Origin of the sequence: Chiayiivirga flava (genome assembly GCF_014202825.1) — a bacterium.
In the GTDB taxonomy this organism is placed as follows: Bacteria; Pseudomonadota; Gammaproteobacteria; order Xanthomonadales; family Xanthomonadaceae; genus Chiayiivirga; species Chiayiivirga flava.
This window is the reverse complement of sequence record NZ_JACHHP010000006.1, coordinates 171881-229551: the sequence shown is the minus strand read 5'-3', so window position 1 is coordinate 229551 and position 57671 is coordinate 171881. Positions and strand designations below refer to the sequence as shown.

At 68.9% G+C, this 57671-nt stretch carries 46 protein-coding genes (1 of these 46 cut by a window edge); 15 read left to right on the top strand and 31 right to left on the bottom strand.

Going from position 1 to position 57671, the window contains the following annotated elements:
- Nucleotides 1-803, bottom strand: the 5' portion of a protein-coding gene (locus tag HNQ52_RS15370) for a GGDEF domain-containing protein (RefSeq protein WP_183962061.1). 265 nt of this gene lie to the left of the window's left edge; the window shows 803 of its 1068 coding nt (coding positions 1-803); it begins with the start codon at nucleotides 801-803; its stop codon lies off the left edge, out of view.
- A gap of 167 nt (nucleotides 804-970) precedes the next feature.
- On the opposite strand from HNQ52_RS15370, the gene HNQ52_RS15365 reads away from it, so the two are divergent.
- Complete coding sequence (locus tag HNQ52_RS15365) at nucleotides 971-1828, top strand: DUF72 domain-containing protein (protein ID WP_183962060.1); 858 nt, start codon at nucleotides 971-973, stop codon at nucleotides 1826-1828.
- A gap of 363 nt (nucleotides 1829-2191) precedes the next feature.
- Here the strand turns inward: HNQ52_RS15365 and HNQ52_RS15360 are convergent, their stop codons facing one another.
- From HNQ52_RS15360 to HNQ52_RS15345, 4 genes are all read right to left on the bottom strand, one after another.
- Nucleotides 2192-2971: a pseudouridine synthase gene (locus HNQ52_RS15360; RefSeq protein WP_183962059.1), complete on the bottom strand. Its 780-nt coding sequence runs from the start codon at nucleotides 2969-2971 to the stop codon at nucleotides 2192-2194.
- On the bottom strand, nucleotides 2961-3509 hold the full coding sequence (locus HNQ52_RS15355) for a DUF1415 family protein (RefSeq protein ID WP_183962058.1): 549 nt from the start codon (nucleotides 3507-3509) through the stop codon (nucleotides 2961-2963). The genes HNQ52_RS15360 and HNQ52_RS15355 overlap by 11 nt, the downstream gene beginning before the upstream one ends.
- A complete protein-coding gene (gene dbpA / locus HNQ52_RS15350; RefSeq protein WP_183962057.1) occupies nucleotides 3506-4882 on the bottom strand; it encodes an ATP-dependent RNA helicase DbpA in 1377 nt (458 codons plus the stop codon). The genes HNQ52_RS15355 and dbpA overlap by 4 nt, the downstream gene beginning before the upstream one ends.
- Nucleotides 4883-5068: 186 nt before the next feature.
- The gene (locus HNQ52_RS15345; RefSeq protein ID WP_183962056.1) at nucleotides 5069-6274 is read right to left on the bottom strand and encodes a hypothetical protein; all 1206 of its coding nucleotides are present in this window, start codon (nucleotides 6272-6274) and stop codon (nucleotides 5069-5071) included.
- Between the two features lie 181 nt (nucleotides 6275-6455).
- On the opposite strand from HNQ52_RS15345, the gene HNQ52_RS15340 reads away from it, so the two are divergent.
- Complete coding sequence (locus HNQ52_RS15340; protein WP_183962055.1) at nucleotides 6456-7184, top strand: rhodanese-like domain-containing protein; 729 nt, start codon at nucleotides 6456-6458, stop codon at nucleotides 7182-7184.
- A 31-nt stretch (nucleotides 7185-7215) separates the two neighbouring features.
- On the opposite strand, the gene HNQ52_RS15335 is transcribed toward HNQ52_RS15340, so the two are convergent.
- The gene (locus HNQ52_RS15335) at nucleotides 7216-9576 is read right to left on the bottom strand and encodes a protein kinase domain-containing protein (RefSeq protein ID WP_183962054.1); all 2361 of its coding nucleotides are present in this window, start codon (nucleotides 9574-9576) and stop codon (nucleotides 7216-7218) included.
- 103 nt (nucleotides 9577-9679) lie between these two features.
- Between HNQ52_RS15335 and HNQ52_RS15330 the strand changes: the two genes are divergently transcribed.
- The gene (locus HNQ52_RS15330; protein WP_183962053.1) at nucleotides 9680-10261 is read left to right on the top strand and encodes an ECF-type sigma factor; all 582 of its coding nucleotides are present in this window, start codon (nucleotides 9680-9682) and stop codon (nucleotides 10259-10261) included.
- A gap of 43 nt (nucleotides 10262-10304) precedes the next feature.
- On the opposite strand, the gene HNQ52_RS15325 is transcribed toward HNQ52_RS15330, so the two are convergent.
- From HNQ52_RS15325 to HNQ52_RS17490, 6 genes are all read right to left on the bottom strand, one after another.
- Nucleotides 10305-12101, bottom strand: a complete 1797-nt coding sequence (locus HNQ52_RS15325) for a Kelch repeat-containing protein (RefSeq protein ID WP_183962052.1) — start codon at nucleotides 12099-12101, stop codon at nucleotides 10305-10307.
- Nucleotides 12102-12194: 93 nt separating this feature from the next.
- Complete coding sequence (locus tag HNQ52_RS15320) at nucleotides 12195-14048, bottom strand: DUF885 family protein (RefSeq protein WP_183962051.1); 1854 nt, start codon at nucleotides 14046-14048, stop codon at nucleotides 12195-12197.
- 226 nt (nucleotides 14049-14274) lie between these two features.
- Nucleotides 14275-15150: a hypothetical protein gene (locus HNQ52_RS15315; RefSeq protein ID WP_183962050.1), complete on the bottom strand. Its 876-nt coding sequence runs from the start codon at nucleotides 15148-15150 to the stop codon at nucleotides 14275-14277.
- Between the two features lie 251 nt (nucleotides 15151-15401).
- The gene (locus HNQ52_RS15310; RefSeq protein ID WP_183962049.1) at nucleotides 15402-15950 is read right to left on the bottom strand and encodes an OmpA family protein; all 549 of its coding nucleotides are present in this window, start codon (nucleotides 15948-15950) and stop codon (nucleotides 15402-15404) included.
- Between the two features lie 46 nt (nucleotides 15951-15996).
- Nucleotides 15997-16359: a hypothetical protein gene (locus HNQ52_RS15305; protein WP_183962048.1), complete on the bottom strand. Its 363-nt coding sequence runs from the start codon at nucleotides 16357-16359 to the stop codon at nucleotides 15997-15999.
- Nucleotides 16356-22607 (bottom strand): RHS repeat-associated core domain-containing protein, encoded by a 6252-nt coding sequence (locus HNQ52_RS17490; protein ID WP_183962047.1) that lies wholly within the window; start codon nucleotides 22605-22607, stop codon nucleotides 16356-16358. Before HNQ52_RS17490 ends, HNQ52_RS15305 begins: the two co-directional genes overlap by 4 nt.
- A 320-nt stretch (nucleotides 22608-22927) precedes the next feature.
- Here HNQ52_RS17490 and HNQ52_RS16940 point away from each other — a divergent pair, with 320 nt between their 5' ends.
- The 3 genes from HNQ52_RS16940 to HNQ52_RS17295 all read left to right on the top strand — a co-directional run bounded on the left by HNQ52_RS16940 (nucleotide 22928) and on the right by HNQ52_RS17295 (nucleotide 24526).
- On the top strand, nucleotides 22928-23392 hold the full coding sequence (locus tag HNQ52_RS16940; protein ID WP_221282112.1) for a hypothetical protein: 465 nt from the start codon (nucleotides 22928-22930) through the stop codon (nucleotides 23390-23392).
- 309 nt (nucleotides 23393-23701) lie between these two features.
- Nucleotides 23702-24103: a hypothetical protein gene (locus HNQ52_RS17300; RefSeq protein ID WP_246387871.1), complete on the top strand. Its 402-nt coding sequence runs from the start codon at nucleotides 23702-23704 to the stop codon at nucleotides 24101-24103.
- Nucleotides 24104-24187: 84 nt separating this feature from the next.
- Nucleotides 24188-24526 (top strand): hypothetical protein, encoded by a 339-nt coding sequence (locus HNQ52_RS17295; protein WP_183962046.1) that lies wholly within the window; start codon nucleotides 24188-24190, stop codon nucleotides 24524-24526.
- Nucleotides 24527-25289: 763 nt separating this feature from the next.
- Here HNQ52_RS17295 and HNQ52_RS15285 read toward each other — a convergent pair.
- The 6 genes from HNQ52_RS15285 to HNQ52_RS15260 form a co-directional block, all read right to left on the bottom strand.
- Entirely contained in the window at nucleotides 25290-27113 is a 1824-nt protein-coding gene (locus tag HNQ52_RS15285) for a right-handed parallel beta-helix repeat-containing protein (protein WP_183962045.1), read from the bottom strand.
- Between the two features lie 96 nt (nucleotides 27114-27209).
- On the bottom strand, nucleotides 27210-27812 hold the full coding sequence (locus HNQ52_RS15280) for a hypothetical protein (protein WP_183962044.1): 603 nt from the start codon (nucleotides 27810-27812) through the stop codon (nucleotides 27210-27212).
- The gene (locus HNQ52_RS15275; RefSeq protein ID WP_183962043.1) at nucleotides 27812-28579 is read right to left on the bottom strand and encodes a queuosine precursor transporter; all 768 of its coding nucleotides are present in this window, start codon (nucleotides 28577-28579) and stop codon (nucleotides 27812-27814) included. Before HNQ52_RS15275 ends, HNQ52_RS15280 begins: the two co-directional genes overlap by 1 nt.
- Before the next feature lie 97 nt (nucleotides 28580-28676).
- Nucleotides 28677-31658: a reprolysin-like metallopeptidase gene (locus HNQ52_RS15270; protein WP_183962042.1), complete on the bottom strand. Its 2982-nt coding sequence runs from the start codon at nucleotides 31656-31658 to the stop codon at nucleotides 28677-28679.
- A 403-nt stretch (nucleotides 31659-32061) separates the two neighbouring features.
- Entirely contained in the window at nucleotides 32062-35067 is a 3006-nt protein-coding gene (locus HNQ52_RS15265) for a reprolysin-like metallopeptidase (RefSeq protein WP_183962041.1), read from the bottom strand.
- A gap of 130 nt (nucleotides 35068-35197) precedes the next feature.
- Nucleotides 35198-37402, bottom strand: a complete 2205-nt coding sequence (locus tag HNQ52_RS15260; protein ID WP_183962040.1) for a bifunctional serine/threonine-protein kinase/formylglycine-generating enzyme family protein — start codon at nucleotides 37400-37402, stop codon at nucleotides 35198-35200.
- Between the two features lie 179 nt (nucleotides 37403-37581).
- Here HNQ52_RS15260 and HNQ52_RS15255 point away from each other — a divergent pair, with 179 nt between their 5' ends.
- The 4 genes from HNQ52_RS15255 (at nucleotide 37582) to HNQ52_RS15240 (ending at nucleotide 43366) form a co-directional block, all read left to right on the top strand.
- Nucleotides 37582-38937 carry a M16 family metallopeptidase gene (locus HNQ52_RS15255; protein ID WP_183962039.1) on the top strand — a complete coding sequence of 452 codons (1356 nt, stop codon included), beginning with the start codon at nucleotides 37582-37584 and terminating at the stop codon, nucleotides 38935-38937.
- A gap of 5 nt (nucleotides 38938-38942) precedes the next feature.
- Entirely contained in the window at nucleotides 38943-40364 is a 1422-nt protein-coding gene (locus tag HNQ52_RS15250; RefSeq protein ID WP_183962038.1) for a M16 family metallopeptidase, read from the top strand.
- A gap of 151 nt (nucleotides 40365-40515) precedes the next feature.
- Nucleotides 40516-41244 (top strand): SDR family NAD(P)-dependent oxidoreductase, encoded by a 729-nt coding sequence (locus HNQ52_RS15245; protein WP_183962037.1) that lies wholly within the window; start codon nucleotides 40516-40518, stop codon nucleotides 41242-41244.
- A gap of 148 nt (nucleotides 41245-41392) precedes the next feature.
- On the top strand, nucleotides 41393-43366 hold the full coding sequence (locus HNQ52_RS15240; RefSeq protein ID WP_425486508.1) for a M2 family metallopeptidase: 1974 nt from the start codon (nucleotides 41393-41395) through the stop codon (nucleotides 43364-43366).
- 94 nt (nucleotides 43367-43460) lie between these two features.
- Here HNQ52_RS15240 and HNQ52_RS15235 read toward each other — a convergent pair whose 3' ends face one another.
- Complete coding sequence (locus HNQ52_RS15235; protein ID WP_183962036.1) at nucleotides 43461-43928, bottom strand: DUF4442 domain-containing protein; 468 nt, start codon at nucleotides 43926-43928, stop codon at nucleotides 43461-43463.
- Nucleotides 43929-44015: 87 nt separating this feature from the next.
- On the opposite strand from HNQ52_RS15235, the gene HNQ52_RS15230 reads away from it, so the two are divergent.
- Nucleotides 44016-44924 (top strand): DUF3667 domain-containing protein, encoded by a 909-nt coding sequence (locus HNQ52_RS15230; protein WP_183962035.1) that lies wholly within the window; start codon nucleotides 44016-44018, stop codon nucleotides 44922-44924.
- Nucleotides 44925-44952: 28 nt separating this feature from the next.
- On the opposite strand, the gene trxA is transcribed toward HNQ52_RS15230, so the two are convergent.
- Complete coding sequence (gene trxA, locus HNQ52_RS15225) at nucleotides 44953-45825, bottom strand: thioredoxin (RefSeq protein ID WP_183962034.1); 873 nt, start codon at nucleotides 45823-45825, stop codon at nucleotides 44953-44955.
- A gap of 144 nt (nucleotides 45826-45969) precedes the next feature.
- Here trxA and HNQ52_RS15220 point away from each other — a divergent pair, with 144 nt between their 5' ends.
- The 3 genes from HNQ52_RS15220 to HNQ52_RS15210 all read left to right on the top strand — a co-directional run bounded on the left by HNQ52_RS15220 (nucleotide 45970) and on the right by HNQ52_RS15210 (nucleotide 47514).
- Nucleotides 45970-46590 (top strand): DUF998 domain-containing protein, encoded by a 621-nt coding sequence (locus tag HNQ52_RS15220; protein WP_183962033.1) that lies wholly within the window; start codon nucleotides 45970-45972, stop codon nucleotides 46588-46590.
- Nucleotides 46591-46732: 142 nt separating this feature from the next.
- Nucleotides 46733-47155 carry an OsmC family protein gene (locus HNQ52_RS15215; RefSeq protein ID WP_183962032.1) on the top strand — a complete coding sequence of 141 codons (423 nt, stop codon included), beginning with the start codon at nucleotides 46733-46735 and terminating at the stop codon, nucleotides 47153-47155.
- A 152-nt stretch (nucleotides 47156-47307) separates the two neighbouring features.
- Nucleotides 47308-47514 carry a hypothetical protein gene (locus HNQ52_RS15210; RefSeq protein WP_183962031.1) on the top strand — a complete coding sequence of 69 codons (207 nt, stop codon included), beginning with the start codon at nucleotides 47308-47310 and terminating at the stop codon, nucleotides 47512-47514.
- A 10-nt stretch (nucleotides 47515-47524) separates the two neighbouring features.
- Here HNQ52_RS15210 and HNQ52_RS15205 read toward each other — a convergent pair whose 3' ends face one another.
- Nucleotides 47525-48838, bottom strand: coding sequence for an amidohydrolase (locus HNQ52_RS15205; RefSeq protein WP_183962030.1), 1314 nt, complete (start codon nucleotides 48836-48838; stop codon nucleotides 47525-47527).
- Between the two features lie 134 nt (nucleotides 48839-48972).
- Here HNQ52_RS15205 and HNQ52_RS15200 point away from each other — a divergent pair, with 134 nt between their 5' ends.
- Nucleotides 48973-49527 carry a Smr/MutS family protein gene (locus tag HNQ52_RS15200; RefSeq protein WP_183962029.1) on the top strand — a complete coding sequence of 185 codons (555 nt, stop codon included), beginning with the start codon at nucleotides 48973-48975 and terminating at the stop codon, nucleotides 49525-49527.
- A 33-nt stretch (nucleotides 49528-49560) separates the two neighbouring features.
- Here the strand turns inward: HNQ52_RS15200 and HNQ52_RS15195 are convergent, their stop codons facing one another.
- The 10 genes from HNQ52_RS15195 to pyrG all read right to left on the bottom strand — a co-directional run bounded on the left by HNQ52_RS15195 (nucleotide 49561) and on the right by pyrG (nucleotide 57520).
- Nucleotides 49561-49755 (bottom strand): hypothetical protein, encoded by a 195-nt coding sequence (locus HNQ52_RS15195; RefSeq protein ID WP_183962028.1) that lies wholly within the window; start codon nucleotides 49753-49755, stop codon nucleotides 49561-49563.
- Between the two features lie 123 nt (nucleotides 49756-49878).
- Nucleotides 49879-50097: a hypothetical protein gene (locus HNQ52_RS15190; protein WP_183962027.1), complete on the bottom strand. Its 219-nt coding sequence runs from the start codon at nucleotides 50095-50097 to the stop codon at nucleotides 49879-49881.
- 180 nt (nucleotides 50098-50277) lie between these two features.
- Nucleotides 50278-51360, bottom strand: coding sequence for a tRNA pseudouridine(13) synthase TruD (truD, locus tag HNQ52_RS15185; RefSeq protein WP_183962026.1), 1083 nt, complete (start codon nucleotides 51358-51360; stop codon nucleotides 50278-50280).
- A complete protein-coding gene (ispF, locus tag HNQ52_RS15180) occupies nucleotides 51357-51866 on the bottom strand; it encodes a 2-C-methyl-D-erythritol 2,4-cyclodiphosphate synthase (protein WP_183962025.1) in 510 nt (169 codons plus the stop codon). The genes truD and ispF overlap by 4 nt, the downstream gene beginning before the upstream one ends.
- A complete protein-coding gene (gene ispD, locus HNQ52_RS15175) occupies nucleotides 51863-52552 on the bottom strand; it encodes a 2-C-methyl-D-erythritol 4-phosphate cytidylyltransferase (RefSeq protein WP_343059387.1) in 690 nt (229 codons plus the stop codon). The genes ispF and ispD overlap by 4 nt, the downstream gene beginning before the upstream one ends.
- Nucleotides 52549-52866, bottom strand: coding sequence for a cell division protein FtsB (ftsB, locus tag HNQ52_RS15170; RefSeq protein ID WP_183962024.1), 318 nt, complete (start codon nucleotides 52864-52866; stop codon nucleotides 52549-52551). The genes ispD and ftsB overlap by 4 nt, the downstream gene beginning before the upstream one ends.
- Nucleotides 52867-52931: 65 nt before the next feature.
- Nucleotides 52932-54221 carry a phosphopyruvate hydratase gene (eno, locus tag HNQ52_RS15165; RefSeq protein ID WP_183962023.1) on the bottom strand — a complete coding sequence of 430 codons (1290 nt, stop codon included), beginning with the start codon at nucleotides 54219-54221 and terminating at the stop codon, nucleotides 52932-52934.
- 8 nt (nucleotides 54222-54229) lie between these two features.
- Nucleotides 54230-55039, bottom strand: coding sequence for an FRG domain-containing protein (locus HNQ52_RS15160; protein ID WP_183962022.1), 810 nt, complete (start codon nucleotides 55037-55039; stop codon nucleotides 54230-54232).
- Nucleotides 55032-55868: a 3-deoxy-8-phosphooctulonate synthase gene (gene kdsA, locus HNQ52_RS15155; RefSeq protein WP_183962021.1), complete on the bottom strand. Its 837-nt coding sequence runs from the start codon at nucleotides 55866-55868 to the stop codon at nucleotides 55032-55034. Before kdsA ends, HNQ52_RS15160 begins: the two co-directional genes overlap by 8 nt.
- A complete protein-coding gene (gene pyrG / locus HNQ52_RS15150; RefSeq protein WP_183962020.1) occupies nucleotides 55865-57520 on the bottom strand; it encodes a CTP synthase in 1656 nt (551 codons plus the stop codon). Before pyrG ends, kdsA begins: the two co-directional genes overlap by 4 nt.
- Between the last annotated feature and the right edge of the window lie 151 nt (nucleotides 57521-57671).

Below are 57671 nucleotides of genomic sequence, written 5' to 3'. Positions count from 1 at the left end.
CCGGCGCTGGCGCGCAGCACCTGCGCCACGGCGGCAAGCACCTGATCGCCGACCGGATGCCCGTGCAGGTCGTTGATGGTCTTGAAGTGATCGATGTCGATCAGCGCGACGGCAAGGCCACCCGCATCGCCCGTGCGTCCGGTCGCGGCCTGCAGCGCTGCATCGAACGCGCGCCGGTTCGGCAGGCCGGTCAGCGCATCGGTGCGGCTGAGTTCGGCGAGATCGGCGTTGTGCGCTTCGAGTTGCGCCTGGTACTGCAGCAGCTGCTGTTCGTACCAGTCGCGCTCGCGCAGGTGGTGGCCGAGGATGCGCGCGTGGCGGCGCGCATCGAGCAGCACCGAGACCTGGCGCGCGAGACTCTGCAGCGCTTCCCGCTCGGCCTGCGACAGTTCGTGCGGCACGTCGTCGAACACGCACATCGTCCCGACGGCCTCGCCGCCAGCGATCACCGGGGCACCGGCGTAGAAGCGGATCCGCGGATCGCCGCTGACCAGCGGGTTGTCGTGGAAGCGCGCATCGCTGCGCGCGTCCGGCACCACCATCACCTCGTCCGGAACGAGGATCGCATGGCCGCAGAACGCGACATCGCGCGGGGTTTCCTCCACCGCGACGCCCAGGCGCGCCTTGAACCATTGGCGCGAGTCGTCGACCAGCGTCACCGCGCCCATCGGCGTGCGGCAGATGCCGGCGGCGATGCGGAGCAGATCGTCGTAGGACTGCTCCGGCAGCGTGTCGAGAATGTCGTAACTGTGCAGCGCGGCGAGGCGCGCGATTTCGTTGTCCGGCTTCTTCGGTGGAATCATCGCGGTGTGCGCGTGTCGGGCCAGGTGCGCATTGTGCCATCGTCGATCGCAGGGTCGGCCGGGCGGTGCGGCGAGCGCATTGCGCGCGTCGATGCCGTGACACGGCATCTTCGCGCTAAGCTGGCCGCCCCGCCGGCGCATGCGCGCGGCGTCGATGTCGAGGCCCCATGCCAGCGCGCCGCAGCCCGTCCGCGCCGCCCCTTCCGTTTCCGACCGCGCCTGCGCATCCACGCATCCGCGTCGGCATCGGCGGCTGGGCGTTCGCGCCGTGGCGCGGCCCGTTCTATCCCTCCGGGCTCGTGCAGAAGCGCGAGCTCGAATACGCCAGCCGCCGGCTGACCGCCATCGAGATCAACGGCACGTTCTACGGCGCGCAGACGCCGGCCACGTACGCGCGCTGGCGCGACGAGACGCCGCCCGGGTTCGTGTTCTCGCTCAAGGCCCCGCGGTTCCTCGTGCAGGCGCGCGAGCTTGCGCGCGGACGCGAGGGCGTCGAGCGATTCGTGCACGGCGGCATCGCGGAACTGGACGATCGACTCGGGCCGATCCTGTGGCAGTTCGCGCCCGGCAAGCGCTTCGATCCGGACGATCTTGCGGGTTTTCTCGATCTGCTGCCGCGCATGTTGAACGGGCGCGCGCTGCGGCACGTGCTCGAAGTGCGGCACGACAGTTTCCTGTGCGAGCAGTATCTCGCCCTGACCCGGGCGCACGATGTGCCGACGGTATTCACCGACTCGCCGACGTATCCGTCGTTCGCCGATCCGGGCGGGGACTTCCGCTACGCGCGCCTGATGCGTTCGCGCAGCGACGTGGTGACCGGCTATCCGGGCGATGAACTCGATGCCTGGGCCTCACGCGCCCGCACGTGGGCCGCGGGCGGCGTGCCGGGTGACCTGCCGCGGATCGTTCCGCACGACGAGGCGCCGACGGTCGCGCGCGACGTGTTCGTCTTTTTCATCAGCGCGGCGAAGGAACGCAACCCGGCGGCCGCGCTTGGGCTGATCGAGCGCCTGGATCGCGGCTGAGATGCCTGCCCGATGATGATCGAGAGCGCGCCTGCTTCCTTCTCCCGTCGGGAGACGGATTGTCACGCCTTCATGTTTGTCGCTCGACGATGATCGACAGTGCCTGATTCCTTCTCCGTCGGGAGAAGGTGGCCCGGCAGGGCCGGATGAGGGCGGCAACTCCAAGCGGAAGAAATTTTCGAAACGGCGAAAGCGCAATCGCTGCGGTGGACGGGCGTCGGCCCGATGCGACGACTCGCCCTCATCCGCCCTTCGGGCACCTTCTCCCGAGGGGAGAAGGATTTTCACACCTTTCACGTTTGCTGCTCGATGCTGATCGACAGTGCCTGCTTCCTTCTCTCGCGGAAGAAGAACAGCCAGCGATCACCACTGCGTGCGTTGGGGCAGCAGGCCGCGCAGTTCCTGGTCGGTGAGGTTGCGCCACTGGCCCGGCTTGAGCGCGCCGAGCTTGATGTTGTCGATGCGCACGCGCCGCAACTGGGTCACACGGTAGTCGAAGGCCGCCGCCATCAGGCGGATCTGCCGGTTCAGCCCTTGCGTGAGCACGATGCGGAAGCCGAATTTCGCGAGGCGGCCGGTGCGGCACGGCAGCGTCATCTGGCCGTGGACGCGCACGCCGCGCGCCATGCCGCGCAGGAATTCGTCGGTCACCGCCCTGTTCACGGCCACCAGATATTCCTTCTCGTGGCGGTTCTCCGCGCGCAGGATGTCGTTGACGATGTCGCCGTTGCTGGTGAGCAGGATCAGGCCTTCGGAGTCCTTGTCCAGGCGGCCGATCGGGAAGATGCGCTGTTCGTGGCCGACGAAGTCGACGATGTTGCCCTTCTCGCCGGTGTCGGTGGTGCAGACGATGCCGACCGGCTTGTTCAGCGCGATGTAGACGTGCTTTCGCCCCGCGCGCGTTTCGCGCTTGCGCAGGGTCTGGCCGTCGATGCGCACATCGTCGCCCTCGCCCACCACGCTGCCGACGCCGGCGGCGCGACCGTTGATGGTCACGCGTTTCTCGGCGATCAGGCGGTCGGCTTCGCGGCGCGAGCAGTAGCCGCTTTCGGCGATGTGCTTGTTGATGCGCTGCGTGCGCGCGGCAGCGTCGTCGTGGCGCCCGGGCGCGTCGTCGTGGAGCCGGTCGTCTTCAGCGTGCATCGTCGTTCCAGAGGGCGTTCCATCCCTCGCGGCCGAGGCGGCGCAGGGTGGCGATGTTGCGTTCGTAGATGGCGTCCGGATCGTCGATGGCATCGACCACGCGTGCGATGCTCGCCTCGCGCAGCAGATGCAGGATCGGGTACGGCGCGCGGTTGGTGTGGTTCTCGATCGCGTCCGGTTCCGCGTCGGCGAAACGGTAGTCCGGGTGGAAGCTCGCGACCTGCAGTTCGCCGTCCAGGCCGAGGTCTTCGACCAGCGCATCGGCGAGATCGAGAAAGTCGTTGTAGTCCAGAAACGACTGCAGCACGTGCGGGTGGATCAGCAACGTGGTTTCGACGGTCTCGGCCGGGGTGTCGCGCAGGCGTTCGAGTTCGGCGCGCAGATCGTCGTGCAGCGCGCGCACGTCGGTGGCGGGGCTTTCGACGAAGCGCACGCGCCGCTGCACGTACGGTGCACGCGCGAACGGGCACAGGTTGAGGCCGATCACCGCGCGTTCGAGCCAGACGCGCGTCGCGGCAATGGCAGGCGTGTCGCTCACATGCGCCGCACGCGGAACTTGCGGCCCTTGATGCCGCCCTCACGCAGTTTTGCCAGCGCCTGGTCGGCGGATTTGCGCCGGATCGCGACGTAGCTGCGCGTCGGGAACACGTCGATCTTGCCGATCACCTCCACCGGCATGCCGGCCGCGCCGGTGAGCGCGCCGACGATGTCGCCCGGGCGCAGCTTGTCGCTGCGGCCGGCGTCGATGCGCAGGCTGATCATGCCCGACTGCGGCGGCTGTTTCGGGCTGGCCGACAGCGGCTGCACGCGGCGCCAGCGCAGCAGCGCGCCACGCTGGCTTTCCATCGCAAGCGCGCGCGGCATCTCGCGCGGCGTGACCAGGCTGTACGCCGCGCCGCCCTTGCCGGCGCGGCCGGTGCGTCCGATGCGGTGCACGTACACGTCCGCGTCGGTCGGCAGCTCGTAGTTCACCACCGCGGCCAGATCCTGCACATCGAGGCCGCGCGCGGCCACGTCGCTTGCCACCAGCACGTTGCAGCTGCGGTTGGCGAAGCGCACCAGCACTTCGTCGCGGTCGCGCTGTTCCATGTCCCCGTGCAGCGGCAGCGCATCGAACCCGAGTCCGACGAGCGTGGCGGCGACGTCGTCCACGTCGCGCCGCGTGTTGCAGAACACGACGCACGACTCGGGTTTCGCCTCCAGCAGCAGCGCCGCAAGCACGGCGGGTTTGCGCGCGAGTTCTGCCTCGACGAAGGTTTCCTCGACCGGTGCCTGCTCGATTTCGCCGGCGACGGTGACCTCTTCCGGGTTGCGCATCACGCCGCGCGCGATGGCGCGGATCGCATCGGGGAAGGTGGCGGAGAACAGCAGGGTCTGGCGGTCGCCGGCGGTTTTCTTCGCGATCTCGCGGATGGCCTCCTCGAAGCCCATGTCGAGCATGCGGTCGGCTTCGTCGAGCACTAGTGTCTTCACCCCGCCCAGGTGCAGCACGCCCTTGCGCGTGAGTTCCTGGATGCGCCCCGGCGTGCCGACCACCACGTGGGGATCGTGCGCTTCGAGCGAGGCCAGCTGCGGGCGCAGCGAGACGCCGCCGCACAGGATCGAGAGTTTGAGGTTGGGGATGCCGAACGCGAGGCGGCGGATCTGCTTGCCGACCTGATCGGCGAGCTCGCGCGTGGGACACAGCACGAGCGCCTGCGCGCGGATCAGCGCGGGATCGACGCGCGCCAGCAGGCCGAGGCCGAAGGCCAGCGTCTTGCCGCTGCCGGTGGGCGCCTGCGCGATGACATCGCGGCCGGCGAGGACGTGCGGCAGGCTCGCGGCCTGCACCGGCGTGGGCTGCGTGAAGCCGAGCGCGTCGATGGCCTGCCGCAGCGCAGGCGGCAGGTCGAGTGTCGAGAAATCGTCCATGCGGCATTTTCGCAGGAAAATGCCGGCGTTGCGCGGACGTGCGCGGCGGCGCTGCGGTTCCTTCCACGCGCGGCGTTCGTCATGGTGGCGACGACCGCGATGACGACGCAGGGCGCTGGCCGCGTTGCGCGCCGACCTGGTCCCGGACCTGCACGACGGTTTGGCGGCCGCCATCGACAGGGTGACTCAGCGCACGGGCTCCAGCGCGTGTCCGCTGATGCCCAGATCGCGCGACGGATCGAAGTCCGGATCGTTGGTGAGGAACTGGCGGCCGTCGTCGAGTTGCCAGGCGTGCCGGTAATGGATCGACAGGTCGACCTGGCTGCCGGTGGACGGGTCGCGCCAGGGTTGCACTTCCTGGATCGTGTCGATGCGGCCGGCGTGGATGCGGGCGTCGGTGGCGGCGGTGCTGGCGACGCCGGCAGCGTGGATCGCCGAGACCGACTTGATCGTGTCCATGCGGATGCGGCCGCGCTCGAGGATGCCGTTCATGCTGATCTCGCTCATGCGCGCCTGGTGCCAGGTGCGGATGGCCGTCTGCTGGCGCAGGTTGTGCGCCTGCATCGCACGCTGGCTGGCGGCGAGCATCTGCTGTCCCCAGCCGCGATCGGTGCGCGCGGAGAGACGGATGCGTTCGAGCAGGGCGAAGTCGAGTTCGCCGTCGGGCGCGCGCAGCGCGAGCGGGGTTTCCGCGCTGCCGGTGAGCGACACGCCGATCATCGGATCGCGCAGTTCGGAGAAGAACACGGCGGTGACGAGGCTTTCGCGCATTTCCACGCCCTGCAGCGGATAGCCGATCAGCAGCTCGCCCGCGTCGTACCAGCCGCGGACGCCGTCGCGCGCCGGCGGCAGGGCCTGGGCACGCTCGGCCACCATGTCGGGACGATCGCGATAGGACAGCACCCGGGCGCCGGGACGCGCCTGCTGCACCACGGCCTCGAGATAGGCACGTGCCGATTCCATCGGCGCAGCCGGACACGGGTTCATCTCGACGATGCCGACGCGGGCCACCTGCCAGCTCAGTTTCGGCAGCAGCGCAACGGCGTGGCGGCCGTCGCGCGACGTGGCGTTCCAGACGTAGCCGTGCATGTTGCCGACGCATTCGACGTTGCGCTCCCAGCGCACACCGCCGTCGGCGGTCCAGCCGGCGGGGATGTCGAGCGTCATCGCGGTCATCGGTTGCGCGAAACCGGTGGCGTCGGGGATCTGCACGGTCACGAGCGCCGCCTGCGCGGGCGCTGGCGGCGCGGGCGCGCGCGGGTCGACGAACACGCCCTTGCCGTGCGGCGTGCCGGCGGCGGCGCGCGGCAGCGCGGGATCGTCGCTGCCGCAGGAGAGCAGCGCGATCGACAGCGAAAGGCCGCAGAGGAAGAGGACGGCATGACGTGGCATGGAAGGCTCCGCTCGATGGGCGCTGGGCGCGGTCTGTGCCCGTGCATGCGCGCAACGGCGGCGGAGTGGCTCACGTGCGCGGATGCGGATGCACGCACCGACGGGCGCAGGATGTCGCTGAGCCGGTTTTCCGGTCTTGTGCGCATCGGACCATGCCGCCCCGTCTTCCCTGGAGTGTCCGATGCCGTCCCATCGCAATCCCTGCATCCCCCGTGCGGTCGTCAGCTCGCCCGCCCTCCGCACGTTCGCTGCCCTGCTGGCGCTCGCCGCGTCCACCGCCGCGCTGGCACAGCAGGACTTCGGCGCACCGACGACGCAGCCGCCGCAGTACCCACAGCCGTCCGCGCCGCAGAGCCCACCGCCGGCCGCGACCGGCGTGCCGGGCTACGGCAACGCGCCGCCCGCGGCCGGCGCCAGCGCCAGCGCGCTGCAGATGCTGGTACAGCAGGAGCAACAGGACTTCGGCGTGCCGCCGCAGCAGACGCTGCAGCCGCAGATGCACGGGCCGACGCCCACCAGCATCCCCGGCGGCCAGGTCATCACCACGGACCGCCTGATTCCGATGCTCGCGCAGGGGCCGCAGCACGGCCCGCTGGTGTTCCATGTGCTCGGCCCGGGCGACATGCTGCCCGGCGCGCAGATGGCCACGCCCGCATCGCAGGCCGGCACGTTCGACGACCAGACCCAGCGCGAATTCGGCCAGTACCTGCAGCAGGTCACACAGGGCAACAAGGCGAAACCGCTGGTGTTCTATTGCCTCAACACGCAGTGCTGGATGTCGTACAACGCGGCTCTGCGCGCGATCAACATGGGCTTCAGCCAGGTGATGTGGTACCGCGGCGGCATCGAGGCGTGGCAGCAGGCGCAGCAGATGGCGGCCGGCATGCAGTCGCCGAACGGAGTCCGCTGAGCGCGGGCCGGCGCCGCGACCGACCGCGGACCTACGGCAACGCGCACGGCGCGACCGGCACCGCCTCCGGATGCACGCACAGCGCGCTGCGCACACGGGCGACGAAATCGGCCGTGGACTGCGGCGGCGATTCGACCCGGTCCAGCACCGCGATCGCACGCTGCAGCAGCTGCGCGGATTCGCCGACGCGCCCCTGCGCGAGGCGCGTGTCGGACAGCGCGGCCAGGGCGTTCACGTGGTAGGCGTGGGGCGCGTCGGCGTACATGCGGTCGGCCATCGCCACGGCGGTTTCGCCCCACTCGGAGGCAAGATCGAGCCGGTCCAGATCGCGCGCCTGGCGCGCGAGGTTGGTCATCGGCGTCAGCACCATCGCATGGTCGCCGGAAAATGCGCTGCGATGCATCGCCACCGCCTGCTGCTGCAGCGACAGCGCCTGTTCGGGCCGGCCGCGCTGGTTCGCGAGCCGCGCACGATTGTTGAGCACGATGGCCAGGTACGGTCCGCCCTCGGGATACAAGGCCTCGAAGCTCGCCTGCACCTGCGCGTAGATCGCCTCGGCGCGATCGAGCTCGCCCAGGCCGCGCAGCGCGTGCGCGAGGTTGCCGAGCGTCTGTGCGCGCTCTTCGGCCGACGGCGGCGGATCGGCAGCATCGCCGGCGGCGAGCGCACGCTCGAAGTACCCGCGCGCCGGCGCGAACTGCTCCTGCAGCAGATGCATCACACCGGCGTCGTTGAGCACCGTCGCAAACAGCGGATCGCGCGTGTGGCCGCCGCGCTCGAGCCGCGCCAGCGCGTCGGCATAGCCGGCCTCGGCGCGCGCGAAATCGCCCCGCTCCTTGCGCAGCGAGGCCAGCGTGGCGACGGCGCGCGCGCTGGCCGGTGCGTCGGGGCCGTGCGCCTGCTCGCTGTCGGCGAGCGAACGCTCCAGTTGCGCCTGCGCCGCGTCCAGTCGGTAACGCCCGAGCATGCTCCGGCCCAGGGCATGGCGGATGTCCGCCGCCAGATCGGGGCGGCTGCCGAAACGCGCGTCGACCTGCGCGGCGGCCTCGTCCAGCGCCGCGGCCAGGGTGATCTCGCCGTCGGACACGTAGGGATTGGAGAGATCGAGCACATCGACCAGGAACGCATTGACCTGCGCGGTGTCGCGCGCCGCGCGCCGCGCCTGTTGCGCCTGCAGCAGCGCGATGCCGGCCGCCGCGAGGATCGCGAGCAATGCCAGCACGGCCGCGGCGCTGCCCACCCGATGCCGGCGCACGAACTTGCCGATGCGATAACCGGCCGAATCCGGATGCGCGAGCACCGGCAGGCCGGCATGCTGCCGCCGCAGATCGTCGCCCAACGCCTGCGCCGATCCGTAGCGCCGCGCCGGATCCTTGTGCAGGGCACGTGCGAGGATGCGTTCGAGATCGCCGCCGATGCGCAGCATGCGCGCGCGTCGCTCGCTGTCCGACAGCGGGGCGCCGGCGATCGCGCGCCGCAGCGTGGGCGGATCGGTTTCGCAGATAACCCGTTCGCTCTGCGCCGCGCTGAGCCCGTCGAGCGAGTACGGCCGGGCACCGGCCAGCAGCTCGAACAGCACCACGCCGAGCGAATACACGTCCGACGCCGTGGTCAGCGGTTCGCCGCGCACCTGTTCGGGGCTTGCGTAGGCCGGTGTCATCGCGCGCGTGCCGGTGCGCGTGGCGTCGGCGTCGCTCTCGCGTTCCAGGCGCCGCGCGATGCCGAAATCGAGCAGCCGCGGCTCGCCGTCGGCATCGACCAGGATGTTCTGCGGTTTCAGGTCGCGGTGCACGATGAGATGCCGGTGCGCGGCCTCGACCCCGTCGCACACCTTGCAGAACAGCGCCACGCGCGCCGGTACGTCGAGGCCGTGCAGCTCGCACCAGCGCGTGAGCGAAACGCCGTCGACGTATTCCATCACCAGGTACGGCACGCCGCTGGCGCTGCTGCCGCCGTCGAGCACGCGCGCCACGTTCGGATGGTCCAGCCGCGCCAGCAGCCGGCGTTCGTTCTCGAATCGGACAACGAGGTCGGCATGGCCCGCGGCATCGAGCGCGGTGCGCACGAGCTTGATCGCGGCGCGCTGCTCGTAGGCGCCGTCGGCGCGCTGCGCCAGATACACCACACCCATGCCGCCGGCGTCGAGTTCGCGCTCGATGCGCCACGCGCCGAGGCGGTCGCCGGGCTGCGGCAACGCCGCGAACGCGGGCATGGCGGCGGGGGTCTCGAGAAAGTCGCTGGCCTCGTCGACGCCGTCGAGCAGGGCCCGAACGCGTGCCGCGACGGTGGTCGACATCGGTTGCGTCGCAAGCCACGCGGCACGCGCATGCGGCGCGCGCTGCAGCGCCGCATCGAACAGACGCATCGCCTCGATCTCGTCCGACAGCTCCACCGCGCCTCCGCCGCCCGCCCCGGCCCCGCAGTGTAGCGCCGACGGTTGCGCGCCGGTCCGGCGCGGCTGCAGAGCGGACGGTGAACGCCCTACACTTCGGCGCATGCACACGCCCGACGATGCCCCGATCACGACGCTGCTCGCCGCCTGGCGCGGCGGCGACGACCGCGCGCGCGATCGCCTCGCGGCGGCGCTGTATCCCGAACTGCGGCGGCTCGCGCAGCAGGCGTTCCGGCGCGAACGCCGCGACCACACACTGCAGCCCACGGCCCTGGTCAACGAAGCCTGGCTGCGGCTCGCCGGAAGCGCATCGATTCCGGGCGACGATCGCGGCCATCTGCTGTCGGTCGCCGCGCGCCTGATGCGCGAGATCCTCATCGACCACGCGCGTCGTCGCGCCGCGGCCAAGCGCGACGGCGGCGCGCGCGTGACGCTGTCGCGCGTGGAGGTGGGCGACGATGGCGACGGCATCGACCTGCTCGGCCTGGACGCCGCGTTGCAACGACTGGACCGCATCGACCCGGTGAAGGGACGCATCGTGGAACTGCGCTACTTCGGCGGCCTGAGCATCGAGGACACGGCACGCGCGCTGTCCCTGTCGCCGGCGACGATCAAGCGCCACTGGCAGGCCGCGCGCGTGTGGCTGTTCGACGCGCTTGCCGGCGAGGCGGACCCGGCACGCTGACGGCGCAGGCGGCCGACGGCCGCGGCGCATAGGCCACGCCCGATCAACGCGGCGTGTAGATCTGCACCACGCCCGGATTCGACGCGAACCCTGCCTGCACCGACCCGCCAAGCGCATGGAAGCGCCCCGCATGCACCGCGCCGCCGACACCGTGCACGCCGATCGGCATGTCCGGCCCGCGCTCCCACGCGTCGGCGCCTGCAGCGATCATCTCCATGCTCTCGATCAGCACCAGGTCCGGGGCGATCTGCTCGCCGCCGGCAACGACGATCTGGTGATCGACCACCGCCGCAGCAAAGCCGGAACGCGCCTCGCTCATCGGCGGGCCCGCGCGCCAGGTGTCGCTGGCCGGATCGTAGATGGCCACGCTGCGGTGCGCGCCCGCGCGCACGCGTCCGCCGATCATCCACAGCTCGCCGAGATAGGCGATCAGCTGCGAATGGTCGCGATACGTGGTGTCGTGACGGCGGATGACGCGGTGCGCGTACGTGCGCGGATCGAACTGCACCAGGTCGCCGTTTTCATGCCCGAGGTAGACATGGCCGTTGAGCCACGCCGCGCCGCTCGCGACGATGGCGGGCATGCCGTCCAGCGGCTCGAACGTGCGCGCGGCGATGTCGTAGCGCCATGCGGGCGAGGTCGCGTCGGGCCCGCCACGGTACCCGCCGACCACGAACACGCCGCCGTCGAACGCAAACGCCATCGCGTGATCGCGCCCGCCCGGCAGATCCGGCAGCACGCTCCACGCGCCGCTGGCGGCATCGAAACGCTGGAACGTGCGCCCGACCGGATAGTTGCCGGCGATGTACATCGCGCTGCCGTCGACCGCGGTGGCGATCTCCGACGCCGGCCGCGGCATCGACGGACCGGCCGACCAGCTGCCGGACGTGCGCGCCGCCGGGAACGCGTCCAGACACACGCCGCCGGCGGGCGTGGTCACGCGCTGCAGCTGCAGCGTGCCGCTGCCGAAGGCGGCATCGGTGCTGGCGTAGCTGAGCGTGGCCGCGCCGCAACCTTCGAAAGCGAGTGTCACTCGCCCCCACGGCGCGGCCTGCACGTCGTCCGGATCGAAGTCCGCACCGAACCGCGCGCCCTGCGGACGTGTCATCGCCTCGGCCACGAGCACGCCGTCGTGCAGCGTGCCGATGCCGGTGAACCACGCCGGCGCGCCGTCGGCGGTGTAGGAAAACCAGGTGATGGCGACCAGCGTGTCGGTCAGTGGCTGCAGGATCACGCCCTCGCCGTTGTGCGCGGGATCGAACCAGGTGCCGGCCACGGTCTGCAGCGATGCCTGCGCACGCGCGCCGCGTTCGGTGGTGGCGCGCGCGAGCGTGCAGCCGGTTTCGTGCAGCGCGGCCGAACGCGTGAAACTGCGCGTGCCGCTGCCGTACGCCGGCGGGCCGTCGTAGGCGAGCTCGCCGTGTTCGCAATCGGCAAACACGAATTCGAGCCGCCCCCACGGCGCGACGACCACGTCGTCCGGATCGAACTGCGGTCCGAAGCGTCCGCCGGACATGACATACGCGGTCTCGAACACGATGCGGTCGCGGTCCACCACGCCGCCCTGCCCCAGGATCCAGCGCTGCCCGGCGTCTTCGCCGGCGGGCGCATAGGTGAACCAAACGGCCACGGCACTGCCGTCGGGCTGCATTTCGATCATCCAGCCCTCGCCCGAACGCGCCGGATCGAACCACGCGCCGGACGCCGCCGGACCGATCCAGAACGGCGTCGTCGCCTCCGCTGGCGGCACGTGCCCCGGCACTTCGTGGGCGAGCGCCGCGCTGGCCCGCAGCAGGCCGGCGGCGACGATGCAACACAACAACACGGGCGCGCGGGCCATCCGGACCTCCGAGGCAAGATTGACGGCAATCGACGTACGAACTGAATCGTATATCAATTTTCCCGTCGAACCGCCACCCCCGCCGCGCGGCACTCAGCCGGCAGGCTGCGCCGCAAGCCAGCGCTCGATCTTCGCTTCCAGCACATCGAGCGGCACCGCGCCGTCGCGCAGCACCTCGGCGTGGAAGGCCCGGATGTCGAACCGAGCGCCGAGCGCCGTCTCGGCGCGCTCGCGCAGCTGCCGAATCTTCAGCTCGCCGATCTTGTACGCCAGCGCCTGCCCCGGCATCGCGATGTACCGCTCCGCTTCGGCCACCGCCTCGGTGTCGCTGGTGGCGGAGTTGGCCTTCATGTAGTCGATGACCTGCTCGCGCGTCCAGCCGCGGCTGTGCAGCCCCGTGTCCACCACCAGCCGGATCGCGCGCCACAGCTCGGCCTGCAGCCGACCGAAATACTGGTACGGATCGGTGTAGACGCCCAGCTCCTTGCCAAGCGACTCGGCGTACAGCCCCCAGCCTTCGGCAAACGCCGTCTCGCCGCCGAAGCGGCGGAACTTCGGCAGCGCGGTCAGCTCCTGCTGCAACGCGATCTGGAAATGGTGGCCCGGAATCGCCTCGTGCAGGAACAGCGATTCCATGTCCCAGGTCTTGCGGCTCGGCAGATCGTGCGTGTTGACGTAGAAAATGCCCGGACGCGAGCCGTCCTCGCTCGGCGACATGTACGAACCGCCGGCCGCACTCGCGGCGCGGAACGCCTCCACCGGACGGATCTCGAACGCCGCCTTCGGCGTGAGCGAAAACAGCGCCGGCACGCCGGCCTCCACCCGCGCGCGCAGCCCGTTGTACGCCTCCAGCAACGCCGCCTCGCTCTCGAACTTGAACGATGGATCGGTGGTGACGTGTTCGAAGAACGCACGCAGGCTGCCCTCGAAACCCACTTCGCGCATCACCCGTTCCATCTCGCCGTGGATACGCGCCACCTCGTCGAGGCCGATCTGGTGGATCTGCGCCGGCGTCAGATCCGTGGTGGTCTGGTTGCGCACATTGAACGCATACCAGGCCTCGCCGTCCGGCAACGCGGACAGCGCCACGCTGGAGCGCGTGGCCGGCAGGTATTCCTCGGCGATGAAACTGCGCAGGCGCCGGTAGGCCGGCATCAGTTGCTCCGTGATCAGCGTGCGGTAGGCCTGCGTGAGGCGCGCCGTGTCCGCCTCCGAAACATCCTCCGGCAGTGACGCGATCGGATTCCAGAACAGCGTGTCTTCCGGCGTGTCCTTGATCAGCGCGTCGAGCTGCGGCAGCACCTTCTGCATCAATGCCGTCGGCTGCACCACGCCGGCGACGACGCCCTCGCGCATGTTGGCGATGGCCGTGTCTAAAATGCCCGGCAACGCAGCCGCGCGCTTGAGCCAGTTGTCGTAGTCCTGCACCGTCTTGAACGGCTGCGCGCCGGTGCCCGAGCCGAGCTGCGCGGCAAACCCCGCGATATTGCGGAACTGGTCGATCGGCAGCATCCAGGTCGGAAAGCGCTCGGCTTCGATCTCGGTCTTGAGATCGCGCACGAACATGTCGTAGGAAATCCGCGCCTGCCCGTCGAGCGTGGCCGGATCGATGGCGCTCACACGATCGAGCCAGTCCTGATCGAACGCGTGCGCCTGCTTGCGGAACTGCGCCGAGAGGAAATCCGGCATGCGATCGTTGTAGCGCGGATCGCCGACGAACGTCGCTTGCAGGGGGTTGAGCTCGAGCGATGCTTGCCAGTACTCCTCGTACAGCGCGTCCAGCTGCCGGGCAGTGGTCGCGGCGGGTGCCTGCCCGTCCACGGGCGTCGCAGCAGGCGCGTGCGCGGCGGCCGGCGCCGCACCGCGCGCGGCGGCGCCGGGGTCCTGTGAGCCACTACAGGCGGCGAGCGCGGCAACAAGGGACAGAACGAGCAGACGCAGCGTCATGAACGGCTCCGGAGATCAGGAAGACGCCCACCTTACGTGCAAACCGCCCTGCTGCCATGGGTCAAAAGGCCAAAGCGTGACGCAGGCGGAGGTTTCAAGTGTCGCCAGCCGAGTCAACGCCAACATCGGCAGGTCAGTCGTCTGCGTCCAGCGATGTCGCGCCACTGGGATTTAGGCGAGCCGCGAAAAGCAGCACGACGCAACGCACAAAACAACGATGCCGCACTCATTCTTCTGATCTGGAATGCAGCCGCGATCGCTCATTTCGGTGCTCTTCATCCTGTCGCGCCGCAGTGGCGCTGATCGATTCTAGGTAAGCGACGGCGGCATCCAGCTTAATCCACACGGTGTCATACAGCTCCTGGGTTCTGGACATTCCGCCGCTGTACCTCTCGATCGCGCTCGGGAAAAAAAACAGCATTTCGGGAACTTCGAGGGCGTCGCCACCGGTCTCGAGAGAGAAATCCACTTTTATCTGCCCATAGGCGTGTAAAGGCTGAAGTCCTCTACGCCTCCTGCTACAATTCTGTGCAAATTCTTCTTGCCAATTCAAGTGGTATGAGTTCGTCGTGGCAACGCCAAGAAACGGAGACGGCTCCTTCGCGAGGAAGAGGAGATATTTCCCGCCAAGCTCCATTCCGCCAAAATCGTAAAAAACCAGCGCCCGCTTCTCCCTGCCCTTGAACTGCTCGATCACGTCTGCTTTATATTTGGCACCGCAAGCATGACCTGAGCTCTTGATCATAGAGCCCGACTCGATCCTGACCAAGGCGACCGATTCCGCTTGCTTGTAGACGTCTTCGATCGTCAGTTGCTCCCAAGTCGTGGCGCCACACTGCTGCGAGAGAAGACTTGCAAGAAAGAACCAAAGAATTGCGCGCATGGATTTGTCCATTGACCAAAGATAGTTTTGAAAGAAGCTTTCATGCAATCGAATCACGCCTTGCCGGCGAGAGGAATTTGGAACAGCGGATGCTGCTGTTGTTATAACCCCGACGCCATAAATTCTCCAATTCCTTGTGTCGCCTGACGGCGGCGATGACGCCCCGGCCAAAATTTGACCAGCGACAAGCGACATCAAAAAAAAAAAGCAGATAAGCATATCGATCGGTCATGCATATAGTGTGAGCATCATTGTGGAAAGCGACCCTGATGTTGCTCATGTCGGACGCTTCATGTTTAAGATTTACGCGCATCGCCTCCGAGAAGATCGCTCCGTCCTGACTATGAGCTACCCACCTCATTGGTTAATCTGCAATTGTCAGGATTTCGGCAAACCGAAATGCAGGCGCTGTGGTCACGCCGATTTATCGCGCGCCCCGTTGACTGGCCGATTTAAAGCTCAGCAGAAGCTTAGTTGCTAACGTTGATATCGACCCGACGATTGCGCCATATGTCTTTTGATCCTGACCCCACTATAGGGGCAGTTGTCCCCCAGCCGGACATACTATCAAGACGCATCGGATCGACACCGAGTCTCAACAAATGACGGAAAACGACTTGCGCTCTGCGCGCGGAGAGATACCGGCACTCGGCAGGCTCGCACTCAGCCGCATCAGCGTGGCCAGCGACTTCAAAATAATTCGCCGAATATTTTATGAGACGATCCGCGCTAGTTTTTAGATTGCGTAAAGATTGTTCGGAGCGCTCTGGATCCAGTGCGTCATATATTGACTCCCCCTTGATTGGATGTCCGGGCCTAAAGTAGGCCCCCGGCAAGTCGAGCGTTGTAGCAAAAACTTTCACCGAGGCCAGAAAATATATTGAAAAAATCAAAACACAACTGGTGTGACGCATCATAAAAGCCTCACTGTGGCCGAGCATGTTCGATACCTGTGAGGTGCAGCGGCAGGGCGCGGCGACGCCGCTCGAGGACAGGGTGCCGCGCTCGGCGTTTTCCACGCGCGGATCGCTGTAGGTAGCGCGAATGAGCTGGCTGGCTCATTCATCAGTCCACAATCTTGCCAAAGGTATACTCGTAACAATTGCCGTTTTCCACAACTATCTCTGCAACAAGCAAATCGGCACCGACAGAGCGCCTCATTATAAATTCATAAACCAGTTCGCCGTCTCGCTCAGAAAAAATGAACTCTACGACAACAAACTCCCGCCGGATGATGGCGGATTTAATATCCTCACTCTCTGTTGAGAACTCACTCGCCTTGCAAGCACCAACTCCTTGTAGCGAAGATATTGCCTCATCAAGCAGCAATCGCCCGTCTTCCGGCTCTCTCGACCTTAGTCCGGCGCAAGCAACCAAGGATATTGCCAATAGCACTGCCATGAACAATTTCGCGAAAATAAATTTCATTTGCTGTAAGCGTCCCAGAGCAAATCGAAGTCAGACTGAATTACAGATCGTTCACGATCACCACTCATTATACTCCCCATGCCGTTTGCTCGATTAAATTCAAACCCGAAGACGTGACCCATTTCATGAACAGGAGTATCAACACGCCCGCCCGAATGATAGTAAATGGCTGGACCCCCAACTTGAGCAGCGCCTCTGTTGGTAGGGCAACGCACTGCTGTGCAAGGATGCAAGCGTAAATTTCCACGCCGCTTAGCGATCGTCAGGTCGAGTTCGAAAACACGCGTGATCCCGTCATCTCCGTTGATCGTGAAATTCCAGCCAGAGTTTGCAACCCGAACCCAATCTTTGGCAGCCGCACTGTCGATTGAGTCGTCAACTGATAATGTAAGCGCGATACTCATTTTCCTTACGCCAAATGACTCTGAGACATTCATTCTTCGCCTTATTGCGCGACTGGTTAGGATGCTATCCCCTCGAACATCATCAAAACCTTGTTCCGCGAGACTTGAACCCATTGCCTTAGGCACACCAGCGGATGTAGCACCAGAGGCCTCGCCTGCGATAACGCCGACCGACCTGGAAGGTGCAGCCCCAAGTTCACTTGTTCCTTTTTTTGCATTATCGTCGCGTACTGCGCCAAGCATGCCTTGATCGCTCGCCCCATTCGATAGCGCCAAAATTTCGACCGTTGCGGTGGTGCGTGTTGCGACACCCGTGCCAGCACCCGTCATGCTGCCACCGCCGTTTGGTCGGATCGAGAAAGCGTATTTCTCGCGGATTTCGTCTATCCAGAACCTACGCTTCGGCAGGATCGGACAGACCATGATGCCGCACGGGGAGAATCCACTTGGATCGGTCCAGCTCAACGGGTTGTTCATCACGTAGCTGTACGGGTTCAGCGATTGGCTGTTGAGCGGGAACGTGATCAGCGGGTCGACCGAGAGGAAGCGCCCGACCTTGTAGTCGTACGCACGGCCGTTCATGTGGATCAGTTCGACGCTGTTGAGGTGTTCGTGGGCGGTGTAGCCCTTCTGGGTGGTGGCGAGGCTTTGCAGGCGTTTGGGCGAGAGGTTGGCCCAGGTGGTGCCGTTTCTCGGGGCGCCGAAGGCGTCGTAGGCGCGTTTTTCGGTGAGGACGCCGGCGGGGCTGGCGATGGCGTCGACGCTGCCGAGGCGGTCGGTGAGCAGGTAGTCGAGCGTGTCGGGGTTGGCGCTGCGACTGACGACGGCGTAGTCGCCGAGGTAGGCGCGGCTTTCCACCGGGGCGGTGCCGCCGGCGGCGATCACGTCTTCGAAGCCCGGCAGGTAGATGTGCGTGCCGTCGCTGCCGGTCTGGCGCGCGCGCTGGTCGTCGGCGCCGTAGAACAGGCGGCTGGTGGCCGCGCCGCGCTGGATGTAGGTGGGCAGATTGCGGTGGTCGTAGAGCGCGCCGAACGGCAGGCTCGGGTCGGTGACGGCGGTGAGGTTGCCGTTGTTGTCGTAGCTGAAGTTCACCGTGCCGTTGCCGCCTTCGGCGCTGCGCTGGACTTGGCGCACGGCGTGCGGGCCGGCGTTGCCGCCGGCGTTTTTGCCGACCGCGCCGTAGGCGTAGCCGTTTCCGAGGCTGTAGTCGGACTTGGTGCGCAGGTTGCCGTTGGGGCTGTAGGCGTAGGTGACCGTGCCGGTGGCGCCGCCGCTGCGCTGGCTCTGGGTGAGGCGGTCGAGCACGTCGTTGCTGAAGGTCTCGGTGGTGGCGGTGATGCCGGTCACGCCGTTGTCGAGCACGCGGCGGCTCAGGTTCGCGAACAGGTCGTAGCGGTAGCTGTGGGTGCGGCGCAGCGTGGTGCCGGAGGTGTAGGCGAACGACAGCATCTGGCCGGTGCTCGGTGCGTAGGTGCGCGTGGCGGTGAGCGCGCCGAGGGTCTCGGTGAGCGTCTGGCCGCGGGCATCGACGGCGGTGATCTTGCGGTAGGGGGTGTTGTCGATCGGGTTGCGTTCTTCGAGCACGTGGCCGGAGGCCGCGTACAGCAGGCGACGCGCGGCGTTGTTGGGCCAGGCTTCGGCCTTGAGGCGGCCGTAGTTGGCGTCGTACAGGCTGCGGTGGCGGTAGTCGCGGTAGCTGCCGGGGCCGATGTACTGGGCGGTGGCCTGTTCGGTCGGGCGGCTGTCGGCGTCGTAGGTGAGCAGCTGCTGGCGTTCGGTGACGCCGTTGACGGTGCGTAGGTGGCCGCCGGGCTGGCCGCGGGCGTTGGCCGGGTCCCAGTAGTAGACGTCGGCCACGGTGTCGAGGCTGGCGTCGGCCAGGCCCGTGGGCGCGGCGTGGGACTGGGTCTTGCGTGCGGTGGTGCGGCCGAACCAGTCGACATCGAAGGTGGTGGCGATGCCGCGTGCGTCCTGCTGGTGGCGCAGGTCGCCGACGCCGTTGTAGATGAAGGTCCACGTGCCCTGGTCGGGGTCGTCGACGCGGATGCGGTGGCCGAAGCCGTCATAGCGCGCGGTGGTGGTCACCCCATCCACGCCCTGCAGGGCGATGGTGTTGCCGGCGCCGTCGAACCAGGTGCGCGTGGTCTGGCCGGCGGCGTCGGTGGACTGCAGCACGCGGCCGAGGGCATCGCTGGTCTGCGACGTGCTGCGGCACGGCGCGGGCACGTTCCCGGCGGCTTGCGTGCCGCAGGCGGTGCGCGTGACGCGGCGGCCGCTGTAGGCGAAGGTGGTGCGCAGGTCGCCGAAGTTGCGGCCGTCCTTGTCGACGAGGTTGCGCGGTTGCAGGACGGCGCCGGGGCGTCCGGCGAGGTCGAAGTCGGCGGTGTAGGTGGTCTGCGGCTGTTCGCCGGCGCGGTACGGCGCGGTGGTGGCGATGGTGCGGCCAAGTTCGTCGTACTCGGTGTCGGTGCGCGCCATCGTGCCGTCGAGCAGCTGGCTCTCCTCGCGCACGACGCGGCCGAGCTGGTCGAAGGTGCTCACGGTCTTGGGCGCGCCGTCCTGCACGGTGGTGATCTTGTACTTGCCGAACGGCGCGCAGCCGGCGCAGGCCGCCACGGCGCTGCGGCGCTCCGGCACGCGGTGGGCGGTGTCGGCGGCGTTGCGGTACTGGGTGGACACGGGCGTGCCGAAGGCGTCGTACTGCATCTTGGTGCGTAGGCCGTTGGGGTCGATGACCAGGTCGGGCTGACCGTCGCGGGCGCGCGTGGTGGTGGTCGTGGTGTGCAGCGTGTTGCCTGTCACGTAACGGCTGACGGTGAACGGGAAATAGCCGTCCGCGCTGTAGGTGGTGTAGGTGCGACGCAGCAACTGTTGTTCGAAGGTGCCGTTGGCGGTGCGGTTGTTGGCGTGGACCATCTCACTGGTCGGCAGGCCGTCGCCGTTGTAGCCGTAGGTCGTTAGCGTGACCGGTGCCGCCGAGGTGTAGGTCGGCGTTTCCTCTTCGGACACACGCAGCGATTTCACGGTGCGGTCCGGATTCCAGGTGCGGTCGGTGTAGACGTTGCGCACCGTGTTGACGGCACCCGCGGGCAGCGCGTGCGCGGCGCCGTGCACCGAGTGGCTGCGGGTGTGGCTGCGGTCCTGCTGGTCCACCCACCACACGTTCGGTGATGCGTTGACGACGAAACTGGTGTTCGTGGTGCGGCAGTGCTTGCTCAGCAGCAGCTGATCTGCCGGACCCTTGTCCCAGACCTCGAGCACGCTGCCGAGGAGGTTGCCGTAGGCGTCGAAGCCCGATGCCGTGTTGTCCCACGCGACGGTGCAGCTGGATCCGACCGTTCCGGACGCGTTGGTTTCCACGTGGACCGAGGTGCCGACCGGCACGGCACCGGTCTGCGCCACGGTCGGATCATAGGTGTGCGTGACGGTGCGATCGAGGTACGGAAAGGCCCCGGCGCCGGGAACGAAGGCGGAACACGCCGCAGTGTCGCTGCGGTCGGCGCGGTTGCACCGCCACGTGTAGTCCACCTGCTCGATCGGAGCATCGGCATTGGACGGCAGGATGAATTCGGTGCGGCGCCGCGTCGGCCTGCCGGCGAGCGGAAAGCGTTGTTCGAAGCTGGTCCGCACGCGAACGGCCGCCGTGACGTCCTCCTCGATCACCGTGCGGAAGCCCTGGAAGCCGCGGCCCTGCTGGTGGTACACGGCGGCCTCGTAGCCGTAGCGCCAGACACGCGTGCCGCCGACGCCGTTGCTGGAAGTCATCGTGGACACCACCGGCATGGTCGAGGTGAAGTTGATGTGGGCGCTGTCGAAATACGCCGGACCGCCGCTGGAGGCAGGCTTGTAGAGCGGCGTCTGGTTGCTGCTGCGCCCGGCGCTGCTGGCCAGGGGGTAGTACTCCCACGTGGTGGTGACGCCGAGGCCGTCGACCACGCCGACGAGAATGTCGGGCGTGGTCGGCGTCTTGCCGTCGGAGGCCAGCTGTCCGCCGGGTCCGGTGTTTTCGTTGAGCAGCGCCTTGCGCGTGAACAGCGGCAGGCCGTTCGGCAGGCTCAGCGGGTAGTGCGCGGACGGAAGCGTGATGTTGTTGGCGTCCTTCCACGGCACGGCGCAGCGGCGTGCGATGTCGTCGAAGCACGCGACCTTGAGCGGCGCATCGACGAGGCCGTCGCCGTAGACGTCGTCCGCGCTCCAGCCGGAGTTGCCGTTGACCACGATCGGCAGGTCGGTGCGACGCAGCGTCATCGCGTTCGGGCCGGCATCGACGAAGGCGATCGCCGCGGTCAGATAGCTGCTGCGATCCCAGGCATCGGCCGCGCGGCCGTAGATCGGACGCGATTCGCTCAGCGCCGTATTGCTTTCCGGCACGCCGTCGCTGTTGCCGTCGAACTTGAGCGTGAGCTGCGCCGGCGTGACCGTGGCGCCGGACGGATCCTCCGGGCAGTAGTAGAACAGGTGACAGCTGTCGTCCGGGCCGACGCTGGGCTGCGGCGCGAGCAGCGACGCGCCGTCGTCCGGCGGTGGCACGGCGTTCGGGCATTCGTCCTCGTTCTGTTCGGGTTGGTGCAGCGTGCACACGCGGGCGGCGAACGCGCGCGGAACGAGGATTTCGTCGCGACCGTCGCCGTCGGTGTCCATGACGCGGATCAGGCCGGCACGCCACGGTTGCCACACGTCGTTGCAGTGCTGGCTGCCGAAGATCGTTCCGCACGTTTCGATTCCGAGCCGATGCAGCGCCGTGATTGGGCCGAGCGACACCACCGTGCCGAATCCCTTGCCGGTGTTGAGCCGCAGTGCCCATTCCCCCTTGCCGGCACTGACACGGGCATAGGCCCAGTCCTCCAGGCCGTCGCCGTTGGCATCGAGCCACAGCGAGAACAGCGATTTCTGCACTTCCTGCTCGGTACGACCGCCCGCAAAGAACGTGCCGGCGGACTGCGAACTCCAGCTGCTCGACCAGATCGTGGCATTGGTCCGCGTCCAGGCGGGCACCAGCACGCGTGTCAGACCCAGCGGGCTGTTGGATTTCTGGTCGATCCACACGTCGGGCAATCCGTCGCCGCTGATGTCGGCTACCTTCGCCACGGACTCGACGAAAAACCCGGCGTTCGGGTTCGGCGCCCCGCTCAGGCACAGGTGCGGCTGCGACGCGAATGTCGGCGGGGAGGACGGCAGTGCGCCGGGCAGATTGAGATACACGACCACGCGCGCCGCACAGGCGGCGCCGCCGTCGGGCGTGTAGCGTTCGGTGACGATGTCGGGGCGGCCGTCGCCGTTCATGTCGCCGGTGAAGACGATCGAACGCAGATCGTCGACGACGATGCCGGTGTCGCGCGACACGGTGAACGCCGATGCGAACGACGCGGCCGACTGCGCTCCGTGCCAGTGCTGCAGCACGATCTTGCGGGTGCTGCTGTCGGGCGCCGGCTTGGGCAGCGTGATCAGGTCGGCACGGCCGTCCAGGTCGAAATCGGCGCGGCCGGTGAAATCGGTGTGCTGCCCGCCGTAGCTGCCGACCTGTTCGGCGGGAATCGTGAGCGACCACGCGACGGAGCGATCCGGACGCAGCGACACCAGGCGCTGCTCCGGCACCGGCGTCTGGCCGCCGGACGGCCCCTTCCACAGCAGCTCGCGGCTGCCGTCGCCGTTGAAGTCGCCGACCGCCTGGAACCGCACCGAGGTCGAGAAATCGCCGTCCATATCGGAAAACGGCTCGTCCGCGATCGCGTTGACGCGGGCATCGGCACGCAGCTGGTACGACGCGGCGCCTGCATCCCACGCGAACTGCGTTCCGGGCTTGCAGTCCTTCGCGTTCGCGCTGCGGTAGGCGCACTCGCGCAACTGCAGCAGGAGGCTGCGACCGCTGCCGTTGCTGGTCTGGATAGGTCGCGGTGTAGTCGCGCACCGGCTGGCTGCCGACGTAGGTGGTGATCGACGCCAGGCGCTGTGTCTGCCGCAGCATCAGGCCGGCGAGATAGGTGGTGGCCACGTCGTTGCGCCCGGCGCCCACGGGGCGCAGCTGCCAGGCGATGCGGACGCGACGGTCGCCGTCCGCGCTCGCCTTCGGCGCCGTGGTCTGCCGACCGGTGTAGAACACGTCGGTGAGCAGCAGTTCGCCGGCACCGAACGTGGCGTAGACGTAGCGCACGACGTTGCCGCGCGTGTCGACGCGCCGTTCGATCGGCCACGCAAGCGCCAACGGTTGCGCGCCGCCGTTGGGCAGGGTCGGCTGCTGGCGCGGCTGCGAGGTGCCCGTGCCGGTGTCGGCGGTGCAGTTGACCGTGGCGCAGTGGCCGTCGAGGTCGACGCCGCCGTACCACCACACCTCGCCGTCCTTCTGCCGCGCCTCGAAGAACACGCCGGGCTCGTCGAGCGAACCGCCACGCTGCAGGATGCGCACGAAGCTGTCGATCTCGGTGGCGTACACCGTGTTGCGCGCGCCGTACGCGCCGCTGATCGCGATCAGGCGCTGGCCGTCCAGGCACAGCCTGTCCTCGTTCCATGCAAAGGTCACCGCACGTGCACGGCCGTCCTGTGCCACGGTCTGCGGACAGCGCGCGATGCTCGATGTCCCGTCGAGCGACCAGCCCATGCCCGCCGCACCGTTGCCGGCGCGGCTGTCGTAGCTCAGCGCGAGGTCGGGCGCCATGCCGCGCCGTCCCGGCGGCAGCACGATCGGCACGCGGTAGGCGGCGGCGCCACCGTCGGTCGATGCGCTGCCGGCGAGCGTGCCGATGCCGGGGTCGTGCGTGCCCAGGCGCGCGTCGAGCGTGGCCTGCGGCGTGAGCGCGGCATCGGGCACGTTGGCGAGCGGATCGACCGGCGCGACGGCCTTGACTTCGGGTGTCTTGTGCAGCGGAGCGGGCACGCCGTTCTGGCGCAGCTCGTACTGCACGCGCGTGCCGGCGGCGAGTGCCTGTACCAGTTCGCCGGACTTGGCCGTCGACAGCAACGTGGCCGCCTGGGTGAGCAGATCGACCCGATACAGGCTCACCGATGCCAGATTGGGATGCACCGCCCAGTTGACCGTGACGTTGCACGTGGTTTCGCCGAGCGGAACCTCGCACACGGTACGGTCCACCAGCACCTGCGTGGCCGCGGTCGCCTTGGCGATCGCCACCGTGCCGGCGCCACCGGGCGGGCGGTCGAATTTCGTCACCAGCGGAAAGCCGCCGGGCAAGGCGTTGGTGCCGACGGCGTCGGCACTGACCGACAGTGTGGCGGTACCGGCGACCGCCGAGGTGATCGTGCGCGTGAAGTTGCCGACCGCCGGGTGCACGACGAAGCAGTTGCCCGCAGCGGCGGTGCAGTCCGTGGTCGGGACCTTGTTCGGATAGCCGGCACCGGCGCGTACATAGTCCAGGGTGAGCGCGCGCGCCTGGTTCAGCGGCGGTGCATTGGGCAGCGACGGCGCCGTGCCCATGAGCCACACCGGGCTGCCGCCGTCGTCGTACAGCGTGAGGCCGAAGACTTCGCTGTACGTGGTGGGATCCACATCGGTGTTGACCTGCATCTGCAGGCTCAACCCGTACCCCGACAGCGTCGGCTCGAACCAGAACCCGTTGAAGGCGGTGTTGACCGCGTTCAACGGCCCGGGGCGGGCGAAATCATGGATGCATTCGTCGCGTGCCACGCCGTCGACGCCGGACCACTGCCAACGCAGCGCCGCACGCGTGGGCTCGCCGTCGATGAAGCTGATCGCGACCGAGCCGACCTTGCTCTCGCTGCCGAGTGCATTGCTGCCCCAGTTCCACGACTGACGCCGCAGCGGCGCGCTCCACTTCACCCCCGAGATGACGGGCGCCGGGCCGGCCAGCAGCCACACCGGCCGGCCGGCGGCGTCGTAGGTGTACCAGACCACGGTCAGTTCGGTGTCGTTGTCCTGGTACATCAACGCCCAGCTGGTGCCGTAGCGTTGCGGATTCCACCACGTGCCCGGCTGCGTGGGCGTGGAGCCGGGAAGATCCGGCGTCGCCTGGTCGGCGCAGACCGAGGCCGGCGGCGGCAGCACATCGGCCGCGGCGGGCCGGAGGAATGCCGTGCCCGCCAGCAACACCGCGGCCGCAATCAACGTGCGCACGGCACGGGCGCAGCGCGCACGCTGCATCGATCCTTCGACACGATCCATCGGTTCCTTCCCTTCCCGCCTGCCGTGGCGCGCAAGCACCCGGCGCAACGACACCGTGTCGCCGCGCGGTCAGCTTCGACCTCGGCGGCGACGTTTCCCCTCGGCGTTCCGCGCATTCGCCCCTGCGAAAACCGCGCGCTGCCTTGCGCGCAGACTCGGCAGCGCACGCAATGGCGTCAAAGGGTTTCCGACGATCGGAGGCGTGTTGCGATGTCGGTGAAGGAATCGATATCGATTGCAAGCACAACCGATTCTCTTGTCAGGCGAATCCGCGATTTGCATCAACACGCGCGATCCCGCGCTGCAGGCCGACCGTTCGTCGACCCGGCACTGCGCGACATCGCGCGCCGACGTGCGGCATCGCGGAGGACCTTCCCGCCTCGCGCGCTTTCGCGTCAGAACATCGGCAGCTCGAAGCCGTCGGCAAACAGCACCTCGCGCTGCCGTTCGATCGCACCCATGTCGAAGCTCGCGTCGCCGTCGAACGACGGCGGCAGGTCAATCGGTCGCGTGCGTCCGGTGAAGTCAGGCAGCGGCGCCATCGGGAAGGTTTCGGCGGTTTCGCAGCGATCGAGCGCCGGCGACGTCGGGCCTGGCGTGAAATCAGGCGCGCTGCCGAGCGGATCGACATACTGCGGATCGCCGATCGTCACGCCCGAGACGCTCGCGCTTTCGTGGCTGAGCAGGCATGAGCCCGTCGCCGCGCCGCCGTTGAGCGTGCGTACGGTCTGCACGCCGTCGTCGGTGAAGATGCTGTTGAAGAGCAGCGCGCTCGATCCTGCACCGCTCACGAGCACGCTCGATGCTACGGGCGCGTACAGCGTGTCGGAATCCACGCGCACGTTGGTGCTCATCGTGACGTGGATGAGCGTGCCGTCCGCGCCGCCGAGCAGGTCGATGGGCGAATCCAGGCTGTCGTCCTGCGCAAGGAAGTTGCGATGCACCAGTACGTGGCGCAGGGTCAGGCGCGTGCCTTCGCCGGAGGCCAGCACGGCCGATCCCGACAGACCGATGTTGTTGGCCAGCAGCGCCCGCGAGAGCGAGACATCGGACCCGCCGACCGCGTAGATCGCACCGCCGCCGGCACTGCTCGAAGGTGGATCGAAATTCGACTCGACGATGCCGGGACACGTGGCGTAGTCGCAGCGCATGCCTGCCGTGCCGCGCAGGCTGAAGCGCGCGTCGTCGTCCAGGTACACGGCGCCGCCCGCGTTGGGTGCGTCGTTGGCTTCCAGCCGCACCCAGTCGGCGACGAACTGCATCGCCGGGCCGGTGAGGTGCAGCGCGCCGCCGGAATTGTCGGCGGTGTTGCCGGACGCGCGTCCGCCGAAGTGCCCGCCGGGTTCGGACGAACGCCAGAACACCAGGCCGTTGTGGGCGCGGATCGCACCGCCGTTGATGTCGGCATGATTCTGGAAAAACGTCGCGAAGCCGTTGGCGCCGTTGCTGCCCTCGACGTAGTCCGGACGCGGCTCGATCAGCAGCGTGCAGGCACTGGCGTACAGGCCGCCGCCGTCGCCGGCGGAGGTGTTGTTGCGCACGCGCGCGTCGCGCAGTTCGACGGTCGCATTGCGGCAGGCGATGCCGCCGCCGAGCACGCTGGCGATGCCGTTGGGCACGGCGCGGTTGCCGGCGAGACCGTCGACGGCGCCGACGATGGCGCCGTCGTCGAGCAGCAGTTGCGCCTCGATGCCGGAAATCGCGATGCCGCCGCCTTCGTGGCTTTCGTTGTCGGCGATGTGGCTGTTGCGGATCTCGACCTGCGCCAGCCCGTTGACGCGCACGCCGCCGCCGTATTCGGTGAGCGGATCGCTCGAACCGCCGTCGCGGATGACGAGGTTGCGCAGGATGACGGTGCGCGGATCGCCGGACGCATCGATCAACACCACGCTGCTGCCGCCACTGCCGCGGAGCGTGGTGCGCGCATCCGGATCGGCCGGTGCGAGATCGCAGCCGGGGTAGCCGCCGCGCAGCTCGATGTTCCTGTCGACGATGGTCAGCGCCTGGTTGCTGTGCGCGACATTGTTGGAAATGCGGATCACCGCGCTGCCGGATGCGGGCGCGGCGTCGATCGCGTCCTGGATGGTGTTGTGGTCGCAATTGCCGGTGTTGCCGACGGTGAGCACGACGGGCGGCAGCGCGATGCCCGCGTGCAGCGGGAACGGAAGGCAGAGCGCGGCAAGCGGCAGCAACAGACGAACGAAGACGAGGCGGGTCATGGTGCGATCCTGTCGGTGGGTCCGGAGGTGGACGTCACCGATCCATACGCACTGCGGCGGCATTTGCGACAACACCCGCGCCGTCGCGCCGCCGCGTCAGTCCGCCGGAGCGCTTCCCGCGGCGCAGCGCAGCGTGCCGAGCACGCGCGCGTACGTTGCATGCGCGAGTTGGGTCTCCAGACTGCCGGCCTCTTCGTCGTCGAAGATCAGCATGCGGGTCTGCCCGTCGCCGGTCGGCACGTCGAATCCTTCCATCGCCGACCAGCTGCCCATCATCCGCACGCGGATGCGCGTTGCCACCTGCTCCTTCCCGCACACCACGGCCGTGCGTCCGGGCATCGGCCCTTCGGCATCGATGCGGCTGCCGTCGGCGAATGTGTCGGCGAGGAGCGACAGATAGGTCTCGGCGTCGAGTTCGCCGGGCGCGCCGAGGCGCAGCGAAAACATGCCGTAGTCGAAATCCCAGCCGCGCGGATCGGTGTCGTCATCGTCGGCGCGTGCGCGCAGCACGGCGGGATAATCGAACGCGACGTCGCCGTCGTCGAACCGCGCGCTGCGCGCGAGCGCAGCGGTGCCCGGCGCGCCGCGCAGTTCGTCGAACATCGCATGCGCGAAGATGCTTCCGAACGTGCGCACGTCGCGACCGTACTCCGGGTGGTACAGCAGCCACCACGAGGCGGCGAGCAGCAACGCGACCATCAGCTCGCCGCCGCGTGCGCCTTCAGCTGCGCCGCGCGCTCGGCGCCGAGATAGCGCCGGATGCCTGCACGCAGCAGGTACAGCGCCGGGATCAGCGCCACCGCCGCGGACATCTTGTACAGATAATTGACCGTGCCCACGGCCAGGAACAGCGACGTCGGCCACTGCTGCGGCCCCAGCACGAAGGCGATGTAGAGCACGACGAAACTGTCGACCAACTGCGACACCGCGGTCGAGGCCGTCGCGCGCAGCCAGATGTGGCGCTCGCCGGTGGCGTGACGGATGCGGTGGAACACGCTCACGTCGATGAGCTGCCCGACGAGGAAGGCCGTGACCGATCCACCGATCGTCCACAGCCCCTGCCCGAAGACCGCCGCGAACGCCGCCTGGTAATCCGGCACGCCCTGCCCCTGCGCCACGGTCACCCACCAGCCGGCCGGCGCCACGGCGATGGCGAGATACGCGAAGAAAAAACCGTAGACGATCAGCGCCACCGTCAGCCATGAGATGAAACGCACCCCGCGCCGGCCGAAGTATTCGTTGATGATGTCGGTCATCACGAACACCACCGGCCACAGCAGCGTGCCGGCGGTGAAGCTCAGCGACCCGCTCTGGCCGAACAGGTTCCATTCGAACGGCTGCAGGCCGAGCGTGTCCTCCAGCGCGAAGATCTTGACGCCGATGAATTCGGCCAGGATCGCGTTCGCGATGAAGAACCCCGCGAGCACGACGAACAGGGTCTGGGCACGGTCGAGCAGCGGCGGCATGCGGCGGACTCCTCGCGGGCCGGCGCGGCCGGCATCGACGACTGGGAACGGAGGGACAGGCACCGATTCTACGCGGCCGCCATGCGCCCAGCGCGCGTCAGTCCGATTCCATGCCGTCGGCGAACACGTCGCGACGCACCACCGCCGTCTGTGTGGCGTCGCTCTGCTGCACGACCGCAGTGCCATCGTCATGCTCGACACTCGCTTCCACACCCGTGTGCAGCACGGCGGCGGCGCCGGACTGCACCACGGCCGAGACGACGAAGGTGAGGCGCCCGCCCGCACGGAGCGGCAGCAGCAGATCGAGCGCGCCGGTGCCGGCGGGCGCCGGACACGTGGCGTCGTCGGCAGTGCAGGTCCAGTGCACGAGGGCGACGCCTTCGGGCATCGACTGCTGCAGGTGCGTGCCGGCGATGCCGGTGTCGCCGGTGTTTTCGAGCGTCACGATGTAATGCACGCTGTCGCCGATCACCACCGTGGGCGTCGTCGCTTCGATGTCGACAGCGATGTCGGCATGGTCGCTGGCCGTGATGGTGAAGCTGCGCTCGGCCGAGGTGTCGCTGCCGCCGCCGGCGGTGCCGCCGTCGTCGCGCACCCGCACGGCCACGGTGGCCGTGCCCGTCACGCCGCCGAGGGTTGCGCGCAGCGTGCCGTCGGGATCGATCGAAACGTCGGTCACGACGCCGTCGCCGTCGTCGGGCACGCTGACCAGGTATCCCTGTACGTGCTGCCCGGCCTCGTCCGCGGCGCCGAAATGGTCGACCGCCGCGAAATGCTGGATCGCGCCGGACGCGCCCTTCTGCGCGGCCACGTTGAGATCCCGCAGCGGGGCGAGCACGGGCGGATCGTTGACCGGCGCGAGGTCGAAGCGCACGCGCCCGGTGGCGCCGGTCGGCTGCGGGCGTTCGCAGCTGTCCGCGATGCGGTAGTCGAAGCCGACTTCGCCGACGCGATCGGCCTGCGGCACGAACGTGATCGCGCCATCCACCAGCGATGCACTGCCGCCGACCGCATTGGAGACGCCGATGACGTGCAGCGCGCCGCCGCCGCTGTCGTTGCCCAGCAGAGCGGCGGTGGCGATGGTGCGCTCGACATCCTCGGGCGCCGTGGTGAGGCCGTCGTCGGCAGCGACCGCGCCGGCGTCGGCAATGGTGAAGTCGGCCGCGTTGATGGCGAAGAAGATGTTGTCGCTGCAACGCACCTGCAGGCGCGCGTTCGCGCCCGGCGCAAACGGCACGCGCAGCACCGCGCTGCCGCTGTTGGGCACGCCGCTCGCGAGCACGCGATCGAAGGCGACGCCGCCGTCGGTCGACAGCAGCACGTCGACGGCGGCGCACGCGATCGGCGCCTGCGCGGTGCCGGCCACGTCCCAGTGCACGATTTCGTCGCGGCCGCAGGTCCATGCGGTGTCGGGCGCGTTCGGCGCGAGGATCGCGAAGGCCGCGCCGGTGTCGACCACGTGCACGGTGGTGTCGGCGTGGTTCACGCTGCCGCCGCCGGGATGGTTGTCGCGCACGCTGGCGCGGAACGCGAGCGTGCGCGTCGCCTGCGGCAGCACCTCGCCCTTCGCGGGCGGCGCGCCGAGCAGCGTGGCGAGGTTGGGCACCATGCGCTCCGGGTCCGGCGTCGGCGGCCAGGAACGCAGCAACGGACCGTCGGTCGCGGTCGCGTCGGGCTGGGCGCCGTCCTGCACGGGGCCGAGGTCGAGCTGCTCCCACGCGTAGGTGAGCGCGTCGCCATCGGCGTCGCTCGCGCTCGCGCGCAGCGCGAACGGCGTGCGGGCGGGAATCGTGTGCTCGGGCAGCGTGTCGACCAGGGCCGCCTTGTTGTCGGCCGGCAGTTCGGCATCGCAGGTGTCGGCGGCGATCTCGGCCTGCATTTCCGCCAGGCTGTGGGCGTGGAAGTACGGATCCGAATGCGCCTGCAGGTTCTGCGCGCCGCAGAGGCCGGCATAGCCCATGATGCTGCTGCCGCTGCCCGGTTCGAAGGCAGACGACGCCACCCGGTTGCTGCCGCCGCAGCTGCCGGAGCTGCCGTTGAACGTATGGTTGGCGTGGAACTGGTGGCCGATCTCGTGCGCGACGAAGTCCACGTCGAACGGGTCGCCCTGCGGATTCGCGCGGCCGGTGGCGCCGCGCGCCTTGCTGCCGGTCTTGCAGGTGACGCCGATGCTGGCGCGGCCGACATTGCCGGTGCCGAACACGTGGCCGATGTCGTAGGCGCCGTTGCCGAGCGTGTTGGTGAGGTTGAGCTGGTTTTCGTCGAGCAGCGCCGCGGCGTTGCCGTTGGTGTACGGATCGGTCGCGGCGTCGGTGTAGACAAGCTGGTCGTTGTCGGCCACGAGCACGAGCCGCACGGCGAGGTCGGTCTCATAGATCTCGTTGACGCGGTTGATGCTCGCGACCATCGCCGCCAGACCGCAGGCCGTGTCCGGCGCGGCCGGCGCGCACACCGCCGCGGTGTACTCGCCGGTGGCGGCGAGCGCGAGGCGGTAGGTGCGGCGCACGCCGCCCGTGTCGCCGTTCTTGGCGGCGGGCGGCGTGAGCGCGTCGAGCGCGGCGGCGAGCGGCGCCGGTTCCGCATCCGTTTCGCAACGGTCGGCCGCGCGCGCACCGGCGACATCCTTGCGCGCGAAACTCTCGTGCTGCCCGCGCTTGCCGTGCGGGCGGATCACCTGCACGCCGTCGTCGGCGAAGATCATCGCGTTGACGCCGGCAGGCGAAATGTCCAGGCGCAGACGACGCCCGAACGCGTCGCGTCCGCGCAGGCTGCGCAGCTGCGGATAGCGCTGTGCGAGCGCCGGATCCAGGGTGCCGGCGTCCTCGAGGTCGAACGACGCGAATCCGCCGCCGGCCAGCGGCAAGGCCACCGGTCCGGCACGTTTGGCCGCGAGCGCGGAAAATCCGTCGAGATCCAGCTCGAAACTGCGCGCCTGCGCCGCGGATTTTTCGCCGCCGGCGGCGGATTCACGCCACAGCGCGCGTCCGTCGGCGCCGGACGCCACTGCGAGCGAGGCAAATCCCAGGCAACACAACACCGCACTCGCCGCGCGGAACGCGCGGGCAGTCGAGACCGACATGCACAACCCCTGTTTTTATTCTGCGTTGCCGCCGAATCGACGCCGTGCCCATGCGTGGGGCAAAACTGTCGAATACGTCACGTTATTGTGGCGTATGGCACTGCGTACGGCGGCAAAAGGGCGAGGGAGTGCACAGATCGGCCCGAAACGTTCAGTCTCGGTTCACCGCAACGTGAAACTTTTTCACAATGGCCGTGCAGAACGCATGTGCAGTTGAGAACACGCATTCACATGCGGCCGCAGGTCGATCACGGATCGCCGCCGCTGCCCGCGGATCTCCGGATCCGCACACGTGAAAAAAATCGGCGTGCGCGCCGCGGCACGCGTCGAACTCGCGCACGCGCCGTCGCGGCGCCTGCGTCGTGGCCGCCTGCCGGTGCGCGGCACCGGCAGGCGGCGCGAGTCATTCGGCGACGGACTCGAAGCCGTCGGCGAAGATGGCGACGCCGACGATACGGGTCTCGTCGGTGGCGCTGTTGTCTTCCGGCGTCATCTCCGTTTCGAGGCTGGACACCGGCAGCGCGGAGGCCGTGTTCGAGACGGTCTCGCCGATGGCACCGGCCACGGTCGCGGTCACCGTCACCGTGACGCTGGCGCCGACCGGCAGCGCGGCGGTGAGATCGACGTTGCCGCTGCCGTCCGGCACCGGACACGCGGTGCCGATCGCGCTGCAGGTCCAGGTCGCGTCCTGCAGCAGGGGCGGCAGCGTGTCGAACAGCTGCGCACCCGCTACCGGCGTGGCGCCCGCGTTGGCCATCGTCAGCACGTAGCTGACGGCTTCACCCGCCTGCACCACGTTGCGGCCGTCGCTCTTGCTCACGCGCACGTCCACGCCAGCCTGCGCCTGCAGCGCAAACGTGCGCGGCGCGGAGAGATCGATGCCGCCGTTGTCGGTGCCGCCGTCGTCGCGCACCGTCACCGACACCTGCACCTGCCCGGCGGCGCCGGTCAGCACGTACTGCAGCGTGCCGGCCGCGTCGATCGCAAGGCTGTCCACCACGCCTGCGGGGTCGCTGTCCACGACCACAACATATTCCAGGGCAGCCTGGCCGGCCTCGTCGTCCGGTCCGAACGACGCCACACCGGCAAAGGCTTCGACACTGCCGGACGCGCCGGGCGTCGCGACCAGCGCGACGTCGGGCAGCGGCGCCAGCGTCGGCGCATCGTTGACCGGCAACACGTCGAAGACGACGCTGGCGCTCGACGGTGCCGGCGCAGTGCGTTCGCAGCTGTCGGCCAGCGTGTAGTCGAAACCCGCGGGGCCGGACGTGTCCGGCGTGGGCGTGAACACCACCTCGCCGTCGACCAGTTCGGCCGTGCCGCCGACCACGTTGTCGATGCCGGCGAGCACGGCGGCGCCGGCGCCGAGCGTGTCGTTTGCGCCGAGTTCGGCGGCGGTGAACGTGCGCGCGGTGTCTTCGGGCGACGCGGCCGCGGCGTCGTCCTGCGGCACGGGTTCGCCGGCGTCGACGACGCTGAAGTTCGCGTTGCCGATGTCCAGGAAGATGTTGTCCGAGCAGCGCGCCTGCACGCGCGTGCTGGTGCCGATCGCGAACGGCACGCGCACGAGCGCGCTGCCGGTGTTGGGCACGCCGCTCGCGAGCGTGTGCGCGAAGGTGACGCCGCCGTCCTGCGACAGGCTCAGGTCCACCGCGTCGCAGGCGATGGGCGCGGCGTCGGTGCCGGCGACGTTCCAGCTCACCGGCACGTCGCTGCCGCAGGTCCAGGTGGTGCCGGCGGTGTTGGGATCGGTGATCGCGAACGCGGCGCCGGTGTCGCGCACGGTGAGCGTGACGTCGGCGCTCTGCGTGGCGCCGCCGGCGGGGTTGTTGTCGCGCGCGGTGACGCGGAACGTCATCGTGCGGTTCACCGCCGGCAGCACTTCGCCGGTTGCGGCCGGTCCGCCGAGCAGGGTCGAAAGGCGCGGGATCAGTCGCTCCGGATCGGGTGTGGGATCGAACGAACGCACCAGCGGCCCGGTGGTGGCGGTGGGCGACGGATTCGCGCCGCTCTGCGCGCTGCCCAGGTCGTACTGCTCCCAGGTGTAGGTGAGCATGTCGCCGTCCACGTCGCTGCCCTCGGCGAGCAGCGCGAACGGCGTGCGCGCGGGAATCGTGCGCGCGACCGGCATCGCGAGCTCCGGCGCGGTGTTGCCGGTGGGCGTGGGTGCGTCACATGTCGCCGATGTGATGCGGTTCTGGATTTCCAGCAGGCTGCGGGCGTGGAAATACGGATCGGAGTTCGGCTGCAGGTCCTGCGCGCCGCAGATGCCAGCATAGGCCATGATGGTGCTGCCGCTGCCCGGCTCGTAGGCGGACGAGAGAGAGCGGTTGCCGCCGCCGCACGAACTCGCCGTGCCGTTGAAGGTGTGGTTGGCGCCGAACTGGTGGCCGAGCTCGTGCGCGACGTAGTCGATGTCGAACGGATCGCCCACCGGCGCGCCGTTGCCGGTGACGCCCGAGGCCTTGCTCGAACCGCAGATGACGCCCAGGCCCGCGAGCCCGCCGCTGTTGGTGCCGAAGACGTGGCCCACGTCGTAATTCGCCGAGCCGATGACCGCGTTCAGATTGGTCACGTTCTGGCCGATCATCGTGCCCGGATTGCCGTTCGAATACGGATCGGTGCCGCCGTTGGTGTAGACGATCAGGTTGTTGTTCGGCACCAGTTCCAAGTGCACCGACAGATCGGTTTCGTACACCTCGTTGACGCGGTTGATCGTGGTGACGATGGCCGCCTGCCCGAGCGCCACGGTGCCGCCGTGGAACGTGGTGTATTCGCCGGTGCCGGCCACCGCGAGGCGGTAGCTGCGGCGCTCGTCGCCGGTGACGGTCTTCGCGGCGGCGTGGCCGTGGCCGTCGATACGGTGCAGTGCCTTGTGCAGCGGCGAGGCGTCCTTCACGTCGCATTCGAAGCGCTGGCGCGGGCCGGTGTAGTCCTCGCGCGCGAAGCTCTCGTGCACGCTGTCGCCGATCGCGCGCGGGCGGATCACCTGCACGCCGTCGTCGGCGAAGATCATCGCGTTGATACCGGCGGGCGAGACGTCCAGCCGCAACCGGCGGCCCTGCCCGTCCTCGCCGCGCAGGCTGCGGATCTCCGGAAATTTCGCCGCAAGCGCCGGATGCATCGTGCCCGAATCGCGGATCGCGAAGGTGGCGAATCCGCCGCCGGCGAGCGGCAGTTCGATGCTGGGGTTCGCGCCGCGCATCAACTCGCTCTCGATGCGCGCGGTGTCCACGTCGAACACGCGCACGCCCGCGGCGACCGGGGCCGAGGCGGCTGCATCGCGTCCCTCGAGTTCGGTCCAGGCGGCGCGTGTCTGCGCCTGCAGCGCCGCGGCCGGCAACATCGCGCCCGGCAACAGCACCAGGCACGCCCATCGGCGCGCGCGGCGCCATGCAATCGAAGACATCGTGTGACCCCGCAACGAGTGGAGAGGCGCCGGAGGCGGCGCGTTCGGGGGTTTCCGTCCGCTGGAAACCGCCGGCGGAGCCTAGCAGCGTCGCGCGTGCCGCGCAGCACGCGCGCGGCGGGACGTTGGCTCAGAACTCGCGCAGCAGGCGGAAACCGACATCGTCGTAGCCGCGCTCGGGCGGCAGCATCTGCAGCGCGGCATTCGCCGCCATCGGGCCGTCGCGCCACGACGGTCCGATGGCGGCGCGGCGCGGGCAGGCGTCGCTCTCGAGCGTGCGCGCCAGTGCGTTGTCCGCGCTGCCGCAGTTGAGCGTCCACTCGCTGACGTTACCGAGCAGGTGGTGCAGACCCAGCGCGCTGGCCGGATACCGTCCGGCGGGCGCGGTGTGCGCGCTGCCGTCGGTACAGGCGTGGCGCGTGCCGCGCCCGTCCGCACTGCGGTCGAACACATTGCCCGCGGCACAGCCGGTGGCCGCGCTGCCGAGCCGCGCGGCGCGGCGCCATTCGCCGGCGGTGGGGATGCGGTAGCGCTGGCCGCTGCGGCGGCTGAGCCAGGCGGCGTAGGCCTGTGCGTCGTCCAGGCTCACGCAGACCACGGGTTCGGTCGGACCTTGCGCGAAGCCCGGATCGCGCCAGTCGCGCTTGTCGAACAATTGCAGCGGCGAGAGGCGGCTGCGGCAGCGACCCGCCTCGCGCCCGGTGGCGTCGGCGAAACGGGCGTAGTCGCCGCGCGAGACTTCGTCGAGCATCAGCGCGAACGGCGGCGCGCCGTCGGCGGCTGGGATGAAGGCCAACTCCGGGCCGTCGCCGTCGCGCACCGTTTCGCCCGGCGCGGGCAGCGCGTCGATGCGTTCGCGCAGCGCCGCGAGCGCGGTGGCATCGAGCTGCACTTCCTCGGCCAGCGGCAGCCACGCGGCGGCGGCGGGCGCATCCCACGCCGCGATGCGCGCATCGATGGCGGCGAGCACGACGCGCGTGGCGTCCTCGCGCAACGCGGCGAAGCCGGGGCCGTCGCGCAATTGCGCTACATCGGCAAACAGCACCGCCTGGCGATAGCGTTCGCGCGAGGCCTCGGCGCCTTCGGCCTGAGCGGCGTCCACCAGCGAGGCCGACAGCGCGGCGAGCACGGCATCGAGTCCGGCCCGCGCCGCGGCATTGCCCGGATCGGCCTTGAGCACGTCGAGGTAGCTTTCGGCGGCGTTCGCACCGGCCGGGACCAGCAGCGCGCCGGCCGCGAGCTGCTGCGCGGCCTCGCCCAGGCGGGTTTCGATCGCGGCGCGCGCCTGCGGGTCGAGCCGCGCTGCGGGTGCGGGTGCGGCGGGCGCGGCATCGACCGCTCCGGCGGGCGCCATCTCGCCCCGCGGCCACACCGCCACGGCGATGCACACCGCGGCCAGCGCCCCGAGCGCCACCAGCACGCCCGGCCGCCGCCACGCCGGATGCGTGAGCCAACCGACGATGCCGCCGCGCGGATGCAGGCGATCGTTCACCCGCTCGAGCGCGCGCGCCATCGCCTGCGCATTGCGGAAGCGGCGCTCGGGCGACTTGGCCATGGCCTGGTCGATGAAGTCCTGCCAGTGCGCCTTCTCGCCCGGCAGGCGCGGAATCGGATCGTGCGCGTGCATCACGGCCAGGGCCAGCGCATCGTCGGCGTAATACGGCAGGTCGCCGGTCAGAAGTTCGTAGGTGAGCACGCCGAGGCTGTAGAGATCGGCACGGCCGTCGACCACCGCGCCGCGCGCCTGTTCCGGCGGCATGTGGCCGCCGCTGCCGAGGGCCAGGCCGTCGGTGGTGACGCGCGGCGTGGCGCCCTTGCGCGACAGCGCGATGCCGAAGTCCGCGAGCTGCGGCTGGTCGGCGTTGTTGAACAGCACGTTTTCGGCCTTCACGTCGCGATGCACGATGCCGCGCGCGTGCGCGTAGCCGAGTGCGTCGAGCAGCGTGCGCAGCAGCGCGATGAGGCCGTCCTCGTCGTCGCGGTAGTCGCGCTCGGACAGATCGCCGTGCGAGAGATACGGCATCACGTAATACAGCTGGCCGTCCGCGGTGCGCCCGACCTCGTGGATGCCGACGATGCCCGGATGTTCGAGCTTGGCGATGGTGCGTGCCTCGAGCTCGAAACGTTGCGATTGCGCTTCGTCGAGCCCGCCGGCCGGCATCATCACCTTGATGGCCACCTGCCGGTCGAGCGACTCCTGCACCGCCAGGTACACCACCGCCATGCCGCCGCGGCCGAGCACGCGTTCGATGCGGTAGCCGGCCACGCGCGGCAGGCCGCCGGGAACTGCGGGCGCGATGGCGTCGCTGGCGGGAGTCTCGGGCGTGTCGTGCATGCCTTGGCCGGTGCGGACGGACGGAAGGCCGCCCGCCGCGATCCGCCGCGCCCGTGCCACCCCCGGCGCGGAGACTACCGCATCGCCGCGGCCGGTCGCGACCACGCGGCGACCTTGCGCATTTGCGGGCACGCGCGCGCTGGCCTATAACGCCCGCTCGCCCCTCCGCGGATCCACCCATGCCGCTCTTCCGATTCGCCGCGCTCGCGCTGGCATTGACCGCGGTCGCGGCCCACGCCGCGCCCGCCGCGGTGCCCGGCGCCGACGCCATCGTCACGCGCACCCTCGACAACGGCCTCAAGATCGTCGTCTGGCCCGACCACGACATCCCCAACGTGGCGGTCTACACCTGGTACCGCGCCGGCGGCCGCAACGAATACCCGGGCATCACCGGCCTTGCGCACTACTTCGAGCACATGATGTTCAACGGCACGTCCACGCGTGCGCCGGGCGAGTTCGACCGCACCATGGAGAACGCCGGCGGCTCCAACAACGCCTACACCTCCAACGACGTGACGGTGTACCAGGACTGGTTCCCGAAGGACGCGCTCGACATCATCTTCGATCTGGAAAGCGACCGCATGGCCAACCTCGACTTCGATCCGAAGGTGGTCGAAAGCGAACGCGGCGTCGTCTACAGCGAGCGGCGCTCGTCGGTCGACGAGAACAACATCGGCGCGCTGGTCGAACAGATGCAGGCCACCGCGTACATCGCGCACCCGTACCAGTTCCCGGTGATCGGCTGGCCGTCGGACATCGAGCGCTGGACCATCGACGATCTCAAGACCTTCTACCGCACCTACTACGCGCCGAACAACGCCACCATGTTCGTCGTCGGCGACGTCGAACCGGACACCGTGTTCGCGCTGGCGCAAAAATACTTCGCGAAGATCCCGCGCCAGGCACCGCCCAAGGCGGTGACCACGGTCGAGCCCGAACAGCGCGGCGAGCGCCGCGTGACGCTGGAGAAGGCCGACGCACAGACCCCCGTGCTGGCGCTGGCCTACCACGTGGGCAATGCGCGCCACGAAGACGCCACGGCGACGGAATTGCTGGTGTCGATCCTCGCCGACGGCGATTCCTCGCGCCTGCACCAGCGCATCGTCGAGCAGGAACAGGCGGCGATCGGCATCGGCAGCAATGTCGAACAGGGCTTCGATCCGGGCCTGGTGTTCTTCTACGCCCTGCTGCCGCCCGAAGGCGATGTGGCGAAGGTGGAGGCGCTGTTCGACGAGGAGCTCGCGCGCATCGTGCGCGAGGGCATCACCCCCGCCGAACTTGCCAAGGCGACGAAGCAGCACCAGGCTGCATTCTGGCGGGCCATCGCCACGATCTCGGGCAAGGCGCAGGCGCTCGGCAGCCACGAGATCTTCCACGGCGACTACAACGCGTTGTTCGACGCGCCGACACAAGTGGCTGGCGTGACGGGCGCGCAGATCCAGGCCGTGGCGGCGCGTGTACTGCGCACGTCCAATCGCACGGTGGGCGTGCTGAAACCGGTGCCCGGCGCGGCCGACGCCGCGGACCAGGAGTGAATCGCATGACCCGACTGCTTGCACGCGCCCTTCTCGGCGCCGCGTTCGCCTGCACCGCGCTCGCCGCGCACGCGGTCGGCGTAACCCTGCCGGCCTACGACGACATCACGCTCGACAACGGCGTCACGCTGCTGCTGATGCGCAAGGCCGACGTGCCGCTCGTGGCCGCACGGATCGCCGTCCGCGGCGGCGCGCTCGCGGACGCGGCCGGCAAGGAAGGCACCGCCTCGCAGCTGGCGGAACTGCTCGGCAAAGGCGCGGGCAAGCGCGATGCGCGTGCCTTCGCCGAAGCGATCGACGGTGCCGGCGGCGAGCTGCGCTTCGGCGCGTCGCGCGAGGCCTTGGTCGCCGACGCCAGTTTTCTGGCCGACGACACCGGGCTCATGCTCGACCTGCTCGCGGATGCGTTCCTGCACCCGACGCTGTCGCTGGCGGAATTCGAAAAATCGCGCACGCGCGCGGTACAGTCGATCGCGGCGGCAAAGGACGGCGATCCGCGCGGTCTGATCGGCAGTTATGCCCAGGCCTGGCTGTTCCGCGACCATCCATACGGCCGGCCCGAGGGGGGCGACGAAGCCAGCCTCGCCGCGCTGACCCTCGCCGACCTGCGTGCGTACTACACCGCGTATGTGGGCGCGGACCGCGCCGTCATCGCGATCGTCGGCGACTTCGATCCGGCCTCGATGCGCAAGGCCGTGGAGCAGCGCTTCGGCGCATGGGGCAAGGCCACCGGCCGCCTGCCGGCGGTGCCGCCGAAGCTGCGCGAAACCGGCCGCCGCGTGCTGCTGGTCGACAAGCCGGGCGCCACGCAGACCTACTTCTGGGTCGGCAACGTCGGCGCGGCCGTCGACGATCCGGCACGCGCGGCGCAGGATCTGGTGCAGACGGTGTTCGGCGGGCGCTTCACCTCGATGCTCAACACCGAGCTGCGGGTGAAATCCGGGCTCACCTACGGCGCGCGTGCTTCGATCGAACGCCTCGCGCGGCCCGGCGCCGCCGGCTTCAGCTCCTTCACCCGCACCGATGCCACGGCGCAGGCGCTCGATCTTGCGTTCGACACCGTCGACCGCCTGCACGCCGAGGGCATCGCCGACGACATGCAGGCCTCGGCCAAGCGCTACGTGCTCGGCCAGTTCGCGCCCGACTACGAAACCGCCGATCAGCTCGCCGGCGCGCTCGCGAGCCTGCACATCGACGGCCTCGGCCGCGACGCGATCGACGGGTACGGCGAGCGCATCGAACGCGCCACCGCGGCCGACATCGCCGCGGCGCGCTCGGTGTTCCCAACCCGCGACGACAGCCTGCTCGTCGTCATCGGCGATGCGTCGAAGATCGGCGATGCGATCGGCAAGTACGGGCCGGTGACGAAAATCGCGCTGTCCGATCCGGGATTCGGCCCCGGACCGACGGGAGCCGTCACCCCGTAACTCCGGTGTGGCCGCAGGCATTCGGCCACACCGCCAGAAGGAAGCGGGCGCCGCCCGTGCCGGTCGCCGACGCGAGCGCCTGCATCCACGTCGCCCTCGCGCTGCGATGTAGGGATGGACGCGCCCCGCGTCGAAACGGGTCTTCGCCGTCATGGCCGACACATTCCTCATCTACGGCGGCGCCGGCGGCATCGGCAGCGCGCTCGCAAAACGCCTTGCCAACGCCGGGCACGCGTTGCATCTCGTCGGCCGGCGCGAGGACGCGCTGCGCGCGGTGGCCGGACCGCTCGGTGCCGGCTTCACCGTCGGCGACGTCACCGACCCGGAGCTCTTCGCCCGCGTCGCCACCGACGCCGGCCCGACGCTCGCCGGCATTGCCTACGCCGTCGGCACCATCCAGCTGCGCGGATTCGCGCGGCTCACCGCAGCCGATTACCGGCGCGATTTCGAAGTGAATGCGCTCGGTGCCGCACTCGCCGTGCAGGCCGCGCTGCCCGCACTCAAACGCGCCGAACACGGCGGCGCGGTCCTGCTGTTTTCCAGCATCGCCGCGCAGCAGGGTTTCACCTTCCACGCCTCGATCGGCATGGCCAAGGCCGCCGTCGCCGGACTCACGCTGTCGCTGGCGGCCGAACTGGCGCCGCACATCCGTGTCAACGCGATCGCGCCGTCGCTGACGCGCACGCCGCTGGCGGCCGGGTTGCTGGCCAACGACGCGTCCGCCAGCGCCATCGCCGCGCTGCATCCGCTGCCGCGCCTGGGCGAAGCCGACGACATCGCCGCGCTCGCGGCGTTCCTGCTCTCGCGCGACGCCGGCTGGATCACGGGCCAGATCGTCGGCGTGGACGGCGGGCGCTCCAGCCTGCGCGTCAAGGGATGATCCGCGCGCCCCGGCGGGCGGGACAGGCCGGCACCGGAGACGCCCGCACCGTTCGCCGCAACCGTGCCGCAGAGCGACTTGCGCGGCGCCGCGACCGTCACTAGCCTTCGGGGGTCCTGCGCTACGCAGACGTTTCCGGAGCAGACCCTTGAACACCCAACGCGCCCACCTGGGCCTCGCGATCGCGACCGCACTGCTGCTCGCCGGCTGCGGCTCGTCGACCGACAGCACCGTGCCCCACAGCACCGCGCCCGCCGCGACCACGGCCCCGGCCGAGCCGGCGACACCGTCCGAAAGCGCCGACGATTTCATCGCGCGCGTCAACGCAACGCAGGAGGCGATGACGCCGGAAATCACCTCCGCCGCGTGGCTGTCGTCCACGTACATCAACGCCGACAGCCAGCGCGTGGCCGCCGCCGCGAACGAGCGCATGCTGACCAAGACCAACGAATTCATCGAGCAGGCCAAGCTCTACGACGAGGCCGCGCAGTCGCCTGCCACGGCGCGCGCGCTGCACCTGATCAAGACCGGCTCCTCGATGCCCGCGCCGCGCGATCCGGCCAAGCTCAAGGAGCTCACCGAAATCGCCACCCGCATGGAAGCCACCTACGGCGCCGGCAAGTGGTGTGTCGATGCGGGCGATCCGGCCTCGTGCAAGGACATCGGCCAGGTCTCCGAGATCCTCGCCGCCACCGACACGAGCACCTACGACGAGCAGCTCGCGGCGTGGAACGGCTGGCACACGATCTCGGTGCCGATGCGCAAGGATTACCAGCGCTTCGCCGAACTCACCAACGAAGGCGCGAAGGAAATGGGCTTCGCCAACACCGGCGAAGTCTGGCGCGCCGGCTACGACATGACGCCGGCCGAATTCCAGGCCGAAACCGACCGCCTCTGGGGCCAGGTCAAGCCGCTCTACGACCAGCTGCAGTGTTACGCGCGCGGCAAGCTCGTGGACAAATACGGCGAAAAGGGCCAGGTCAACGGCCTCATCCCCGCGCACCTCACTGGCAACCTCTGGCAGCAGGACTGGGGCAACCTCTGGCCCATCCTCGAACCGTACAAGGGCGTCGGCAGCCTCGACATCAACAGCGCACTGGAGCAGCGTCGCGACGCGATGCTCTCCACCGAGGTGAACAAGGCCGGCGGCATGGGCAAGCTGACCGCCGAGCAGCAGGTGGAACTGGGCCGCAAGGCCGATTTCGAAAGCGCCACGGCGATGACGAAGCTCGCCGAGAGCTTCTACACCGGCCTGGGCATGCCCGCCCTGCCCGACTCGTTCTACACCGACTCGCAGCTGGTGCAGCCGCGCGACCGCGACGTGGTCTGCCACGCCAGCGCCTGGCCGATGAACACCGACGGCGAAGTGCGCATCAAGATGTGCATCAAGCCGAACGAGGAAGAGCTCACCACCATCTACCACGAGCTCGGCCACATCTATTACTACCTCGCGTACAAGGACCTGCCGCCGCTGTTCCAAACCGGCGCGCACGACGGCTTCCACGAAGCCATCGGCGACACGATCGTGCTGTCGATGACGCCGGACTATCTCGCCTCGATCGATCTTGTCGACAAACCCGAAGTCAGCGAGCAGGCGGTGATCAACTCCCAGATGCGCATGGCGCTGGCGAAGGTGGCGTTCCTGCCGTTCGGCCTGATGATCGACCGCTGGCGCTGGGGCGTGTTCGACGGCTCGATTCCGCCCGACCAGTACAACGCGGCGTGGTGGAAGCTCAAGGCGCAGTACCAGGGCGTCGGTCCGGCCTCGCCGCGCGGCGAGGACCTGTTCGACCCGGGCGCGAAGTACCACGTGCCGGGCAACACGCCGTACACGCGCTATTTCCTGTCGCACATCCTGCAGTTCCAGTTCTACAAGGCGCTGTGCGATGCCTCCGGCCACACCGGCCCGTTGCACCAGTGCAACTTCGCCGCCAATCCGGAAGCGGGCAAGCGCTACTGGGCGATGCTGAGCAAGGGTGCGAGCCAGCCGTGGCAGCAGACGCTGAAGGAACTCACCGGCGGCGAGCAGATGGACGCGTCGGCCATCCTCGACTACTTCGCGCCGCTGCAGACCTGGCTGCAGGAGCAGAACCAGGGGCAGGAGTGCGGCTGGAGCAGCTGAGCCGCGGATCCGTCCCGCGCGCGAAAAACCCGGCGAACGCCGGGTTTTTCGTTTCCGGCCAGCGCGGGTCGGGAAGACCTCGGGCGGTGCCGGCTTACGCCGACGCGGACGCCCCCGCATCGCGCTTTCGCCGCACGTACACCTGCTTGCGCACACGCGCGACGACATCGCCTGCGGGCGACGTCACGTCCACCTCGAACCAGCGCAGCACCTTCTCGCCGCCGGCGGCGGCGGCGCGGAGTTCGTCGAGCACCGCGGCGTCGAGACGGAATTCGGCGATCACATCGCTGCGGCCCGGGGCCACGAAGTCGATCGTCGCGGCCTTGTCCCACACCACGTAATCGCGCCCGAGATTCTCCAGCACCATGATCATCCAGAACGGATCGGTCATCGAGAACAAACTGCCGCCGAACTGCGTGCGCACGTAATTGCGGTTGTACCAGCGCAGCTTGAGCCGCACCCGTGCGTAGCGGAAATCGTCGTCCACGCGTTCGACGCGAACGCCGGCGAACAGCAGCGGCGGATACAGATTCAGCAGGCGACGCAGACCGGCGGCGGTCATGATCCGGGTTCTCGACTAGACTTTGCGCAGGGCCCAAGGATCGCATACGCAGGCGTGGACGCGCGGAACCCGTCACCTCCCGAGTCCGTGCGCTGCGCCAACTGCGGCGAGACGATCGCCGCGAGCTACTGCGGCGCCTGCGGCCAGCATCGTTTCCGCCCGCAGGACCGCCGCCTCATGCACCTGCTGCGCGAATTCGCGGAGGCGCTGACCGATCTCGACGGCCGCTTCTGGCGTTCGATGCGCGCCCTGTTGCTGCGCCCCGGTCTGCTCTCGCGCGACTACATCGCCGGACGGCGTGCACGCTGGATGTCGCCGGTGTCGCTGTTTCTCCTCGCCAACGTGCTGTACTTCTTCGCGCCCGGCATGAGCGATTTCGACCTGCCGCTGCGCGACCACGTGCGCGGCGCCGTCGTGGCCCAGTTCGATCCCGCGATCGCGGCCTTGCCGGCCGAGCGGCGCGCGTCGATCGAGGCGAACGCCGGCCAGCTGCATTCGCGCTTCACCGAACCGTGGGTGCGTGCGCGCCTCGCGGCGCTTGTGCGCGAGGCCCCGGAGGGATCCGCGTTCGCGGCGCTGGAGCAGCGCTACGCGATCGCGTCGGCCAACGTCAGCAAGGCGCTGATCGTCCTGCATGTGCCCTTCATGGCAGTGGTGCTGCTGCTGGCGATGGCCGGGCGCGGGCGCTACTTCGCAGAGCACGTGGTGGTGGCGCTGCACTACTTCGCGTTCGTGCTGTTCCTGTTCGAACTGGTGGTTCTGCCGGGTGCCTGGCTGGCGGAGCGCGCGGGCGCGGATGCCGCGGCCGGCATCGCGCTGCGTTACCTTCTCCCGGCCGCGCTCGGCGTCTACGGGGTGATCGCGGTGCGCGTGGCCTACGACTGCGGCTGGTGGCGCGCGACGCTGGCGGGCCTGGCGTTGCCGATCGCGTTGCTCGCGATCAATCTCACGATCTACCGCGCGCTGCAGTTCGCCGTGGTGCTGGCGCTGGCCTGACGCCGCGCCGCGCACGGGTCGGAGCCCGTCAGAACACGAGCGAGGACATGCGGCGACGGTAGCGGCTCACGAGGTCGGCGTCGTCGATGCTGTTGAAGGCATCGATCAGCGCGCGGCGCGGCAGGTTGTCGTCGAAGGCCTTGTCCAGGCGCAGCATCTCGAGGAACTGGTCGAGCGCGGCCTGCGATTCACCGGCGGCCATCAGGTGCGCGCCGAGCAGATGGCGGGCGCGCAGGTCGCGCTCGTCCGCGGCGATGCGGCGTTCGAGCTCGGCGCGCGGTGGCGCGTCCTTGAGCAGCGCGGCAAAACCGAGCGTTGCGCGCGCACGTTTGGCGCGATCGTCCACCGCCAGATTCGCCGGCAGGCCATCGAGCAGACGCGTGGCTTCGTCGGTGTCGCCGATGCGCGTCAGGGCCAGCGCAAGATCCAGTTTCAGGTCGTCGCGCGCCGGCTCGGCGGCAATAGCCTCGCGCAGCGTCTGTACCTCGATCTGCGGATCCACGGCGACCGGGACGATGTCCTCGACGCTCTCGGGCGCCTGCGCGGCCAGCGGCTCGATGCCGTGCTGCGCGAGGAACTGCCGCAGCTGACCCTCGGGCAGCGCGCCAGGGAAGCCGTCCACCGGCTGTCCGTCGCGGATCAGCACCACGGTGGGCACCGAGCGGATGCCGAAGTAACCGGCCAGCTGCTGCTCGGCATCGACATCGACCTTGGCCAGCACGAACGCGCCGTTGTAGTCGGCCGCGAGTTTTTCCAGGATCGGGCCGAGCGTCTTGCAGGGGCCGCACCACGTCGCCCAGAAATCGACGAGCACCGGAACCTCGAGCGATTTCTGCAGCACCTCGTCCTGGAAGCGGGCCGTGGTGACATCGAACACGTGGGTGGCGGCAGGCTGGGTCATCGGTGCAGGTCGTGTGGGCGAGCGCTGCAAGATGGCGACTGCACCCACAAAAGACAAGCGCGCGCGCTTGACAGGGTGCCGCCGTGCACCGATGGTCGCGCTTCCGCGGCCGCGCGCGCCGCGTCGACCGAAGGCAACGCGACGATGCGGACGATGCTGCACGCGGGCTGGATCGCCGGAGTGGCCCTTGCCCTCGCGCTGGGCATCGCATCGCTGCGCGCCGATCTGCCGGCAGCGACGCTCCTGGCCGTGCTCGGCAGCGTGCAGGCCGACGCCGCGCTGGCGTGGAACCTGTCCGGGTTCGTGCTGCCCGGTGTGCTCGTGGCGGTCTTCGCGGTGGCGCTGGAAGCGCCGATGCGCGCCGCCGGCGCGGCGCGCGGCGGACGCATCGGCAGCACGCTGCTGCTGCTGTCGGGGGTGTTCTTCGCCGCGCAGGGTCTGCTGCCCTACGATCTGGACGACCCCGACACGCGCGCATCGCAACTGCACGTGACGGCCCTGAGCCTGAGCCTTCTCGCCTTCCTTCCCGCCACCGCGCTCATCGCCGCCAGCGTGCGGCGCGCGCCGCGCTGGGCGATCCTGCGCACCTTCGGCGGCGTCCTCGCGGCGGCGGCGCTCGCCTGTCTCGTCCTGCCGCCGGCGCAATGGCTGCCGGGCGTGGAGCACCCTGCCGCGCTTGCGCAGCGGACGCTGCTGGCCCTGTACTTCGGCTGGATCGCGCTGGCCTCCGCGGTGGCACTGCGTGCGGTGCAGGTGCCGGACTGAGGCGGGACAATCGCACGGGAGCGCAGACCCCGCACGTGCAGAATCCGCGCAGTGCCGGCCGGACCGCGCCTGACCTGCGGCCTCTGTCTCTGGCACGCCATCTGCAGCCGTTTTCTTCCACACATCTCACGGAGCAACGTCCATGATTCGCAAGGCACAGGCGCACTGGAGCGGTAACGGCAAAACCGGCAGCGGCCATCTGAGCACCCGCTCGTCGGTGCTCGCGAAGGCGCCGTACGGCGCAAAGGCGCGGTTCGAAGACGGTCCCGGCACCAATCCCGAAGAACTGCTCGCCGCCGCCCACGCCGGGTGCTTCACGATGGCACTCGCGTTCAAGCTCGAAGCCGCGGGCTTTGCCGCCGATGCGCTGGACACCGAGGCGTCCGTGTCGCTCGACAGCGACGGCGATGGCTTCAAGGTCAGCCGTTCGGCGCTGTCGTTGCGCGCCAGCATCCCGGGCATCGATGCCGAGACATTTCAGCGCATCGCGGACGACGCGAAAAAGAACTGCCCGGTCTCGAAGCTGTTCAACGCGCAGATCACGCTTGAGGCGACGCTCGCCTGAACGCAGGCCTCACGGCGCCTGATTCTGCGACGCAGTGCACGAATCGCCGCGGCAGCCTAACGGTCCGCTAACGAAACCGCGCCGGCACGCGGGTATGGTGCCCGTTCAGGGCGGAATCCGGGGGTCGCGCCAGCTCGTACGGGAGCACCGCGATGCCGAATGTCCACCTGCTGCACAGCGATCTGCCGTCGCCGGCCTGGCTGGTGCACGTCGACGACGGTCCGATCGAGCGGTTCCAGTGTCCGGTCGAAGCGCTGCTGCGCGCCAAGACGCTGTACGAACGCATCGTCGCGCGCGGCGCGAGCGCACTGCTGATCGATTTCGACGGACACCACGAAACGCAGCTGCTGCCGCGCTGATCGACACCGCTCAGCGCGGCTCGCCTTCCAGGAACCGCAGCGTCGCCGCGAGCATCGCGCGCGCCCCGACGTCGAGCGCGGCTTCGTCGAGGAAAAACCGCGGCGAGTGATTGTTCGGCGCCGTGTCCGGATCGACGCCCGCCGGCGTAGCGCCGACAAAGAAATAGAACCCCGGTGCCACGTTCGCGAACTGCGAAAAATCCTCGGCCACGGTGCTGAGCGGCAGTTCCACCACCTTGCCGGCGCCCACGCTCGCCTGCAGCGCGGGCAGCAGTTGCGCCGTCAGCGCCGGATCGTTGCGCGTGACCGGTGCGTTGTTGACCACGTCCAGCTGCGCGGTCGCGCCGCTCGCCGCGGCAACGTGCTCGGCGGTGTTGCGCAGCCGGGCGATCACGTCCTCGCGCACATCCATGTCGAAGCTGCGCAGGGTGCCGACCATCTGCACGGACTCGGGAATGATGTTGAAGCGCACGCCGCCCTTGATCGTGCCGGCGGTGAGCACGACGGGCGAACGCGTGACGTCCACCTGGCGCGCGACGATGCTCTGGCTGCCGAGCAGGATCTGCGCCGCCACCGTGATCGGATCCACGCCGCCCCACGGCCGCGAGCCGTGCGTCTGCGTGCCGCGGACCGTCAGCGTCCATTCGTCCGCGCTCGCCATGAACGGCCCGCTGCGCACGCCCAGCGTGCCGACGTTGAGCGGCGCCCACACGTGCAGGCCGAACACGGCGTCCGGCCTGAAGTCGTCGAACACGCCTTCGGCCAGCATGCGCGCGGCGCCGAACGACGCACCTGCGATGGGCGGGCCCTCCTCGGCCGGCTGGAACACGAACATCACCTCGCCCGGCAGTTCCTCGCGCAGCGCCGCGAGCGTGCTGGCGACGCCGAGCAGGATCGCAACATGCGCATCGTGGCCGCAGGCGTGCATCACGCCGACGGGTTCGCCGCGATAGGTCGAGGTCGCCTTCGATGCGAACGGCAGGTCCACCTGCTCCGTCACCGGCAGCGCGTCCATGTCGGCACGAATGGCGATGCGCGGGCCGGGCCTGGCGCCTTTCAGCACGGCGGTGACGCCGGTGACGGCTATACCGGTGCGCGGCTCCAGTCCGAGCGAAGCCAGATGCGCGGCCACCAGCGCCGCGGTGCGGGTTTCCTGCTCGCCCAGTTCCGGGTGCTGGTGGATGTCGCGGCGCCAGCTGCGCAGCTGGTCGGCTAACGTCGCCGCGTGCTGTTCGGCCGATGCGTCGAGCGTGGCGGCTGCGCGCGCGGGCGCGACGGCGGCAAGGATCAGCGCGGCGGCGATGGTCTGCCAGGCGTTCGGCATGCGGAGGCTCCTGCGGTCGGGACTCGTGAACCACGCGTCGGCATGCGACTGCGGCACCCAAGCATGCCACGGCGCCGGCGCGCGCTGGCGCCGTCGACACGCACGCAGCCGCTACACTGGAACCGAGAACCCCGATGCGCAGACCGCCCCGCCCCGATCCGCCACCCGATGCCGACGATGCCGCGCTGTTCCGCGAGGCGATCGGGCCCGTGCGTCCGCTCGCGCACACACCCGACACCGTTCCCGCCGCGCCGAAGCCGTTGCCCGAACCGCGCCAGCAGCAGGACGACGAACGCGAGGCCCTGCTGCAGTCGCAACGCAATCCGTTCGCGCACGCCGAACTCGCGCTGGGCGATGCGCTGGAATATCTGAAGGACGGTCACCCGCCGCGCCTGCTGCGCCGCCTCAAGCGCGGGCAGTACGCAGTGCAGGACGAAATCGACCTGCACCGCATGAACGCGTCGCAGGCCGAGGAGGCGGTGCGCGGATTCCTTGCCGAGAGCCGGCGCGCACGCCGCCTGAGCGTGCGGATCGTGCACGGCAAGGGCCTGCGCAGCGCGGGCGATGCGCCGGTGCTGAAGAATCTGGTTGACCGCGTCCTGCGCCAGCGCGCGGACGTGCTTGCTTTCGCGTCGGCACGCCCGCAACACGGCGGCACCGGCGCCGTGCTGGTGCTGTTGCTGCCGTGACGGTCGCCGGCCGGCCGCGCCGCCGGCGTGCCGTCAGTACTCGCGTACCGCGCGACGGACTTCGGGCGGATTGACCCAGACGATATCGGTTCCGCGCTGCTCCGCCGCCCGCTCGACCGCGCTGATCCGCGTGCCGTCGGCCACGGTCGGCGACGTCGACCGCACCACCGCGGTTCCGCCCTGACCCGCGCAGGCCGCGAGCGACAGCACGCCGCAGACCAGCACCATTCGCGCCACGATTCCCACCTTCATCCTGCCTCCCTCGTGCGGCGCGTGCCGCACCTCATGCACTCGACGTTCGCCCCTCGCCGCACGCGGTCAGCCGCGTGCGGCGGACGCCGGCCCACGCACTCAGCGGTCGAGCGGCGGGCGAGGTTTCTCGGGCGGATTCACCCACACGACCTGCAATCCGCGCTGGTAGGCGGCTTTTTCGACCAGCGCGACTTTCGTAGTGTCGACGCTGGACGGCGAGCTGCGCACGGGCCGTTCGGCATAGGTGTTTCCGGAACTGGCGCAGGCCCCGAGCGACAGGGCGGCCAGCAGTGCGACAAGCGGTCTTGCGATCTTCATGACGCTCTCCTCGGTGACGAACCCCACGCCGACCGGGTGCAGCAAACCGACCTACCGGCGCGTGCGGAACAAACTGTACGCCGAATTGACGCAAACCGGCGGCGCGGCGTCGCAGCCGCGGCGGGAATCGTGCGGTCGGTTCGTCGCGTGGCGGGCGGCCGACGGCCGCCGGCGGGCCGGTCAGGCGTCCGTCGCGTCCGCGCCGGGTGCGGCCGCGGTGCCGGCGTCGGCGGCGGCCTGCGCGTCGGCGATGTCGCCGAGCGCGTGCAGCACGGTGGTGGCGTAGGCCCCGGCCTGCAGCCAGAACCGCAGCTCCAGGGTGTCGCCGGCCCAGGACCAGGCGAGTTCGCGCACGGGCAGGCGCAGGCTGCGGCGCTCGTGCTTCAGGCGCGCGGCGGCGAGACCGTCGACGAGGTCGGGATGACACGCCGCCACCGCCAGCTCGATCCCGCGGACCGCACCGGTGCAGCGCGGCTCGCCCTCGCCCCACAGCGGCCCGGTCGGATGGATGTCGAGCGCGGCGGCGCGGGCGCGCAGGGCCTCGTCCATCGGCTCCGGGCCGAACACGCTGTGGGTGCCGTCGAGCATCCACACCTCGCCGTCCAGCCCGCGCGCCCAGCTGCCGTCGTCGATGCGCTCGGCGAGCACGGCATTGAAGATGGCGGAGCGGGCGGCGGAGAGCAGGATCGAGCGGGTCTCGCGCTGCACGCGCCGGCCGGCGAACATGGCGCGCGCCTGGTCCAGATTGCCGCCGCCGCGACCGAAGCGCTGCTCGCCGAACGCATTCGGCACGCCAAGCGCGGCGATGGCGGCCAGGCGTCGATCGACCGCGGCGTGCTCGCCGTGCACGCCGCGCAACCGCAGCGTGAAACGGTTGCCGCGCAATGCGCCCTTCGGCAGCTTGCGCGCGTGCCAGTCGGCGACAAGCAGGCGGAAGTCGGGATGCTGCAACGTGTCCACGGACGGCGACTGCCGCTTGGGCAGATGCACGGTGAAGGCCTGGCGCGTGACCGCGTGACGATCCTTGAGGCCGGCATAGCTCACGGCAAACGGCGCCACGCCCGCCCAGCGCGCCAGCTGCTGCGCCACCCACGCGGTGTTTGCGCCACGCTTCTCGACGACGAGGAACAGATGCTCGCCCGCACCGCTCGGCGCAAAGCCGAGGTCCTCCTCGACGACGAAATCCTCCGGCTGCGTGCGCATCCGGGCGCGCAGCACCGCGGGGCCGTGCGCGCGCGGGAACGCGGCGCCGTCGCCGCTCATGCGGGCGTCGGGTTGTGCGGCGGTGGCGTCCGCGTCACGAGCACCACGGCGTGCGCGGCGATGCCCTCCTCGCGGCCGGTGAAGCCGAGCCGTTCGGACGTGGTGGCCTTCACGCCGACCGCGTCGGCGTCGATGCGCAGGTCGGCCGCGAGGTTCGCACGCATCGCCTCGATGTGCGGCGCAAGCTTCGGCCGCTCGCACACCACCACGCTGTCGACGTTGCCCACGCGCCAGCCGCGCTCGTGCAGCATCGCGACCACGGCGCGCAGCAGGTCGCGACTGTCCGCGTTGCGCCAGTGATCGTCGCCCGGCGGAAAATGCCGGCCGATGTCGCCGAGCGCGAGCGCGCCGAGCAGGGCATCGCACAGCGCGTGGATCAGCACGTCGCCGTCCGAATGCGCGACCAGGCCGCGCACGTGCGTTATCCGCACGCCGCCGAGCACCACGTGGGTGCCGTCGCCGAACGCGTGCACGTCGTAACCGGTGCCGATCCGCACGCCGCTCACGGATCCATCCGCGCCAGCAGGAATTCGGCGAAGGCGAGGTCCGCCGCCGTGGTGACCTTGATGTTGTCGGCCGCGCCTTCCACCAGCAGCGGCGCGAGGCCGATGCGCTCGAGCGCCATCGCCTCGTCGGTGATGGCGATGCCGGCGAGCGTCGCGGCTTCGAGCGCGCGCTGCAGCGTACCGCGACGGAACAGCTGCGGCGTGAGCGCGCGCCACAGCCCCGCGCGCGTTTCGGTGTGCGCGATGCTGCCGTCGGCCGCGGCGCGCTTGAGCGTATCGCTGACGGGCGTGGCGAGAATGGCGCCGACGCCGTGCGCGCTGCCGTGGTCGATGAGGCGGTCGAGATCGTCGTGGCGCAGGCACGGGCGCGCGGCGTCGTGCACCAGGACCCAGTCCTGCGCACGCACGTCCGCAGGCAGCGCACGCACGCCGGCGAGCACCGAATCGGCGCGTTCGGCGCCGCCGGTGGCGGTGAGAACGGGCTTGCCGCGCAGCTCGCGCCAGCCGGGCCAGAACGCATCGTCGCGCGCCAGCACCACCAGCAGCCCCGCGATCCGCGGGTGCGCCGCGAGGCGTTCGAGCGTGTGGCGGATCAGCGGGCGCCCGAGCAGCGGACGGTGCTGCTTGGGAATCTCGCCGCCGAGGCGGCTGCCGCGGCCCGCGGCCGGCACCACGGCCCAGATCACGGCTGCGGCTCCTGCTCGACCGGCGGCGCCGGCAGCGCGCCCGGTTCGACGATGCGATAGAACGTCTCGTCCGGCTTGATCATGCCCAGCTCCGCGCGGGCGCGCTCCTCGATCGCGGCCTCGCCCGATTTCAGATCGTCCACTTCCGCCGCGAGCGCGGCGTTGCGCTGCTGCAGCCGCGCGTTCTCCGCAGCCTGCGCGGCGACCGTGGCGCGCAGCTGCTCGACCTCGCGCCAACCGCCCGCGCCCACCCACAGCTTGAGCTGCAACAGGATCACCACCGCGACGAGGATGAGTGCGAGCAGGCGCGCCACGGCTCACGCCACCGTGCCCGCGCGGTATGCGCCGACGATGCGGACGGCGTGCGCCAAGGCGGCCGTCACCCGCGCTTGAGACTGACGAAGGCGTTGCGGCCGGCGTAGCGCGCCTTCGCGCCCAGCGCCTCCTCGATGCGCAGCAGCTGGTTGTACTTGGCCACGCGATCGCTGCGGCACAGCGAGCCGGTCTTGATCTGCGTGGCCGTGGTGGCCACCGCGATGTCGGCGATCGTGGTGTCCTCGGTTTCGCCCGAACGGTGCGAGATGATCGCGGCGTAACGGTTCCGGTCGGCCATCGCGACCGCCTGCAGCGTCTCGGTGAGCGTGCCGATCTGGTTGACCTTGATGAGGATGGCGTTGGCGGTCTTCTTCTCGATGCCTTCGCGGAAGATCTTCGGATTGGTGACGAACAGATCGTCGCCGACCAGCTGCACCGTGTCGCCAACCCGCTCGGTGAGCAGCTTCCAGCCGTCCCAGTCGTCCTCGGCCATGCCGTCCTCGATCGAGACGATGGGATAGCGTTTCGCCCAGTCCGCGAGGAAATCGACGAACTGCTCGGACGTGAGTCGCTTGCCCTCGCCGGTGAGGTTGTACTTGCCGTTGTCGTAGAACTCGGTGCTGGCGACGTCGAGGCCGAGGAGCACATCCTCGCCGGCGCGGTAGCCGGCCTTGCCGATGGCTTCGAGGATGGTTTCGAGCGCTTCCTCGTTCGATTTCAGGTCCGGCGCAAAGCCGCCTTCGTCGCCGACCGCGGTCGACAGGCCGCGCGACTTGAGCACCGATTTCAGCGCGTGGAAGATTTCGGTGCCGGCGCGCAGCGCATCGGCAAAACTGTCGAAGCCGACCGGCAAGACCATGAATTCCTGCAGGTCGACGTTGTTGTCGGCATGCGCGCCGCCGTTGATGATGTTCATCATCGGCACCGGCAGCTCCACCGCGTTGTTGCCGGCCAGGTGCTGCCACAGCGGCATGTTTTTCGACGCCGCGACGGCGTGCGCGCTGGCCAGCGAGACGCCGAGCAGCGCGTTGGCGCCGAGGCGGCCCTTGTTGTCGGTGCCGTCGAGATCGATGAGCTTCGCGTCGAGGCCGGACTGGTCGGCGGCATCGAAGCCGGCGAGCGCCTTCGCAATGGTGTCGTTGACGTTGGCGACGGCCTTCTTCACGCCCTTGCCGAGATAACGCGTCTTGTCGCCGTCGCGCAGTTCCACGGCCTCCTTCGAGCCGGTGGACGCACCGGACGGCACCGCCGCGCGGCCGACATGACCGGACGCGAGCGTGACTTCGGCTTCGAGCGTGGGGTTGCCGCGGCTGTCCAGGATTTCGCGGGCGTGGATTCTGGAGATCGTTGTCATACTTTTTCCTATCTTAAGCTTGGAAGCGTGGCATCGATGAACGCACCGCCTTCGGCCGAGCCAGAAAGCAAAACGAAGCGTGGAGCCAACTGATGTTTGATCGCGACATGCCTGCACAGGCCAGCGATATCTGGGAACAAAGATGCAGAGTTAACTCCTACAGACTCCAACTCCTTCAAGAGCGGCGTTCTGAATTTGGATGGAATTCTGAGCTTCCTCACTCTGCTCCTGAATCCTTTGTTCTTGTCGAGAGAGACTACTTTTGCTCCAGCCTCCCAATACTTGTGGATAGAAAACAACCCCTGCTGGGCAGCGATGCGCCTATCAAAATGCGGCGCTTCGTAGAGTCTAGTTCTCGATACAAGTAGCGGTGATTTTGTCAACTCAACTTCCTCGACAAAATCTCGCGACTGAGTTTCCACGACCCAGACCGCACAATCCGGCAGATTTTCCTGTCGAGCCCGGTCTGACACCGCAAACCAAAGCGCCACCAGTGGACTACGTGTCCAATCCAAAAACCTGGTTGGCGCTCCGTGATGTTGCGCAAGTGCAAGCAGCTCCCAATCGTTTCGAAAAATTCCCGCATGAACGCTCGGAAGGCGCAGTTTGAACTCTTCCAGCAGTTCAGTTTCGGTGCGCTTCGGATCAACCTTCGGTTCATTGCGAGCAACAGCAGGTAACAGATCCCACGTTTCGCAGCCTTGCCCCCGATAGACACATCGGCTCAAAAGACCAAAGCCAAGATTCCACTCCAAGAATGAACTCAAGCTTCCGTGAGGCAACACGGATTCATTCTTAGATTCTGCAGCTTTAGCCAACTGAATGCTCCAAGAACTTATGTTTTTTCGTCACTCGATCGAGCTCCATGAGCGTACCCAGCAACGCTTCCATCTTCGGCAGCGGCCAGGCGTTCGGTCCGTCGCTCAGCGCCTCTTCCGGCTTCGGGTGCGTTTCCATGAAGATGCCGGCGATGCCCACGGCCACTGCCGCGCGCGACAGCACCGGCACGAATTCGCGCTGGCCGCCGGACTTGCCGCCCGCGCCGCCGGGCAGCTGCACCGAATGCGTGGCGTCGAACACCACCGGGCAGCCGGTGTCGCGCATTACGCTGAGCGAGCGCATGTCGGAGACGAGGTTGTTGTAGCCGAAGCTTGCACCGCGTTCGCAGACCATGATGTCGGTATTGCCGGTCGCAAGTGCCTTCTCGGCGACGTGCTTCATTTCCCACGGCGAGAGGAACTGGCCCTTCTTCACGTTCACCGGCTTGCCGGCGCGCGCCACCTTCTGGATGAAATCGGTCTGGCGGCACAGGAACGCGGGCGTCTGCAGCACGTCGACCACGGCGGCGACTTCGTCCATCGGGGTGTACTCGTGCACGTCGGTGAGCACCGGCACGCCGAGCTGGCGCTTGACCTCGTCGAGGATCTTCAGCCCCTGCTCCATGCCCGGGCCACGGAAGCCCGAGACCGAGGTGCGGTTGGCCTTGTCGAAACTCGACTTGAAGATGAAGGGAATGCCGAGCCGCCCGGTGATCTCCTTCAGCGTGCCGGCGGTGTCGATCTGCAACTGCATCGACTCGATGACGCAGGGACCGGCGATCAGAAAAAACGGTTTGTCGAGTCCGACCTCGAATCCGCACAGCTTCATGCCTTCGCTTCCTTCAGCAGCTTGCCGCCGGCCTTGGCCTCGCGCGCGGCGCGCACGAACCCGACGAACAGCGGATGGCCGTCGCGCGGCGTGGAGGTGAATTCGGGGTGGAACTGGCAGGCGACGAACCACGGGTGGTTCGGCAGCTCGATCATCTCCACCAGCAGATCGTCCATCGATTTGCCCGAGATCACCAGGCCCGCTTCCTCGAGCTGCGTGCGGTAGCGGTTGTTGAATTCGTAGCGGTGGCGGTGGCGCTCGGTGATGACGTCGGCGCCGTACAGCTCGCGTGCGCGCGTGCCGGCCTTCAGGCGGCATTCCTGGGCGCCCAGACGCATCGTGCCGCCGAGGTCCGAGCCTTCGTCGCGGCGCTCCACGTCGCCGCTGGAGGTGCGCCACTCGGTGATGAGGCCGATCACCGGATGCGGCGCCTGTCGATCGTTCTCGGTGCTGTTGGCGCCTTCGAGCTTGCACACGTCGCGCGCGAACTCCACGACGGCCGCCTGCATGCCGTAGCAGATGCCGAAGTACGGCACCTTGTGCTCGCGTGCGTACTGCGCGCTGCGCACCTTGCCTTCGAAGCCGCGATCGCCGAAGCCGCCGGGAACGAGGATGCCGTCGACGCCCTGCAGCACGCCGACGCCTTCGCTCTCGACCTGTTCGGATTCGAGCCATTTCAGCTTCACCCGCGTGCGCTGGCGCAGGCCGCCGTGCTTGAGCGCTTCGGACAGCGACTTGTACGCATCGGCATGGTCGACGTACTTGCCGACCACGGCGATGGTGACCTCGTCGACCGGGTGCTCCATCGCATCGACGGTGGCGACCCAGTCGGAGAGGTCGGCGTGCGGCTTCGCGTCGAGCCTGAGCCGATCGACCGCGATCTGGTCCAAGCCCTGCGAGTGCAGCCACAGCGGGATCTTGTAGATGTTGTCGACGTCCACAGCGGACATCACGGCGTTTTCCGGCACGTTGGTGAACAGCGCGATCTTGCGCCGCTCGCTGTCGGGCAGCGGCTGCTCGCTGCGGCACAGCAGCACGTCGGGCTGGATGCCGATCGAGCGCAGCTCCTTCACCGAATGCTGCGTGGGCTTGGTCTTGAGCTCGCCCGCGGCGGCGATGTACGGCACCAGGGTGAGGTGCATGAACAGCACCTTCTCCGGGCCGCGCTCGGTGCGCAACTGACGAATCGCTTCGAGGAACGGCAGCGATTCGATGTCGCCCACGGTGCCGCCGATTTCCACCAGGCCCACGTCGAAGCCGTCGGTGGCCACGTCGATGCAGCGCTTGATCTCGTCGGTGATGTGCGGGATCACCTGCACGGTGCCGCCGAGGTAGTCGCCGCGGCGTTCCTTGCGGATCACGTTGTCGTAGATGCGGCCGGTGGTGACGGAGTTCTTGCGCGACAGGCGCGTGCGCACGAAACGCTCGTAGTGGCCGAGATCGAGGTCGGTTTCGGCGCCGTCGTCGGTGACGTAGACCTCGCCGTGCTGGAACGGGCTCATCGTGCCCGGGTCGACGTTGATGTAGGGATCGAGCTTCATCATCGTCACGCGCAGGCCGCGCGCCTCGAGGATGGCCGCGAGCGAGGCCGACGCGATGCCCTTGCCCAACGAGGACACCACGCCGCCGGTAACGAAAATCAGGGGAGTCATGAGCGGAACCGCTGCGTGAAAGCTGGATTCTACCGGCTCGGCACGCCGGCCGCACGCGCGCACCGCGGTGAACCTGCGCGAGCGAGGGTCCGCCGCTGCGGGTGTTTTCCTTTTCCGTCAGAGTGTTACTCGACCTTCAGGCCGTGCTGCG

Bases quoted from the DNA above. Each gene is read 5' to 3' on its own strand.
- HNQ52_RS15280 (WP_183962044.1), bottom strand. From the start codon at position 27,812: ATGGTCGCGTTGCTGCTCGCCGCCTCGTGGTGGCTGCTGTACCACCCG.
- HNQ52_RS15220 (WP_183962033.1), top strand. From the start codon at position 45,970: ATGCGGACGATGCTGCACGCGGGCTGGATCGCCGGAGTGGCCCTTGCC.
- HNQ52_RS15205 (WP_183962030.1), bottom strand. From the start codon at position 48,838: ATGCCGAACGCCTGGCAGACCATCGCCGCCGCGCTGATCCTTGCCGCC.
- HNQ52_RS15190 (WP_183962027.1), bottom strand. From the start codon at position 50,097: ATGAAGATCGCAAGACCGCTTGTCGCACTGCTGGCCGCCCTGTCGCTC.
- truD (WP_183962026.1), bottom strand. From the start codon at position 51,360: ATGAGCGGCGACGGCGCCGCGTTCCCGCGCGCGCACGGCCCCGCGGTG.
- HNQ52_RS15245 (WP_183962037.1), top strand. From the start codon at position 40,516: ATGGCCGACACATTCCTCATCTACGGCGGCGCCGGCGGCATCGGCAGC.
- kdsA (WP_183962021.1), bottom strand. From the start codon at position 55,868: ATGAAGCTGTGCGGATTCGAGGTCGGACTCGACAAACCGTTTTTTCTG.
- HNQ52_RS15340 (WP_183962055.1), top strand. From the start codon at position 6,456: ATGCCGTCCCATCGCAATCCCTGCATCCCCCGTGCGGTCGTCAGCTCG.
- HNQ52_RS15330 (WP_183962053.1), top strand. From the start codon at position 9,680: ATGCACACGCCCGACGATGCCCCGATCACGACGCTGCTCGCCGCCTGG.
- HNQ52_RS15195 (WP_183962028.1), bottom strand. From the start codon at position 49,755: ATGGTGCTGGTCTGCGGCGTGCTGTCGCTCGCGGCCTGCGCGGGTCAG.
- HNQ52_RS15360 (WP_183962059.1), bottom strand. From the start codon at position 2,971: ATGCACGCTGAAGACGACCGGCTCCACGACGACGCGCCCGGGCGCCAC.
- pyrG (WP_183962020.1), bottom strand. From the start codon at position 57,520: ATGACTCCCCTGATTTTCGTTACCGGCGGCGTGGTGTCCTCGTTGGGC.
- HNQ52_RS15320 (WP_183962051.1), bottom strand. From the start codon at position 14,048: ATGACGCTGCGTCTGCTCGTTCTGTCCCTTGTTGCCGCGCTCGCCGCC.
- HNQ52_RS15285 (WP_183962045.1), bottom strand. From the start codon at position 27,113: ATGACCCGCCTCGTCTTCGTTCGTCTGTTGCTGCCGCTTGCCGCGCTC.
- eno (WP_183962023.1), bottom strand. From the start codon at position 54,221: ATGACAACGATCTCCAGAATCCACGCCCGCGAAATCCTGGACAGCCGC.
- HNQ52_RS15305 (WP_183962048.1), bottom strand. From the start codon at position 16,359: ATGAAATTTATTTTCGCGAAATTGTTCATGGCAGTGCTATTGGCAATA.
- HNQ52_RS15365 (WP_183962060.1), top strand. From the start codon at position 971: ATGCCAGCGCGCCGCAGCCCGTCCGCGCCGCCCCTTCCGTTTCCGACC.
- HNQ52_RS15270 (WP_183962042.1), bottom strand. From the start codon at position 31,658: ATGTCGGTCTCGACTGCCCGCGCGTTCCGCGCGGCGAGTGCGGTGTTG.
- HNQ52_RS15325 (WP_183962052.1), bottom strand. From the start codon at position 12,101: ATGGCCCGCGCGCCCGTGTTGTTGTGTTGCATCGTCGCCGCCGGCCTG.
- HNQ52_RS15255 (WP_183962039.1), top strand. From the start codon at position 37,582: ATGCCGCTCTTCCGATTCGCCGCGCTCGCGCTGGCATTGACCGCGGTC.
- HNQ52_RS15315 (WP_183962050.1), bottom strand. From the start codon at position 15,150: ATGCTTATCTGCTTTTTTTTTTTGATGTCGCTTGTCGCTGGTCAAATT.
- dbpA (WP_183962057.1), bottom strand. From the start codon at position 4,882: ATGGACGATTTCTCGACACTCGACCTGCCGCCTGCGCTGCGGCAGGCC.
- HNQ52_RS15250 (WP_183962038.1), top strand. From the start codon at position 38,943: ATGACCCGACTGCTTGCACGCGCCCTTCTCGGCGCCGCGTTCGCCTGC.
- HNQ52_RS15210 (WP_183962031.1), top strand. From the start codon at position 47,308: ATGCCGAATGTCCACCTGCTGCACAGCGATCTGCCGTCGCCGGCCTGG.
- HNQ52_RS15215 (WP_183962032.1), top strand. From the start codon at position 46,733: ATGATTCGCAAGGCACAGGCGCACTGGAGCGGTAACGGCAAAACCGGC.
- HNQ52_RS15260 (WP_183962040.1), bottom strand. From the start codon at position 37,402: ATGCACGACACGCCCGAGACTCCCGCCAGCGACGCCATCGCGCCCGCA.
- HNQ52_RS15275 (WP_183962043.1), bottom strand. From the start codon at position 28,579: ATGCCGCCGCTGCTCGACCGTGCCCAGACCCTGTTCGTCGTGCTCGCG.
- trxA (WP_183962034.1), bottom strand. From the start codon at position 45,825: ATGACCCAGCCTGCCGCCACCCACGTGTTCGATGTCACCACGGCCCGC.
- HNQ52_RS15200 (WP_183962029.1), top strand. From the start codon at position 48,973: ATGCGCAGACCGCCCCGCCCCGATCCGCCACCCGATGCCGACGATGCC.
- HNQ52_RS15265 (WP_183962041.1), bottom strand. From the start codon at position 35,067: ATGTCTTCGATTGCATGGCGCCGCGCGCGCCGATGGGCGTGCCTGGTG.
- HNQ52_RS15345 (WP_183962056.1), bottom strand. From the start codon at position 6,274: ATGCCACGTCATGCCGTCCTCTTCCTCTGCGGCCTTTCGCTGTCGATC.
- HNQ52_RS15235 (WP_183962036.1), bottom strand. From the start codon at position 43,928: ATGACCGCCGCCGGTCTGCGTCGCCTGCTGAATCTGTATCCGCCGCTG.
- HNQ52_RS17295 (WP_183962046.1), top strand. From the start codon at position 24,188: ATGAGCCACACCGGGCTGCCGCCGTCGTCGTACAGCGTGAGGCCGAAG.